The sequence below is a fragment of the Desulfomonilia bacterium genome (genome assembly GCA_036567785.1).
Classification (GTDB): domain Bacteria; phylum Desulfobacterota; class Desulfomonilia; order UBA1062; family UBA1062; genus DATCTV01.
Genome location: DATCTV010000052.1, coordinates 1 through 47,373, shown reverse-complemented (window position 1 = coordinate 47,373; position 47,373 = coordinate 1). Strand labels below are relative to the sequence as shown.

The 47,373-nt window shown below is 49.5% G+C and carries 34 protein-coding genes; 14 read left to right on the top strand and 20 right to left on the bottom strand.

What is annotated here, in order from left to right; translation table 11 throughout:
* The 6 genes from VIS94_13960 to VIS94_13935 all read right to left on the bottom strand — a co-directional run.
* On the bottom strand, positions 1–354 hold a 354-nt coding region (locus VIS94_13960), incomplete at its 3' end, for a hypothetical protein (GenBank protein ID HEY9162177.1).
* A 12-nt stretch (positions 355–366) separates the two neighbouring features.
* A complete protein-coding gene (locus tag VIS94_13955) occupies positions 367–936 on the bottom strand; it encodes a hypothetical protein (protein ID HEY9162176.1) in 570 nt (189 codons plus the stop codon).
* A gap of 11 nt (positions 937–947) precedes the next feature.
* Positions 948–2,048 (bottom strand): PKD domain-containing protein, encoded by a 1,101-nt coding sequence (locus VIS94_13950; GenBank protein ID HEY9162175.1) that lies wholly within the window; start codon positions 2,046–2,048, stop codon positions 948–950.
* 363 nt (positions 2,049–2,411) lie between these two features.
* Positions 2,412–2,582: a hypothetical protein gene (locus tag VIS94_13945; protein HEY9162174.1), complete on the bottom strand. Its 171-nt coding sequence runs from the start codon at positions 2,580–2,582 to the stop codon at positions 2,412–2,414.
* A gap of 11 nt (positions 2,583–2,593) precedes the next feature.
* Positions 2,594–2,869: a hypothetical protein gene (locus tag VIS94_13940; GenBank protein HEY9162173.1), complete on the bottom strand. Its 276-nt coding sequence runs from the start codon at positions 2,867–2,869 to the stop codon at positions 2,594–2,596.
* Positions 2,870–3,122: 253 nt separating this feature from the next.
* Entirely contained in the window at positions 3,123–6,356 is a 3,234-nt protein-coding gene (locus VIS94_13935; GenBank protein HEY9162172.1) for an AsmA-like C-terminal domain-containing protein, read from the bottom strand.
* Positions 6,357–6,445: 89 nt separating this feature from the next.
* Between VIS94_13935 and VIS94_13930 the strand changes: the two genes are divergently transcribed.
* From VIS94_13930 to VIS94_13920, 3 genes are read left to right on the top strand one after another with little or no spacing between them, the layout of a single operon-like run.
* Positions 6,446–7,918, top strand: a complete 1,473-nt coding sequence (locus tag VIS94_13930) for a pitrilysin family protein (GenBank protein HEY9162171.1) — start codon at positions 6,446–6,448, stop codon at positions 7,916–7,918.
* Position 7,919: 1 nt separating this feature from the next.
* Positions 7,920–9,227, top strand: coding sequence for a pitrilysin family protein (locus VIS94_13925; protein HEY9162170.1), 1,308 nt, complete (start codon positions 7,920–7,922; stop codon positions 9,225–9,227).
* Positions 9,224–9,940, top strand: a complete 717-nt coding sequence (locus VIS94_13920) for a hypothetical protein (protein HEY9162169.1) — start codon at positions 9,224–9,226, stop codon at positions 9,938–9,940. The genes VIS94_13925 and VIS94_13920 overlap by 4 nt, the downstream gene beginning before the upstream one ends.
* Positions 9,941–10,118: 178 nt before the next feature.
* On the opposite strand, the gene VIS94_13915 is transcribed toward VIS94_13920, so the two are convergent.
* Positions 10,119–10,772 (bottom strand): GntR family transcriptional regulator, encoded by a 654-nt coding sequence (locus VIS94_13915; GenBank protein HEY9162168.1) that lies wholly within the window; start codon positions 10,770–10,772, stop codon positions 10,119–10,121.
* Between the two features lie 249 nt (positions 10,773–11,021).
* Between VIS94_13915 and VIS94_13910 the strand changes: the two genes are divergently transcribed.
* The 5 genes from VIS94_13910 to VIS94_13890 are packed head-to-tail and all read left to right on the top strand — an operon-like array spanning position 11,022 to position 18,171.
* Positions 11,022–12,707, top strand: coding sequence for an AMP-binding protein (locus VIS94_13910; protein ID HEY9162167.1), 1,686 nt, complete (start codon positions 11,022–11,024; stop codon positions 12,705–12,707).
* A 60-nt stretch (positions 12,708–12,767) separates the two neighbouring features.
* A complete protein-coding gene (locus tag VIS94_13905) occupies positions 12,768–13,967 on the top strand; it encodes a CaiB/BaiF CoA-transferase family protein (protein ID HEY9162166.1) in 1,200 nt (399 codons plus the stop codon).
* Between the two features lie 35 nt (positions 13,968–14,002).
* Entirely contained in the window at positions 14,003–15,115 is a 1,113-nt protein-coding gene (locus VIS94_13900; protein HEY9162165.1) for a 2-hydroxyacyl-CoA dehydratase family protein, read from the top strand.
* A 3-nt stretch (positions 15,116–15,118) separates the two neighbouring features.
* Positions 15,119–16,369 carry a 2-hydroxyacyl-CoA dehydratase family protein gene (locus VIS94_13895; GenBank protein ID HEY9162164.1) on the top strand — a complete coding sequence of 417 codons (1,251 nt, stop codon included), beginning with the start codon at positions 15,119–15,121 and terminating at the stop codon, positions 16,367–16,369.
* Positions 16,366–18,171 (top strand): long-chain fatty acid--CoA ligase, encoded by a 1,806-nt coding sequence (locus VIS94_13890; GenBank protein ID HEY9162163.1) that lies wholly within the window; start codon positions 16,366–16,368, stop codon positions 18,169–18,171. Before VIS94_13895 ends, VIS94_13890 begins: the two co-directional genes overlap by 4 nt.
* A gap of 115 nt (positions 18,172–18,286) precedes the next feature.
* Here VIS94_13890 and VIS94_13885 read toward each other — a convergent pair whose 3' ends face one another.
* The 11 genes from VIS94_13885 to VIS94_13835 form a co-directional block, all read right to left on the bottom strand.
* Positions 18,287–19,954 (bottom strand): PTS sugar transporter subunit IIA, encoded by a 1,668-nt coding sequence (locus tag VIS94_13885; protein HEY9162162.1) that lies wholly within the window; start codon positions 19,952–19,954, stop codon positions 18,287–18,289.
* On the bottom strand, positions 19,935–20,540 hold the full coding sequence (gene kdpC, locus VIS94_13880; protein ID HEY9162161.1) for a potassium-transporting ATPase subunit KdpC: 606 nt from the start codon (positions 20,538–20,540) through the stop codon (positions 19,935–19,937). Before kdpC ends, VIS94_13885 begins: the two co-directional genes overlap by 20 nt.
* 12 nt (positions 20,541–20,552) lie before the next feature.
* The gene (gene kdpB, locus VIS94_13875; protein ID HEY9162160.1) at positions 20,553–22,574 is read right to left on the bottom strand and encodes a potassium-transporting ATPase subunit KdpB; all 2,022 of its coding nucleotides are present in this window, start codon (positions 22,572–22,574) and stop codon (positions 20,553–20,555) included.
* Between the two features lie 9 nt (positions 22,575–22,583).
* The gene (gene kdpA / locus VIS94_13870; GenBank protein HEY9162159.1) at positions 22,584–24,314 is read right to left on the bottom strand and encodes a potassium-transporting ATPase subunit KdpA; all 1,731 of its coding nucleotides are present in this window, start codon (positions 24,312–24,314) and stop codon (positions 22,584–22,586) included.
* A gap of 102 nt (positions 24,315–24,416) precedes the next feature.
* Positions 24,417–26,258, bottom strand: coding sequence for an ATP-binding protein (locus tag VIS94_13865; protein HEY9162158.1), 1,842 nt, complete (start codon positions 26,256–26,258; stop codon positions 24,417–24,419).
* A gap of 149 nt (positions 26,259–26,407) precedes the next feature.
* Complete coding sequence (locus VIS94_13860; protein HEY9162157.1) at positions 26,408–27,751, bottom strand: sigma-54 dependent transcriptional regulator; 1,344 nt, start codon at positions 27,749–27,751, stop codon at positions 26,408–26,410.
* Positions 27,752–27,829: 78 nt separating this feature from the next.
* Positions 27,830–29,233, bottom strand: coding sequence for a glucuronate isomerase (gene uxaC, locus VIS94_13855; GenBank protein ID HEY9162156.1), 1,404 nt, complete (start codon positions 29,231–29,233; stop codon positions 27,830–27,832).
* 20 nt (positions 29,234–29,253) lie between these two features.
* Complete coding sequence (locus VIS94_13850; protein ID HEY9162155.1) at positions 29,254–30,255, bottom strand: hypothetical protein; 1,002 nt, start codon at positions 30,253–30,255, stop codon at positions 29,254–29,256.
* Positions 30,242–32,278 carry a glycoside hydrolase family 2 TIM barrel-domain containing protein gene (locus VIS94_13845; GenBank protein ID HEY9162154.1) on the bottom strand — a complete coding sequence of 679 codons (2,037 nt, stop codon included), beginning with the start codon at positions 32,276–32,278 and terminating at the stop codon, positions 30,242–30,244. Before VIS94_13845 ends, VIS94_13850 begins: the two co-directional genes overlap by 14 nt.
* Positions 32,279–32,296: 18 nt before the next feature.
* Entirely contained in the window at positions 32,297–33,760 is a 1,464-nt protein-coding gene (locus tag VIS94_13840; protein HEY9162153.1) for a glycoside-pentoside-hexuronide (GPH):cation symporter, read from the bottom strand.
* Between the two features lie 226 nt (positions 33,761–33,986).
* Positions 33,987–38,093 (bottom strand): hypothetical protein, encoded by a 4,107-nt coding sequence (locus VIS94_13835; GenBank protein HEY9162152.1) that lies wholly within the window; start codon positions 38,091–38,093, stop codon positions 33,987–33,989.
* A gap of 532 nt (positions 38,094–38,625) precedes the next feature.
* Here VIS94_13835 and VIS94_13830 point away from each other — a divergent pair.
* Positions 38,626–40,689 (top strand): carboxylesterase family protein, encoded by a 2,064-nt coding sequence (locus VIS94_13830; protein ID HEY9162151.1) that lies wholly within the window; start codon positions 38,626–38,628, stop codon positions 40,687–40,689.
* 123 nt (positions 40,690–40,812) lie between these two features.
* Here VIS94_13830 and VIS94_13825 read toward each other — a convergent pair whose 3' ends face one another.
* Entirely contained in the window at positions 40,813–42,258 is a 1,446-nt protein-coding gene (locus tag VIS94_13825) for a hypothetical protein (GenBank protein HEY9162150.1), read from the bottom strand.
* Positions 42,259–42,411: 153 nt separating this feature from the next.
* On the opposite strand from VIS94_13825, the gene bcp reads away from it, so the two are divergent.
* The 5 genes from bcp (at position 42,412) to VIS94_13800 (ending at position 46,081) form a co-directional block, all read left to right on the top strand.
* Positions 42,412–42,870, top strand: coding sequence for a thioredoxin-dependent thiol peroxidase (bcp, locus tag VIS94_13820; protein HEY9162149.1), 459 nt, complete (start codon positions 42,412–42,414; stop codon positions 42,868–42,870).
* A gap of 50 nt (positions 42,871–42,920) precedes the next feature.
* A complete protein-coding gene (locus VIS94_13815; GenBank protein ID HEY9162148.1) occupies positions 42,921–43,853 on the top strand; it encodes a serine acetyltransferase in 933 nt (310 codons plus the stop codon).
* An 82-nt stretch (positions 43,854–43,935) separates the two neighbouring features.
* Complete coding sequence (locus tag VIS94_13810; protein HEY9162147.1) at positions 43,936–44,163, top strand: NifU family protein; 228 nt, start codon at positions 43,936–43,938, stop codon at positions 44,161–44,163.
* 200 nt (positions 44,164–44,363) lie between these two features.
* Positions 44,364–44,963: a methionine biosynthesis protein MetW gene (locus VIS94_13805; GenBank protein ID HEY9162146.1), complete on the top strand. Its 600-nt coding sequence runs from the start codon at positions 44,364–44,366 to the stop codon at positions 44,961–44,963.
* Complete coding sequence (locus VIS94_13800; GenBank protein ID HEY9162145.1) at positions 44,960–46,081, top strand: homoserine O-acetyltransferase; 1,122 nt, start codon at positions 44,960–44,962, stop codon at positions 46,079–46,081. The genes VIS94_13805 and VIS94_13800 overlap by 4 nt, the downstream gene beginning before the upstream one ends.
* 5 nt (positions 46,082–46,086) lie before the next feature.
* On the opposite strand, the gene panC is transcribed toward VIS94_13800, so the two are convergent.
* Positions 46,087–46,932 (bottom strand): pantoate--beta-alanine ligase, encoded by an 846-nt coding sequence (panC, locus tag VIS94_13795; GenBank protein HEY9162144.1) that lies wholly within the window; start codon positions 46,930–46,932, stop codon positions 46,087–46,089.
* Positions 46,933–47,373: the final 441 nt, after the last annotated feature.

Genomic DNA, 47,373 nt, shown 5'->3' with positions numbered 1-47,373 from the left:
GTTGGGTATCCCCTTCACCGGTATTCCTAAGAACGTATCGTCCAAGCCTCCATTATTTTCTAAAGGAGAACCTTTCAACGGATCATAAAAATGGTTGTAGGCTCTGAATAGCAAATCTTCGTTGGTACTGCCGGTTTTTATCAAATCCATAATTGTTTTACCATTAATACCAGTAATGCTGTCTAGGCCATTATTCATACCTAAATAGCTTTTAAAATATGTATCTGTTTTAGATTTATATAAAGCATTTTCTGTTATTGCAGGATGAGTTTTTTTATCCCCATATGAATAAGATTGAACTGGACAAATAAATGTTGATATCAAAATAGCCAATATAATTAAACTGTATTTCATTTTCATTCCTCCTTATTTGATTCCATCATCCAACTTTTTATTGTCTCTGACATCTAATTCTCTGCTTTTAAATGGGAGTTCTTGCCTTACAGCCTTAAAAAATATTTTATCTTTTGCTTCGGAGTAATTTCCTCCGGTTGCTGCATTAATATAAATCGAATGTTCAACAAAAGAAAATTTCTTCGGCCATTTTTGAAGTTTGACGATTCTGTTGTCTTTGTTGAAGTCAGACCTTTCCCCATCCATGAATATCGAATTGCTGTCCCAAAGAACATATCCGAATTTATATACATTGAGATTGGGTTGGCTGATTATATTGATACCCCAGTACCCTGGAATATTGAAGTTGCCGTCCTTGTCCGAGGTCGTTTCGACGATTTTGGAGACGACTTCAAATCCCCCTTCAAAGAACCCATTTAATGAAAATTCACCCCTCCTCCATATGCATATCGCGACCGCTCCCTCAACCGGTTTGCCAGTCTCTTCATCTATAACCGTCCCGGTAGGTTTTTTTGCAAAGGAAACCGAAGGAACCATAATTAATATAAGCAATAAGATGACGGCCGGATATTTCGCATTCATTCTATGCTCTCCTAAAAACTGTCAATCCACCAGTTGCCGTACGGGTCCATCACGAAATAAATATAATAGGTTACTGTTTGAATCTGACCGTCAATAACCTGATCCCGTCTGATCCTGTATTTTGCTGTAGATCCTTTGATATACACAGGTTCAATGTCCGCCATCCGGGATGCTATTGCCGGGAGCTGGTCTTTAAGGTCCGTAAATATCGGCTCATACTCTTTTGTTGAAGAAGGGGTGAAATCTTTAAGAGCTTTTTCCATGTCGCCGCTGGCAAGGCCGTTTTTCATATTGCCCCATTCCGACCTGAGCGTTGAATCGATTGCCTGACTGTTCTGGACTGCAATACTTATTGAATCGGAATATTCATTGTTCAGACTGTCAGTGACTTTTGCGGAAAATGTATAGACACCTTCGCCGGTGAGCCTTACCTTGTAATCAGTAGGGATGCTCAGCCATTCGTAATCGCCGTTTTCCGGTTTTTTATCACAGGTTACAGTCGGCGTGTAATTACCTGATACCGAAACGCTGAATGTAGCCTCCATCGGTGATATCCCTGTAATGTCATCACAGGAAATGGATACCATCTTTTGTGCTTTACCCTGTACGGTAACGCTCGCCGTGCCTGTACTTCCGTCATCATCAGTGACATTGACTGAAATAGTATTTTCCCCTTCTGCAATAGGGACTTTGTTTGCAATAAAATGCCCGTCATGAAGCAAAGCAGGTGAGTTGTTGACTGTAATTTTTGTTTTATTCCCATCTGGATTGCTTACCGTGCCGGTTACCAGCACATCAGATTTGCCGATGTTCTCATTCTGCACAGGGGATGTTATCATTACGGTTATCGTCCTGGATGTTACATTGATCGTTGCTGTCTTTGAGGCAGTTTTACCTTTTTCATCGGTTAGAATAAGTTTTGCTTTGTAGTCACCGACTTTTTCGTATGTATTGGCAGCTGTAATGCCTTCGGCATCTATAACGCCGTCGGAATTAAAATCCCACTGATACTGTGCAATTTTTGAGAGGCCCTGTTTTGACTTCTCGGCGCTGAATTCAACCTTTAAAGGGACCGTCCCCTTAGACGGGGTTGCCGTTATCTTCGGAGACATAGAACAGCCTGATATAAAGATGATGATACCCAAACACACCAATGAATTAATTTTGATTGACTTCATTTGACCTCCACAGAAATTTGAAAGTTTAACAATTACGGCGGGAATACAAAATTTTGAGCAGTCTGACATCACATCCTCCATAAAAAAATTAAATAATTAAATGATAGATTGTTATGCTTGCAAAATAACATGCCTGTATTTGTTTCTCAACATATAAATCTTATGTTGAAAACTCCAACAGGAACGGATGATATGAATTTTTTAAGAGGAATTTCTTCTGTTCATTTCAAGAAAAAAATAGCCGGAAAACCGGGCTGGGAAGGGATACCCGATTTTCCGACTCAGGGTTGATTCACATTAATTTCCTGATAATTCCTTAAACGCTATTTTCACGCCGTCTTCAGCTGCCACCCTCATCCAAGTGAGGCTAATGGTATATTTTTCCCATGCAGCTTTTAGACTTAACCACGCATGAGGCCTGCGGAAATTTATCGTGTTTCTGTTTACAGCCGCCTGATATACACCCATGACGTCCTCCATTATGCCGCAAGCGGCAGTTCTTTTTTATCCGTCATATTGATTATCTCAAGGACCTCGCCAAGTCCGAATTCTTCCGGTACCGCACCCCAGGGATTAATTTCCGGGTTGTCCTTGCATGACGGGCAGAGGTGCTTGAATGTAAGGTCTTCGGCGCCCGTACCCCAGACTTCAAGCTTCAGGCACTTTTTGCAGATCGCTTTGCCGCAGGTATCGCAGGTATCTACAGCCTCAGCCTTGCCGCATATCGCACAACGTTTCAAATTGACGGCCTTCATGGCTACCTCCTTTATGTTTTTACTAACGTTACATTTATTATTGCGATTACCGTGCCAGCATTCATGAAATGAAGGTATCATCATATCTTGTTGTTATCATTGGTTTATTTATGGTTAAATCCGAAAGAAGGTCATGAGTATATGGCAGCACACCCATAAATATCAAAATTTTCATGGGGGGGGCTGACCATACCGGTAACATGTCCTTATAAGTCAGGCGCATAAGGAACATATTCTAAATTATCTGCCGGGCCTACTTGCCGCCCTTGTTTATACTCGGCAGTATTACATCCTCCGGTCTTGTCAGCAGGTCTATCGGCAGATTAAGGACGCGAAGCAACGACTGTGCGACAGGGTGCGATATCGATACGGCAGGCAGATACTTTACCGAAGGATCTTCAACCGGGCCTCTCACTTTGAGGCTTATGACGATCAGGGTGCCTTTATCCCCTGTAAGCACCCAGCCTACGATGGGTATCATGGCAACCGTCCTGTCAAAGGTTTCAAGAGGCTGAATACCCATAATGACATCCATGTAATTCGTCCTGAGCATGTACTTGCCTACTGCAGAAACCTGAAGCGAATTGCTGTCCAGATAGAAATTTTCGAATGTCACATAAGAATCCCTTACTGTAAAATCCGCAGAGATGTGATTATAGGGAAACCCCACATGTGTAAGGTCGAACTCACCCGACTTGATAATCTTATAGGGATTCAATACGCTGAATATCCTTGAAACAAGATTATACTTGTCTATTATGCCGTTTACAGCCTTGAACTTGATGTCACCGTTTACCGCATCGCCCGTATTCCAGAGCCTTCCATGCATGCTCATCGCACCTGTTATCCAGGGTTTTCCCTTGGATTGCATCTTCAGGGCTTCCGCAATTGGCGTGTTGTCAATGTTGATATTGAGGTCATATGTCATGCTGCCTGAACGTGGGACCATCGCCGAGCCGGTAATTGTTCCGTAAGGCAACTTTAATTCCATCCCGAGTAGCTTCAAAACACCGTTTTCAAGCAGAACTCCAGTGGAACCTTGAGGGATGCTGATTCCTGAATAATTCAGGTTGGTAAATTTGACTTTTGCATCAGCCTTTATTTTATCAAATGAATCGCTTGTTGAGGGCGGCTTCCCCTCCTCGCCCAACTTGAGATCAGCAATTGCAACATCCCCTTTGAATTCGGGAATCTCGTTCAGAATCAATGACCCGTTAAGGGTGGCGTTTATCCCGGTTTGAACTACTTTGATGTTGTTCAGCTCCAGATTTTTCTTCTCCATCATCAGGTTGCCGTCGATCTTTGTAGGTGTCCCCTTATATTCAAGCTGGATGTTGTTCAGGTTCAGCTTGCCGAGAAGGTTCGTCTCATCGCCAAGTTGTATGGAAAAGTTACCCGATGCAACCCCGGTCCTGGGTATGAAATCCCCTTTCCTGATAATGTCAAACGTTGAAAAATCGATACTGCCTGCAAGACTGAAAGACGAGTATTTGTCACAGGTATAAATACTTGTCTTAATGTTTGTTTCCCCCAGGACGGTGTTAAGCTCCGGTATATTGATGAAATCATCCCGGCCTATCCTGGCGGAGAATTTTCCCGACCCTGTAATCATACCGGTTCCGGGCTTTATCTGCGTTCCATATATTGTGAAATCTTTTGACTGTATAGAGACATTCCCGGCAAGGTCAGGCCATGTCCCTTTGCCTGAAGCAGTTATACTGGTTTCCTTATCAAGACTGAAGGCCTCCGAGCCGGGTATGCCCCTTGCCCGCAGGTCAAATGTAAAATTGATCCTGCCGAACGGGTCCATGACATTAAGATTCAGGCTGTCAATCGGCTTATCATTATAGGTGCCTTTAACCATTGCGATAAGAGGTTTGAAATATTCCGGGCCTTTCACTGTCCCTGAAAGGTCCCTGATAACCGCATCATCCCAGTTCAGGTCAACACCGTCAAGGACGGCGTCACCCCTGACCCTTGCACCGCCTGTTTTTTCCTCATAGAAAACCTGCGCCTTTGCAGTAATTCGACCGTCTTTGATATTTTTTACCGGGTCGAGGAATGTATTGACATTCATTGCAACCACCGCTGCTCGCCAGGCCTGAATAAAATCGGCCGCCTTCATGTCGAGGTCGGCTTCAACTCCTATTCTGAAGTCGTCCCTGTGAGTGGCCGGGAATCTCAATACCACGGATTTAAGCGGTGAGCCGCCTGCCGTGCCCGTGATGTTAAGTACGTTGATATCCCCGTTTCGCGTCTCGAGATCGGCCTTTATGTTCCTTATGATATTCCCCGGTCTTGAACTGAAGGTGAGGCCTCTCACCGCCAGAGCTATATCAAGGTCCTGTATGCATGATTCGAACGAAGTGAAATCTTTGACCTTGCCTTTGAACCCTGCATGTCCGATTGTGGCGCTGCCTCTCCTTGCCTGTTTCTTCAGAAGCGCGAACAGCCAGTCCGGAAACTCCTTGAGTGGAAGAAAATCCACAAATGGCTCATAATCGAATTCATCCGAAACTATATTCAGATCCAGGATCATCTCTCCTTTCTTATCAATACCCTTTATCGCTGCCGCTCCGGTAAAATTTATAAGATTTGAATTAACCTTCAGGTCTTTTACGTCAATATCCTTCATATCGGTAGATACACTGGATATCACACCAAGACGTTCGACTTTCGCCCCCCAGGGCAGGTCTAGCCTTGTTAGATCGATCCTTGAATTGCATAAATAACTGTCGCCTTTTTTGCCGAACCCGGCCTGAAAAGCCAGATTGTCAGCCTTTATGCCCCAGGGAAGATTGAGCCCGTTAAAATCGAGAGAAGCATCGCCCGTCAGATCGCCGTTCTTTGTTATGAATGAAACCATACCGCCCAGATATCCTGTAAACCCTTTATCCAACCCTGAGAGGTCAAGGTTTCTCAATTGAGCCTCGCCTTTCCATGAACCGGCCGATTTGATCGCAGCAAGTCTGATATCGCCGCCGAGCACATCAGCGTTCAGGTCGGCCAGATAGGAGCTCACGGAACCTCTGATGTTATCAATCTTAACTGACCTGTCCTTATAATAGATAATGCATATAGCCCTCATTGTCCTTAAGAGCGGCAGTTCTGGTGTTTTTTCTTCTTTCTTTATCCTGTCCGCATGGACGATAATGTACGGATTATCAAGGTCAACCGATTTGATGCCGTTTCTGCCGAAAAGCAGACCCCATTTTGAAAACCGGGCGGTTATCGAATCGGCTTTCAGATAAATTTCATCCGGACTGCCGAATTCTATCCCTGAAACGGTAACATAAGGGTTGCCGAAAAGTTCCAGGTGAATGTCTCTGATGACGATTTTTCTGCCAAGCTTTTCGCTTATGGCGTCTTCGGCAATAGTCCTCATCCTTTCAGGGGTTATGTAATACCAGGCAGCCAGAAAACCCGCCGTTATGATTATTATCACCGCAAGGAGCATAACAATAATAGTTTTGATGAATTTTTTCATGCGCTCTTTTCCAAATAGTACATTTATCCTATAATTAGCAAGACCCTGCTCTATCAACAGGTTATACGCCTTCATGAGAGGAGAAACAGATGACAGCTTATATGGATCCAAAAAAGAACGGGTTCATGGCAACCCTCATTATCCTGATCCTCTTTTCCGTTAACGGATATTTGCAGGCAGCCGACATGCCCAATGTCGAAAGGTTTGTCCTTGATAACGGCATGACCTTTCTTCTCGTACCCAGAGATTCCAGCTCGGTTTCCTTCGACGTGAAGGTCAGGGTCGGCAGCATAGACGAGCAGACCGGCAAGACCGGGCTTTCCCACATGCTGGAGCATATGATGTTCAAGGGGACCCGGACCATCGGCACGAAAGACTACCACAGGGAAAAAAGCCTTCTGGATAAGATGGATATCGTTGCGGAAAAGATGAAAACGGCTGCGCCCGAAAAGAACGCACTATTAAAGAAGGAGATGGCTTCTCTGATAAATGAGGCCTCTGCCCTGCAGGTGCCTGGTGAGCTCGACAGGCTGTACTCTCTTGCAGGCGGAGTCGGACTGAATGCGTACACCTCTGCAGACCTGACCTCGTATCACGTGAGCCTGCCGAAAGGCAGAATCGAGTTCTGGGCCGCAATCGAGAGCGACAGAATGCGCAACCCCGTATTCAGGGAATTCTATACGGAAAAGGAGGTTGTTCTGAAAGAGCGCGCACAGAGAACGGACCTGTCCGACAGTAACGCCCTTTTCGAAAAGTTTCTCCTGCATGCTTTCGAGGCTTCGCCGTACAGGAACCCCATCATCGGTTTCAGAAACGACATCGAAGGCCTGACTACAAAAGACCTAGAGGATTACTATTTCTCGCATTATATCCCAGGGAATATGGTGGTGTCCATTGTAGGGGGCTTCGACCCTGCTGAAACAAAAAAGCTTCTGAAAAAGTACTTCAGCGGGATTCAAAATCGAAAAACAGACGAAACAATCGTGCAGGATGAACCCGAACGCAGGGCTCAAATAAAGGTTAAGCTCTCTTCAAAGGAGCAGCCGAACATGATCATCGGCGTACAGAAACCCAAACTTCCTGCAATTGAAGATACATGCTTCGACGTAATCAATCAGGTCCTTACCGGCGGCGAAACGTCAAGGCTTATCAAAGCGCTAGTCAAGAAGGGTCTTGCATCCGGTGTCAGCTCATACAACGGCCTGCCCGGCAGCAGGCTTGACAACCTGTTCATCATATCCGTGGACCCGGTGAGCCCGCACACGAACAAGGAGATCGAGGAAGTGATATGGAAGGAGATCGAGCTTCTAAACAAGGACGGCATCACAAAAGAAGAGCTGGACCAGACCGTAAGGAGCCTGAGAAAATCCGTCCTTTCGTCGCTAGAAACCGATGCGGGCGCGGCGTCCGTACTGACCACATATGAGATGCTTGCCGGAGACTGGAAATATATATTCAAAAACCTCGACGCCCTTCAAACGCTTACCCCCGAGCAGGTCAGGCAATGCTGCGCAAAATACCTTGTGAGGGAAAAAGCGACCACGGCATATCTGGAGGAATGAAATGAAAAAGGCCGTATTCATTATTTCAGCCGTTCTTATTATATCAGGATGCGCAACAACGGCGGACCCGGGATTTCTTGCGACAAAACCGGCCGATGCCACACCTGCTTCCCCAAGGTTTACAGACGGCGTATACAGGCTTGACGGCACAGGCGTTACTCACGTCATGCTGCTTTTCCCCGGCGGTACACTTCTGGATGCAAAAGGCCGAGAAGGAACCGCATCACTTCTTTGCTCGTCGCTTGTAACAGGCGGTGCCAAAGGCATAAGCCCCGACGAGATGGACAAACTGCTCGACTCACTCGCCATCGACATATCCGTCTCGCCGCAGAGGGACTGTACCGTTGCCAGCATCTCCTTCCTGCCTGACGTTTCGGACAGGGCGATAGGACTGTTCATCAATGCATTGAAATCGCCCCGGCTGGATACATCCAGGGTGGAGCTCGTACGCGGCATAATGAAAGACGGCATCATCCGCAAGGATGACGAAGCCATCGAACAGGCTTTTTCCCTGTACAAAAAGCACTATTACAGGGACGACCCAAGGGCCGGAGAGCCCACGGTTAAAAGTGTGGACGCCATAACGAAGGACGACATGCTGAGAGTTCACAGGGAAATATTCGGATCAAAGCCTCTCATAGGCATAATCGGCGACCTCGACGAAAAGAACACGGCGCTCCTCAAAAGCACATTCACCGGGGATTTCTCGGTTTCAACGCTTACGTACCCGCCCAACCCCGATTACGGTATATTCACTGGCAAAGCCAACCAGAAACAGTGCGTGCTCCTCATGATACACAAGGCGCCCGCCATGAAGGATCCTTCCTATGCCTCTTCAGTCGTTGCCGATTTGATAATCGGCTCCGGCGGCTTCAACTCGATGCTGGTGAAGGAGGTCCGGACAAAGGCCGGGCTTGCCTACTCAGCAAACAGCTTTTATCAGGCATCGTTACTCTGGGGTGCGTTCGGCGTCATCGTCATCACCGAGTCCAAGGATTTGCAAAAGGTGAAGGATGCCGTCGCACTTACGTTCGAACAGGCGGAAACGGGCATAACGGACGAACTCCTGAACTGGGCGAAGACCACAATCATCAACAGGGCCGCAACGGAATACAACACGCCGGGCGGCATCATCTCTCATTCCATGGGCTATGTTTTCCAGGGGATTCCTTCTGATTTCGACAAAAAATTTCTGGCTGACATCGCCGGTCTCACCCTGCCCGATGTCCGGAAAGCGGCCTCGTCATTGGTGAAAGGACCTTGGGTCGAGGTGGTCATAAACCCTCCGGAGACACCGAAAAACAAATGAAGCAGGCAGATATATCCAAGCTGCAACCTCAGGATGAAACAGCACGTAAACGTGTAGAGCTTTTCTGTGAGCTTGTCTTCAGGCTTAAAAGGATACACTATACCGGAAACCAGCTGCTAGATGATGACATACAACCTCTGCTGAAAAAAACCTCCAAAGAATTCTTCGAGGATATCAAGAATATCCTGATAGAATATTTCATACTTGAGGTGGCAAAGCTAACCGATCCTGCAACATCCTACGTAGGAAAAGATGAAATAAGAGAAAACTTAACAGTCAGTAATTTAATCGAGTCAATTGAATGGCAACCAGAACCCCTTCAGAAGATTAAAGATCTAAACAAAACTATTGAAACATTTCGCGAGCATATAATTGACGCCAGGCGGAGACTTCTTGCTCACTATGATATGAAGACCGTCCTCTCCGGTGTCACTCTAGGAGCCTTTCCAGAGAGAAAAGACCTTGAACTGCTTAACTCATTGGAAGAAATGTGCAATGTATTTCATAAGGAGGCTTTCAGTGAGATATTTGGTGAAATGATCCCAAATCATCGAGGAGATGTTCTGGATTTAATCATGGCCCTTAAAAAAGCCATTACCTTTGATAAACTCATATCTGATAACAAAGGAGACGATTCCGAACGACTAAACAGATTTCTCCTTGAATTTGATCAGTCTTCAAATTTGAACCATAAGGGGAAAGTCGATTTCTAATTAAATCATAACTGGCTTAACAGAATTTCTGCATATGCATATGTTTATGAACATGAAAACTTTAATCAGAAGGTCCCCAGCCTCTTGTTTTTCACTGTTTTGCCAGTTTATGTTATATATTCATGGACTTTCTAATCTACTACAAGATGGAATTAAGTCCACTGACAGTTCGTCTGCTCTAATCCTGTATGATGTTAAGGGCAAATTCCATGTCGCTTGCCAGCAGTTCGCTGACAGCCTTAACTCCCTGCTTAACATTTCTTTTCTTTATGGAGTCGTTGATTTTACGCAGATGCGTGAGCGTTCCTTCAATATTGATAACCCTCTGCCTCAATGCCATATGCTGCACCCTCATAATGCTGGGCACCAGATCCATGATGATTTCCTTAATGAGCTGGTTGTCGTTAACCTCGAGGCAGATCATTGCATACTCAAATCGCATATCGTAATAGGCGTCTTCGTCCCTGTCAGGTGACAGGCTTTCTATCTTTTCTAGTGCGGCGTCAAGCCTTCTGATCCGATCCTCGTCGGAATTGAGTATAACCTGTCGCAGGATAAGGGAGTACAGCACCTGCAGAATTTCATAGAGCCATCGTATGTACTGTTTGGAGAGCGGGGTGACCCGTGCTCCCTGGCGGGGAATAAGCTCGACCAGTCTGTTTTTCTGAAGGGATTGCAAGGCTTCCCTGATCGGGATACGGCTTACACCCAGGGCCTTTGCAATATGCGCTTCCCGTATCCATTCACCAGGTTTGATATGCCCCCTGACGATCTGCTCGGTCAGATACCTTGTTATTTGATTAGGAAGACTGTCCGATATTCGAAAATTCATAGATATTGTGTTTTCCCTTCCTTGTTAGAGATACTTGCATCTTCTGATTACACCTTACAACGGCGCCATTAAATACGCACAATAAGTTGCTTGTCAATGAGCAAGTGGACCTGTGGGCCATGGGTATTGACAGTGATGGAACCGCCGTAAAGTAGCAAGCACTGATAAAGTATAGATATTGACAAAGGTGTCATAAATGGAATATTGTATACAATAAACAATGTCTATTTGCTTTATCAGGAGGTAATCATGAATGACGCTTACTCGAAAAAACCATGGATTTCTTCCTACGACAAAGAGGTTCCGGAATCTCTGGAGTATCCGGACGTGTCCTATCAGGATTTCATAAGGGATGCATTTGATAAGATGCCAGACAGGGCCGCTCTTCACTATATGGGGAGAATGTTCAGTTATCGGGAGTTGGACAACCTGTCAAACAGGTTCGCTCATTTTCTTGAGGAAGAAGGCTCGGCCCCAGGTAACTTCATTGCCGTCCACACGCCCAACATCCCTGCCTGCTATATCTCACTCGTGGGTATCGAGAAAGCCGGGTGTATATATCAGGGTGTAAGTCCTCTCCTGACTCCGGAGGAACTTGAATACCAGCTGAACGATTCCGGCGCCAAGATCATTGTCACCCTCGACCTCCTTTTTTCCAGGGTTGCAGCCGTTGCCGTTAAAACTTCAATCAAAACAATCGTGGTTACCTCCATTGCCGATTATCTCCCGCTTTTCAAGAAGATACCCGGTTTGCTGATGAAAAAAATCCCGACAGCACCGGTTTCTGATATGCCGGGGATTCGTGTGGAACGCTTCACGAAATCCATTCAGGGGAAACCGGAGAATTTTGTAAACAGGAAGGCCGATCCGTCAAGCCCATGCGTAATGGTATACACCGGTGGCACTACCGGCAATCCGAAGGGGGCCCTGCTGTCCCACAAAAACCTTGTCAGGCACATTATCCAGAACCAGGTCTGGTACGGTTTCAGGAAAGGCGGAGAGACACTCATCTGCCCGTACCCCATGTTCCATATGGCAGGGTGCTTTATTACCATGACGAGCATTGCTCTGGGATGCACGTATGTCATGGTGCCGAACCCGCGCGACATGGAGTTCATGGTAAGCGCTATCCGGCGTTACAATCCCTCCGCCATTCTCGCAGTGCCGACCATATACCTTGAAATGATGAAACTCCCGGAGTTCAGGAATGCCAATTTTAAGGGGATAAAATATTTTATCAGCGGCTCGGCGCCTTTCCCGGCCGAGAATATAAAGGAGTTCGAAACGCTCACCGGCGGCAAGCTGATCGAGACATACGGCCTGACCGAAACCACGACGTGTATCGCCGCTCCCCCCTTCAACGGGGTGAAAAAGGTTGGCTCTGTCGGAATCCCTTTCATGGACACCGGAGTGAAGATTGTCGACCCCGATACGGGCGAACCGGTTCCCATGGGCGAACCAGGCGAGATCACGGTCTCCGGTCCTCAGGTATTTTCAGGCTATCACAACCAGCCAGAGGAGACGGCGAATGTGCTCAAAGACGGCTGGTTCCGCACCGGAGATGTAGGAATCATGGATGATCAAGGGTATCTCTCCATAGTGGACCGGATCAAGGACATGGTAAATGTTTCCGGCTTCAAGGTATTCACCCGAGTTGTGGACGAAGTGCTTGTTGAACATCCGGATATCGCAATGGCGGCCACCGTCGGGCTGCCCGATGAAAAGAGACCGGGCTCGGAGATCGTGGCCTCCGCCGTTGTCCTCAAACCCGGTGTGAAAGGAAGCGATCAACTCAAGACAGATATATTATCATATTTGCAGAAGAGGCTTGCGCCATACAAGATACCTAAAAAGATAGAGTTCTTTGACCAGCTTCCGCTCAGCAATGTGGGCAAGGTCCTGAAGAAAGACCTCAGAAAGGTGTTGGGCGGATGAAAATCGCAAACCTGTACATTAACCTGATTCGCACCGTCTAATCACCAAAAGGATAAGAACATGTTTGAACAAAAGGTTAAAACTTCGGTAAAACAAGGACCCTTGTCCCATATCAAGATCCTCGACTTCTCATACCTGATCCCCGGGCCGTACGGAACAATGATCCTTTCCGATCTCGGCGCGGACATCATAAAGGTGGAGAACAGCGAGAACCCCGATATAGTGCGGCTTTACCCCCCGTATGTGGACGGAATAAGCGCCGTATACGCTCACCTCAACCGCGGAAAAAAATCCCTCTCGCTGAACCTCAAGAAAAAAGAAGCTCGTGAGATAATATTTAAGCTTATATCCGAATACGATGTCGTCATCGAGCAGTTCCGGCCCGGTACCATGGACAGGCTGGGGCTCGGCTACGAAGCTCTTTCAAAGATCAACCCGTCTCTCATCTACTGCTCCCTAAGCGGATACGGCCAGACCGGATCGTTTTCAGGCCGGGCCGGCCATGACATAAACTATATGGCACTCTCAGGCGTCGAGTCCATATCCGGACGCAGGGATACAGGGCCGGTGCTGACGGGTATACAGATCGCTGACATCGCCAGCGGATCGAAGAACGTTATCATAGGGGTGCTGGCTGCCTGCATCAACCGCATGAATACGGGAAAGGGCGACTATATCGACGTGTCCATCACGGACGGCGTTTTCTCCATGTCGCTCTTCACCATAGCCGGACATCTGGCCGGTGCCGTCGAGCCGCAGCGGGAAGACTTCCTTAGCGGAGGCGCCCTGTATGACTTCTATCCCACATCGGACGGAAAATATCTTTCCGTAGGACCCATTGAGGAAAAGTTCTTCAAGGTGTTCTGTGAGACCATAGGCCGTCCCGACTTAATCGAGAGCGGGATTCTCAACTGGAACGCAAAGGAGTGCGTTCGGAATATCATCGCGGAGAAGCCCCTGGCATACTGGCGCGAAAAATTCATGGCATGCGATGCATGCGTCGAGCCGGTCTACTCAGTTGGTGAGGCGATAGCAAACCCGCCTCTGTCCGAAAGGGACATGGTAGTTGAAGTGTCAACCGGCAAAGGCGGCAAAGTCAGGCAGATAGGAAATCCAATAAAATTTAAATCAGGCCATTATTATGCCCCGGCCTGCGGAGTGACCCTCGGGTATCATAACCACGAAATTCTAACGCACCTTGGATTAACCGAAAAAGAGATAAAGGACCTCGAGATGATAAATGCAGTGGGCAAAGTATAATATTCCATCCAATAAAGAAGGAGGAACCGACACACATGATATCCGATCTGGCAAGACCCTTTGATGAGATTGTCCGGAACATGGATCAGGAGTTGCAAACCCTTGCATCCGAAGGAAAGAGGCTCATCGGCTATTTCTGTACCTACACCCCGGTGGAATTAATTCACGCCTCCGGATTCATTCCTGTAAGGATCCTTGGTGATGCGGGAACCGTTGAAAAGGCATATACGCTTACACCGGATTTTATTTGCCCTTATCTGAGAAAGGCTGTGGAAAAGGGATTGAACGGCTCCTACAAATGTCTGGATGGCCTCGTCCAGGGATATACCTGCGACGCAGCCTGCGGGGTGGCCAATATCTGGGAGGCAAATATGGGAGCCGATCCTTTCCATATACTTCCGCTTCCCTATGTGGACCAGGATGAGTCGAGATCATTTCTCAGGTCAGGACTCGAGGATCTTGCAGAGATTCTCAAACGTGCGGGCGGTGATTTTTCTCAAGAGCGTCTCGCTGATTCTCTTGATATATACGGGAGAATCCGGACACTCATGTCCGAACTCTATGAGATCCGCTATGAGCACAGGCTTCCTCTCAGCGCGGAAGATTTCCTGACCATAGTACAGGCGGGGTTCATAACGGCTCCTGAGCGGTATCTCTCCATGCTTCATGATCTGATCGACGCGCTGCCTGAAACATGCGATCCAGGTGAAGGCGTACCAATTCTCGTTTCCGGCAGCCTTATCGAAGAAACCAAAGTTCTCAGGATTATCGAAGAATCCGGAGGCAGGGTTGTGGCGGATGATCTCTGCACGGGGATGCGGAATTTTGTCCCGGCGTACGGGCATGGAAGCGACCCCATGGATCAGCTTATCGACCGGTTCATGAACCGTTTTCCTTGTCCGTCCCGTTCAAGCGCGGAATACAGGCTCCCCAGGCTGCTCGATCTGATGAAACACTCAAAAGCGTGCGCGATGGTTTTTGTCTTCCAGAAATACTGTACTCCGCATCTGAGTGATTATCCGTTCCTGAACGACGCACTTAAGGACAAGGGGATTCCCTCCATCATGGTGGAACTGGATGAAACAGGGATCATGGAAGGTCAATTAAAGACAAGGCTCGAAAGTTTCTTCGAAATGATCGGATGGTGAAAGATGGAGAAGAGTTCAAAATCAAAGAAAAGACTGAACACGGCTAAGGAGCTTCCACTTATTATTGCTGAATACTACCAGGAGTGTCATGAGGCGAAGAAGGAAGGCAGGCCTGTAGGGTGGATGCCCCCGATGAACGGCGGTATCGAGCTGTTCTATGCCATGGGATTGCAGCCCGTCTTTCCGGAAAACTGGTCCCCCGTCTGCGCCGCATTCGGACTTACCCACAAAAACTTCGAGGTCTGCGAGGGCATGGGCTACTCGCGTGACCTGTGCGGATATCTCAGGAACATAATCGGCTATGTTCACGGCATGATGGGAGGGCCGGACAACCCCCTTGGCGGCCTGCCAGAGCCGGACATAATACTGCCGCCGCAGGGCGGATGCTCACCGGTCATGAAAATCTTTCAGGCCCTCATGAGGAGATTCCCTCAGGCACGGACCTTCTATGCCGACATGCCTCAGGTCGCCATCGAGAACATCAGGGACCACCATATGAATTATGCCGTTTTCGAAATGAAGCGGCTTGTGAATTTCCTCGAAGAAGTAACCGGCCGGAAACTCGACTATGACAGGCTAAAGGAAGTCGTGAGGCTTTCGGACAAGGCCTGTGAGCTCTGGGACGAGATCATGAGCTACCGGCGTTTCATCCCCACTCCGATCTCGGCCTCGGAGATAGGCATCATGTTCGTTATGGTGACACGGCAGGGTACGCAGACGGCAGTCGACTACCTGACCCGTGTAAGAGACGAATTGAAAGAGAGAGCAGAACAAAAAGTTGGTATACTTGAAAACGAAAAGGTCAGGCTATTCTGGGACAATATCCCGCTGTGGTACAATATGGGACTCTTCAACTACTTCGAGAAGATGGGAGGGGTGGTTGTGGCAGAGACATATTCCGCTGCATGGTCGCTGCGTCTCGATGCGGACAATCCGATGGAAACCCTGGCCCGTAAGACCCTGACCTCCTACCCGCTCGTATCCTGCGTGTCAATCAAGAAACGCAAGGAAATGGTCCTGAAGGCCTGCCGAGAGTATGCAATCGACGGGGCAATACTCCACAGGAACAAGTCATGCGTGCCGATAACTCTGGGCCAGATGGACATCAAACGGGAGCTTGAAGAGATGGACATTCCTGCGCTCATCATCGATGCCGACCATATGGACGACAGGAACTTCTCCACCGCACAGTTCCAGACACGTGCAGACGCATTTATGGAAATGCTGCTTTCTCGAAAGGGGTATTCGCTATGACAATGACAAAACCATTTGAAGAGTTCATCCTTACGGATCTTATGGATCGCTATGCAGCTTCAGACCCTCACAGGGCAATCATCAAGTATAAACGGGAAAAAGGCGGGGCTTATGAAGACCTCAGCTGGCAAGACCTGAAGGAACTGGTGACATGCTGTGCCGCAGGCTTCGTGAAACTAGGTCTTGAGCCCGGTGATAAGGTATGTATCCTGTCCTATAACAGGCTGGAATGGATAATAGCAGACCTCGGCATCATGGCGGCGTGCGGGGTCAACGTGCCCATCTACCATACCAACACGCCGGAACAGTGCGCTTATATCATAAACGACTCCGATGCCGGTATAGTGATCGTGGAGAACAGGGAGCAACTAGATAAGATCAAAAACGCGTTTCCCGACCAGAGACAAAGACCGAAGATAATCATTATCGACGGTGAAGCAGAGGGAGATGTCATATCATTCGCGGCCCTGCTGGAAACCGGACGCTCTTCTCTGGCAGAGGTCTCGGATGTCATTGCCGAGAGGCGCAAACGTGTGAAGCCGGGCGACCTGGCCACAATCGTATACACCTCGGGGACTACCGGCCCGCCCAAGGGCTGCATGATGAGCCACCTGAACATCAGTCATGTACTTAACTCCATAGACCGGCTCATAAGGATCGATAACCGGAAGAGTCTGTGCCTGCTGGTCCTTCCCCTTTCACACTTCTACCCCCGCGTGTCCGGCTACTATTATAATATCTTCCGGAATGTACCGCTGGCCCTGGCCGAGACCATTGATACCCTGGCCCAGAATATGGCGGAGGTAAGGCCGACATATTTCTGCGCCGTGCCCAGGATTTTCGAAAAGATGCATGCCAGGATCGTCGGGACAGCCTCGAACGGACCGTTAATAAAACGCCTTATCTTCAATATGGCAATCATGACTGGAAAGAGCCGGAGCAGGCGTCTCAATGCACACAAGCCGCTTCCCCTGTGGCTCGGCCTCGCATGGAAGGCCGCTGACTCCCTCGTATTCGGAAAAATCCGCAACGGCCTTGGCGGCCGTCTCCAGTTCGCAGTCTCTGCCGGTGCGCCGTTATCCGCCGAGATAGGTGAGTTCGTGCATAGTATCGGAATTCAGGTAATAGAGTTCTATGGTCTCAGCGAGACAATCGGCGGCACAATGACCACCTTTGAAGAATGCCGTTACGGGACTGTGGGCAAGGCCATGCCAGGATTCGAAGTGGAACTTGCGCCCGATGGAGAAATCCTTATCCGGGGGAACAACTTCCTTGGCTACCACAACAAGCCTGACCTGACGGAGGATTCCATGCGGGACGGGTGGTTCCTCACCGGGGACGTCGGCAAATGGGATGAGGACGGTTTTCTTGTCATTACGGACAGGAAAAAGGACCTCATCATCACATCCGGAGGCAAAAACATCTCACCGCAGAATATAGAAAACAGCTTGAAGACGTCTTCTTTTATCGAACAGGCTGCAGTCATCGGTGACAACCGCAACTATCTGACCGCACTCATTGTACCGGCATTCCCGGAATTGAAAAAATGGGCCGCCGGGCATGGAATCGAAACGGATTCGAGGAGGAATCTCCTTGCCATGCCCGAAGTGAAGGCGCTCTTTGAGGATGAGGTCAGAAAGAGCACGGAACATCTGGGCAGGGTCGAGAAAATCAAGAAGTTCACGCTCCTCGATAAAGAATGGTCCCAGGAAACGGATGAGCTGACGCCTACGCTCAAACTCAAACGCAATGTCATCAACAAGAGGTATGAGAAAGAGATAGAAAACATGTATTCGGACTGACGGATTGATAATAACTATCCCTTCAGGAGCGGACCGGCAGTTGCAATCACTGCCGGTTAACGCCTTGATGTGATATTATACGCTTATGTTTGCCGGAGCATGTAGTTTGCTCACTCTATTGTCTTTTATATTCCCAGTTAGCGAGCGTATCGTAGGCTTCTTTTGAAGTCCCGGAAGCGAGCAGTTTTTCTGTCAGCTCCTTATCCATTAATGTCCTGCTGATGAGTCCCAGCAGACGCACCTGCATGTCGGGATGCTCAAGCGGTGAAAGCAGCAGGAACACGCATTGAACAGGTTTGTCTGTACCGGACCCTGACACGCCGCCTTTAGTTAACCCCAGCACCACAACACTTTTTCTGAGCCCGCTGATCCTTGCATGCGGCAGGGCAGCGCCCTCGTTATAAAACGTCGATCCCTGGCTTTCCCTTTCAAGTACAGCTGAAAGAATCATTCCGGGATCCTCCATGCCTGAAAATCCTGCTGCAAGACTGCACAGATCTTTTAATACCTCATCTTTGCCTATGCTGTCCTTGTAGATGATAATCCCCTCTTCGGGCATGAACCTGCTCAAGAGGTTCGCGTTGGCGGATGAGGACGGTGAAAGGGATTTTAAAATTTCGGCAGGCTTTTCTTCATCTATACTCTCCGCTATTGCCGGTTTCTTCGTATCAAGAACAACGATTGTCGTATCACTGCTTTCGTGCATCAGCCTTTCTGCGATGTCCTTTTTTCCCAGAAGCCGTTTCCACCATGGCATTAATGCGGGGCTGCCAAGAATGATATGTCCCACCCTGTATTCCCTTGCAAACTGAAGTATCGTCGCCGCTATATCTTGCCCCTTATATGTGAAGACAAGGGCGCCAAGCTGTTTGGCAAGCGTGAGTGTGTCGTTGAGAATGCGCTGGGTTTTTGAATCGACATTCGCAGGGTCTTCCGAAGGGGTCTGTATATATACCGCATACCAGTTCCTGTTGAGCCTGCCTGCAAACCTTGAGGCATACCTTAGAAGTTTTTCGCTGTTGGGCCCCATGGAGCTCAGGCACACCATTATCTGATCAGGGGTCGAGGCAGCTTCTTCCCCGTTTGTCTCTCTTGTCTTAAGATCGATCTGGGAAGCCAGCTCCCTCAGTGCCAGCTCTCTCAGCTGCTCGAGGTTGGCCTTCCTGAAGAAGTTTGAAAGGGCCTTTTCCACCCTTTCGTGAGGGTATATCTTGCCCTGTTTCAGCCTGTCGGTAAGATCCTCTATGGTAAGGTCCACGTTTACGATCTCATCCGCATCTGCAAGAACAGAATCCGGTATCCTTTCGAGAACCTTTACGCCTGATGCTTTTTCCACGATGTTATAAAGGCTTTCAATGTGCTGTATGTTGAGCGTCGTTATGACGTGTATCCCTGCCGAGAGTATCTTCTGGACATCCTCGTATCGTTTGGCATACCTGCCGCCCGGGACATTCGTATGAGCCAGTTCGTCGACAAGAACCACCTGAGGCCTTCTGGAAATTATCGCATCGGTGTCCATCTCCTCAAGCGTGATTCCCCTGTACTCATGGCGGATGCGGGGGATGATTTCAAGGCCATTAAGCAGCGCCCCTGTTTCTTTTCGTCCGTGAGTTTCGACAAGTCCCACCACCACGTCCACGCCTGAAGCCTGAAGCCTGTGCGCTTCCTGGAGCATTTCATAGGTCTTGCCCACTCCCGCGGCATAGCCGAGGTAGACCTTCAGACGGCCCCGTTTTGAGCCCTGGATCATTTTGAGAAACGAATCAGCCCTGTTTGCTTCCATCCGCTTTTTCCTGCCTGTCAAGATCGATGTTCAGCATAAGGACATTCACGCGTGGCTCGCCGAACACGCCCAGCCGCCTGCCCTTCGTATTATGCTCCACCAGCTTTATTACGGTTTCTTGGCTCATGCCTCTTGCCTTTGCAACCCTTTTCGCCTGAATCAATGCATTCCCTGGGCTGATATGAGGATCAAGCCCGCTGGCTGAAGCAGTCACGGCGTCTACCGGGACAGTCTCATCCGGGGCCAGACCGTTAATCCTCCTGTAAGCCTCCGCCCTTTCTTTAACTGAATCGTAGAGCCTTTTTGAAAGCGGCCCCAGATTGCTCCCGCCAGATCCTGCCGCATCATAGCCCGTACCGGCTGCGGAAGGTCTGGGATGGAAATAGGAATCACCTGTAAATCCTCTTGCCAGGAGCCTTGAACCTGCGATTTTCGAATCCTTGACAATCAATGAACCGTTCGCATTATCATTGAACAGCCACTGCGCCAGACCCCAAACAAGAGCGGGGTATATTCCGCAGCAGATTATCCCGATCAAAAGTGTCATGACAACGGCCGTTCTGATCTCGGTAATGATTTTTTTCATGATTATTTCCATTTATGCGGCACCAAGAGCATGAATGATCATGTCTATGATCTTGATGCCCGGAAAGGGTGCAATAACGCCACCGAGGCCGTATATGAAAAGGTTCCTCCTGAGCATCGATGAAGCACTTACCGGCCTGAACCTGACACCTCTGAGGGCAAGAGGAATCAGCCCTATAATGATAAGGGCATTGAAGATTACCGCACTCAGTATCGCACTCTGAGGGGAATTGAGCCTCATGATATTGAACGGCGCCATGACGGGAAACACGCTTACCAGCATTGCAGGAATTATCGCAAAATATTTGGCGACGTCGTTAGCAATGCTGAACGTGGTGAGCGCCCCTCTCGTAATAAGCATCTGCTTGCCTGTCTCGACCACTTCGATCAGCTTTGTGGGATTTGAATCGAGGTCAATCATGTTGCCGGCCTCTTTTGCAGCCTGTGTACCGGTATTCATGGCAACTCCGACATCGGCCTGGGCAAGCGCGGGTGCATCATTTGTGCCGTCTCCGGTCATTGCAACCATATGACCCATGGCCTGCTCCCTTCTGATGATGGCAAGCTTATCTTCCGGTCTCGCTTCGGCCACAAAGTCGTCCACACCTGCCTCTTTCGCAATGGCCGATGCCGTGAGGTAATTGTCCCCCGTTATCATGACGGTCTTTATGCCCATTGCCCTGAAACGCTCGAACCTGTCCTTAAGGCCGCCCTTTACAATGTCCTTTAAATGGATTGCGCCCAGGATCCTGTCGTTCTCAGCCACGATAAGCGGGGTGCCTCCTGTCTGCGCAATTGACTCTACCGATTTTACGATGTCTTCAGGAAGAGGCTTCCCTGCGAACTTCGTAATAACATCCGTGGAGCCTTTCCTGATGCTTTTGCCGTCTATATCGACACCGCTCATCCTTGTCTGTGCCGAGAAATTTACAAACACGGCATGCGGCATTTCGGCAATCGAGCGGCCGCGAAGCCCGTATTCCTTGGCCAGAACCACGATGCTCCTTCCTTCAGGTGTTTCATCCGCGAGAGAGGAAAGCTGTGCGGCGCTCGCAAGCTCCTCGATGCTTACACCTGCCGAAGGAATGAATGCAACGGCCTGCCTGTCGCCGAGAGTAATCGTTCCTGTCTTATCGAGCAGCAGCACATCGACGTCACCCGCCGCTTCAACCGCGCGGCCGCTCATGGCAAGCACGTTTTTCTGCACCATACGGTCGATCCCGGCAATGCCGATTGCACTCAGAAGGCCGCCTATCGTCGTCGGAATAAGGCATACCAGAAGTGCGGCCAGCACGGTTATGGATAATGCGAGGCCTGAATATATGCTGAAAAACTTGAGCGATATGATGACAGCCAGGAATATTATTGTAAGCGCTGACAGCAATATGGTTAGCGCAATCTCATTGGGGGTCTTTTTCCTTTTTGCCCCTTCGATCAGGGATATCATGTGATCGAGAAAGCTCTCGCCGGGATTTGTGGATACTCTCATAATGATGAAATCTGTCAGCACCTTAGTACCGCCCACAACCGAACTCCTGTCGCCGCCGGCTTCCCTTACGACAGGTGCGGATTCGCCCGTAATGGCCGACTCGTCAACCATAGCAACACCCTCTATTATCTCTCCGTCCGCCGGGATCACTTCACCCGCCGAGACCATGAGGATGTCCGACTTCTTAAGATCATCAGAAACTACACTCTCAACCGAACCGTCCGGTTTCAGACGATTTGCAAAAGTCTCTTTGCGGGTTTTCCTGAGCGTATCGGCCTGAGCCTTTCCCCTACCTTCGGCCATTGCCTCTGCAAAGTTTGCGAACAGCACGGTAAACCACAGCCACACGGTGATCTGGAGATTGAAAAATGCATAAGGAGTGCCTCTGTTCATGAAAAGCTCTATTGTCGAGATTGCGGCGCCTGCCTCGGTAACGAATATGACAGGGTTTTTAATAAGGTTCCCCGGATTTAGCTTTTCAAACGAATCCCGTATGGCGGGTATCAATATTTTTTTATCAAAGAGCGAATGTGTTTTTGCAGACATCTTCAATCCCTAAAACAGGACGCCTGATTCCAGCATGAGCATATGCTCTACAATCGGCCCCAGTGAAAGCACCGGCAGGAAAGTGAGCGCACCTACAATAAGTATTACAAACGCCAGCAGAAATGCAAAAAGGAGTCCTGTCACCGGAAACGACCCTGAACCATCCGTAGTATGTTTTTTTGCCGCAAGACTGCCCGCAAGGGCCAGTTCCGGCGCGATCATAAGGAACCGTCCTGCAATCATCGAAATACCGAGCATGACATTATACCATGGAGTGTCGGCATTAAGTCCGGCAAAGGCGCTGCCGTTGTTTCCGGCAGCGGAAGAAAATGCGTAAAGCATCTCTGTAAGCCCGTGCGGCCCAGCATTGTTAAGCCCGGCAAGGCCCCATCCGCTGACCGCGGCAGCGGAGGTGAATCCGAGTATGACAAGCACGGGAACCATTATGAACAGGACCCCGGCCTTTACTTCATAGGCCTCGATCTTCTTCCCGAGATATTCCGGCGTCCGGCCTGTCATGAGTCCCGAGAGAAAAACCGTAAGGACAATAAAGACGATCATGCCGTAAAGACCCGAGCCAACGCCTCCGAATATGATCTCACCCAGCTGGATGTTGAGCAATGAGACAAGGCCGCCCAGCGGGGTATAGGAATCGAACATCGAATTGACCGCCCCGCAGGATGCGCTTGTTGTAACGGCTGCGAACAGTGATGACCCGAATATGCCGAACCGCACTTCTTTTCCCTCCATATTCCCCGCGGCCAGGTCGATACCGAGTGATGCAAACGCCGGATTTCCCGAATCCTCCTCATGCCAGCAGACGAGCATGAACGCAAGGAAGAGTGCAAGCATGACATAAAATATCGTCCATCCGTGGCGCTGGTTTCCCGTCATTCTGCCGTAATACCAGGTCAGCCCGGCAGGGATCAGGAAAATAGAAAGCATCTGGACAAAGTTGGTAAGAGGTGTCGGGTTCTCGAATGGATGCGCTGAATTGGCACCCATAAACCCGCCACCGTTCGTGCCGAGCATTTTTACTGCCTCCTGCGAGGCCACAGGCCCCTGTGCTATTATCTGGGCTGGAACTGAGGCATTATTAAAGGCAGAAACAGAATCATATGCCCTGAAGTTGTCAACTACTCCCTCCGAGACAAGAAAAACGGCGAAAATTATAGAGGCTGGTATCAGCAGATAAAGATTAAGCCTTACGATATCAGACCAGAAATTTCCGATGGTTTTCGAAGCGTTTGATGCAACCCCCCTGACAAGGGCTGCCGCTGCTGCGATTCCGGAAGCGGCTGAGGCAAAGTTATGGAAGGTGAGCGCCACCATCTGTGAAAAATATGACATCGTCTTCTCACCCGCATAGCTCTGCCAGTTGGTATTCGTGGTGAAACTCGCCGCCGTATTGAATGCCAGATGCCAGCTGAGCCCTGGAAGCTTTTGCGGGTTGAGTGGAAGGAAGCGCTGAAAAATCAGAATTACAAATGTCATCGTGAACCCGATTAAACTGAACAGCAGCAGAGAAAAAAGATATGCCTTCCATGTTTGAGTTTTTTCAGGATTTATTCCTGTTGTCTTATATATGAATTTCTCTACTGGCTTTAAAATGGGGTCAAGTAATGTCCTGCCTGAAGGATCGAGAACCTTCATCAGATAAATGCCAAAGGGTTTGGTCAGACAGATCAGCAGAATGATGAATATTCCAAGTTGAATCCATCCGTAAAAGTCTTTGAACACGCCTCTTCTCCTCCGGTCAGAACCGCTCAGGCATTATGACTGAAATGAAAAGGTAGGCCATAAGCGCTATCGCTATTATCAGAACAATTATCTCGTACATTCTCACACCTCTTCTGCCGAAGGCGCCTTCCTGATGATCGGCAGCGAAAACGAGAAGACGCAGCCCTTGCCTTCTATGCTTTCAAGGCGGACCTCTCCGCCATGGGCCTCGACTATCTCCTTGACAATAGCCAGCCCGAGGCCTGTTCCCGGCTGCGGCTGTCCCTCAGGCACCCGGAAAAATCTTTCGAATACTTTGCCGGCATATTTTTCCGGTATACCTATGCCGCTATCGGATACGGTAAACCAGACATGTTCAAAAAGCTCTTCGGCATGAAGCGTTATGTTTCCTCCAGATGGCGTGTATTTGAGCGCATTAGAAATCAGGTTTGCATAGACATGGTCTATCTGGGCCGCATCGGCCAGCACATCGGGAAGATCGGCCGGTATGTCGGTGACCAGATCGATGCCCTTGTCCCTGGCCGCACTTCTGAATCTCTTGGCTGCATCCAGGATAAGGTTACCCGAACTCACGCGCTCGATTTTAAGAGCGGTCTTTCCAGATTCAAGGCTGCTGATGTTCAGAAGGTTTTCGATGATGTCATTCAGCCTGTCGCTTTCATCCCTTGCAGTAAGCAGGAGATCGGCCTGTTTTGGTGAAACCGCGCCCGTCTTCTCATCAAGGAGGATGTAAAGGGCCATCCTGAGTGAAGTCAACGGCGTCTTCAATTGATGCGAGACAGCGGAAATAAGGCCGGTCTTCATTTCATCATGCTCTATGCGTCCCGTCACGTCGTTTACAATGAGTATTGTCCCTGCGGGCTGTTTGAAATTGTCCAGTACGGGAACGGCCATGGGCTGGAAATAATATTCCCGAGCCTTGTCAAAATGCTGAATGACATTAATGCCTTTCGAAAAAACCTTTTTTCCGTTTCCATCGGGCGCGGACTTGATGATTTCCTTCATCCATTCGAGATCAAGTTTATTAATATTGACACCTTTTGTAAGGCCGAAGATTTCCCTTGCAGGTTTTGTGGACATTTCTACGGTCCCGCCGCCATCGAGCAGGGCAACTATGAACGGCAGGCTTTCAAATGTCTGCTGAACTGATTGCTTAAGTCTGATCATTTTCGCCTCGTCGCTCCGCCTGAAATCTCTGAGGCTCTCCGTCATCTCGTTGAATGCTTCGGACAGCTGCCCAATTTCATCTTTTGCAGTGGATTTTATTACAAGGTCGAGATTGCCTTTTCTGATTTCATTGACTGATTCACTCAGCACTGTAACGGGTTTGAGTATCCAGCGCCTGATGAGAAGAATATATACGCATGTCAGACCTGCACCGGCGAAAAGAAAACCTATCATCATGCTCCGCGAATGTGCGGCCTTACGCCTGGCGTTTTTCCCGGAATCATACATGTTACGCTGATTCATCGTTAGAACACTGTCGGCCGTACCCCTGATGGCCGAGGCCAGCGGCAGCAGATCATCCAAATAGGCTTTTATCATTTCATCCTTTCCGGCTCCCCCGTCTGTAAGTCGGCCAAGCATCTTTGCATACCTTTCGAACAGGTGCTGAATGCCAAGTGCCGACTCATGTTCTCCTTGAAGCGTTATGTTGCCGAGCTCTATATCGAGTGCCTTTGTGAATGCCTCGCGATTTTCAGCTATAAGCTTTCTGCCGCTCGCTTTATCGCCCAGGATAATAAGGACAATACCGTCGTCCATCCTTTCTATGGACTCCTTCATTTCCTGACATGCCCGGACGCTCCTGTAGTTCTCCTTCATTATCGAGCCTATCGCACCCCCGAGATCGGTAATCTGAATTATGCTGATGGCGCCTATTATTGCGGAGATCAGGAATAATCCCATAAACCCGATAAGCATTTTCTGTCTTAGTCCGAGCATAACGATCGTCTCCTTCAAAGGGTTAAAGAGCAAGCATCATGCCTGCCATAAAATATTCGTCAAAACGAATAGTTGGATTTTATATGAGGTTTAAAACATTGCAATCGGCAAGGTCAGCCCGGATCAGGCATTGCATAATGCAAGGTTTTTCAGATGTTGTACTTTTTGCGTTTTCGCCAGAGTGTGGCCTTATCGACGCCCAGGATGTCCGATGCCTCCTGAAGGGATTTCGCCGATTGAAGGACGCCCCTTATGTGCATTTCCTCCATCTTTTCCAGTGAAATTTTCTGACCCGGCTGAACGGCCTGTTTCACTCCGGTTATCTTTTCCGGCAGGCAATCGATTCCTACGACATCCTTCCTGCACAGGATTGACGCCCTTTCAACGGCGTTTCTCAATTCCCTGATATTGCCGGGCCAGGAATAGTCTTTAAGAGCGGTCAGGGCGTCAGCGGAGAAATGCTGTCCTGGATGATGATTGCCTGCTGCAAAGAATGAAAGCAGCTTTTCGGCCAGAGGAATGATGTCTTCAGCGCGTTTTCTCAAAGGCGGCATCTCTATCGAAATCACGTTTATCCTGTAGAACAGGTCTTCTCTGAACCTTTTCTCCTTAACCGCAAGCTCAAGGTCGGTGTTTGTGGCCGCGATAAGCCTGATATCGGCCTTTCTGGTTATACTTTCCCCGAGCCTTTCATAGGATTTTTCCTGGATGAACCTGAGAAGCTTGGGCTGAATAAGAATGGGAAGGTCGCCTACCTCATCAAGGAAAAGGGTACCTCCCTCACAGGATGCAATTCTTCCCGGATTATCCTTGACTGCGCCTGTAAATGCGCCTTTCACATGACCGAAAAGTTCGCTTTCCAGAAGCTCCTGAGAGAGTGCCGGACAGGAAATCTCGGCAAAAGGCCTGGCAGCTCTTGAACTCAGGGAATGTATCGCCCTGGCAATAAGGCTCTTTCCTGTTCCGTTTTCCCCGGTAATGAGTACTGTCGAATCGCTCGGCGCAACCTGTTTCACTATCTCTATTACTTTTTGCATCTGCGGATTTCTTGAAGACAGCTCGAACTCAGGGGCCATCCTGCCTATATCCCTCTTGAGGCTTTCGATATTCTGCTCGAGGGTCCTCAGGTTAGCGATTTTATCTACCGTAAGTTTGACCTGCGCAGGGGTAAAGGGTTTCGGAATATAGTCGGTGGCCCCGCGCTTTATGGCTTCAACCGCGGTATCTATGGATGCATATGCCGTAATCACCACTATTTTTAGCCAGGGGGATGCGGCAAGCAGTTCTGGTATGAGGTCAAGCCCCGAATCCGCACCCAGCCTCAAATCGACAAACGCCAGATCAAAGACATTTTTCCTGCATTCTTCAAGCGCTTCCCTGAAACCGCCTGCCGGACGGACTTTGTACCCTTCGCTTTCAAGGAACAATCCCAAGGTCTTCCGGATGTTCTGTTCATCATCGATAATGAGAATGTTGTGCAGGGTTTTCTGCATGCGTTTAATGCTTATCCCTTTTCCGGACAGCATTCAAGATTATTGCGGTCAACCGGATCAGGACCTTGTTCCTCTTTCTCACTCAAACCCGAAATACTTTTTTGCATTGCCGTAGCAGATATCCCTGATTATGCCGCCCGCAAGTTCATAGTCGGATGGGGTTAGGCCTCTGGCCATGTCATTTCCCATAAGGTTGCACAGGATGCGGCGGAAATATTCATGCCTCGGAAACGAAAGAAAACTTCGCGAATCCGTGGTCATGCCTATGAACGTTGAGAGCACTCCCATCATTGAGAGGGTGTTCATCTGCTCTTCCATCCCGTTTTTCTGGTCAAGGAACCACCATGCACTCCCCAGCTGGAGCTTGCCCCTGGCCGGTCCTTCCTGGAAGCTGCCGATTATCGTTGCAGTAATTGCATTGTCTGCCGGATTTATCGGGAAAAAAACTGTCCTGGCCAGACCATCTTCGGAATCGAGCCTGTCAAGCAGGGCGGCTAGATTCTCAGCATGCGGAAAATCACCCATGCCGTCATAACCCGTATCGGGCCCGAGTCCTTCGAACATGCGGGTGTTCAAGTTTCTGAGCACCCCGAAATGATACTGCTGCACCCAGCCCCTTTCATGGTTCATCAGGCTAAGACGGTAAAGCATGTAGCCTTTGAATTTCATGACTTCCTCAGGGCTCATCAGTATGCCGCTCCTGACATCGTCGAATATCCTGGCTATTTCGTTTTCATGTATCTGGGACGGATAAAAGGTTTCCACCCCGTGGTCGGCAAGCCTGCATCCCTGCTCATGGAAAAAGGCATGCCTTTTATCGATTGCATCGATAAAATCGCTGAAGTCGGAAATGCCTGTGCCGGAAGCAGCCTCAAGCCTGTCAACCCAGTCATTGAACGCCTCGGCATTTTCTATCTTCATTGCCCTGTCAGGCCGCCATGCAGGATGGAGCGCAGGCGCCAGGCCGCTTTTTTTATATGCAATATGGTGTTCGAGTGAATCCACAGGGTCATCCGTGGTGCAGAGCGATTCCACATTCATGCGTTTGAGGAGACTGACCGCGCTCATTTCCGGGGTCTTCAGCATCTCGTTGCAGCGGCTGTAAATAGCAGGGGCGGTATCAGGATCAAGATTGTCATATATATCAAAATAGCGGGCAAGCTCCAGGTGAGTCCAGTGATAGAGGGGGTTCCTCAGGCAATACGGCACGGCCCCGGCCCACGCGGCAAATTTATTCCAATCAGGTGAATCTCCTGTAATTAACCTCTCGTCAATACCCAGGGTACGCATCGCCCGCCACTTGTAATGATCGCCGCCCAGCCAGACCTTCGTTATATTTTCGAACACGGCGTCATCGGCAATCTCACGAGGCGGCAGATGGTTGTGAAAATCTATTATGGGCATGTCCTCGGCATAGTCATGGTAAAGTATCGATGCCTCTTTCGTCTCAAGCAGAAACTCTTCATGTATGAATTTTTTCATGGCAATATCCTTTTTCCTTTTCAGATAAAGCATGCCTTATCCAGTGTCTCGAACCATGGGCGGGATGTTCTGACAAGCTCGGTATAGAATTTTGCGCATTCCGCAACCGCGCACAGAGCGCCCGGGAGCATATGTGTGTTCGTATAGCGGGAAATTATAAACTCCCTGTCGTTCAATATCTTCTCCGCCCTCTCAAGATAGCGAACACAGGCCGCTTTCACGTCGTCCGCCCGGTAGCCGCCAGCATTTCTGCTGGAACGGAGAATAGAATATACGCCGTCAAGGTCTATGCAGTAGGTAATGTCTTTATCCCAAAGGCCGTTTTCATGCTGAAGACTGAGCGTTATATCGACAATCTTTTCGGGGTAGGGCCATTTCCTGTTCCTGAATTCATAGACGTAATACATGTGAAACGCCCCTCCCATTTCGTGTTTGGATACCTTCTTTATGAGGCCCAGCCTGTGCCCAAGCCCCCTCGACCAGTAGCCGGTTACCGGATTCGCTTCTTTATCGAGCCATGCGAAGTACCAGTTAAAGAACTCATCCGTCCCGGTACCAAGCATAGCCATGATAGCCGGAACCCCTGAAACAATGTGCGAGGCTGGCCAGCTTAATGACCAGGGAATTTTATTTATCCAGCGCTCCATCTCTTTTTCAGATGAAAGAAGGCGCTCCTGCCAGATAAAATTGCATGCGGGTTTTCTGTCGATCAGGTGAAGTCCGGAAACCGCGTATGCCGTTGTGTGCTCTTTGAAGTGATTGATAGTGTAGGTCTTTTTGTACCAGCCGGACTCTTTCCGCTGAAATGTATTTATATATGAGGCCCATTCGTCCTTTTCCTTTTCCGTGAGCATGAGCCTGTTCATTATCGCACGGCAGAAGATTATATCCAGCGTACCGTAAGGACAGGGTTTGCCTTTCGGAACATAGCTGAATTCCCCGGTTCCGCCGCCAATCCTGAACCGGGCTTCCCATTCGGGATAGATCTCTTCTTCGAACCGCGTGAAGTCAAACGTCTTCATGATAAAGTCTCTTCAGCATATGATAGGATTTTTTCGGTGCCCGGTCTTTGGACACCACACCTTTCGAGTTGTAGTACGGCACGGGATTGCCGGGAAACTCCGGGCAGAAGAAGTCGGCGAACACCCAGGGCGATATGCCTGAAACAAATCCCGTTTTCATCGCATAAGTTACGTAGTGTTCAAGCAGCCTCTCCTGATAGTCCTCGGAATATGTCTTTCCGGGCGGTACCCTTTCGGCAACCCAAAGGCCGTCCTCATCCCTGCGGCCCGGCGCAGCCTCCGCCCCGCACTCCGAAATGATAACGGGCTTGCCGGGAAAGCGCCCGTGCACCTTTTCAATCTTCTGCGAAACATCCTCCATGTTTCCGAAATACCATCCTGAATATATGTTGATGGAAATAACGTCCATATACCTGCCGGTCTGTCTCCTGTCGTCAAGGACCGGCATGCCGTAAGTAAACTCGGCCATTGTGACGGGACGTGTGGGATCGAGCATCCTGGCCGTATCCGCCAGCCAGCCGTGGACAGCCGCTGATGCCTTATCCAGCGTATAGGTTTCGTTTGCAACACCCCACATGATGATTGCCGGGTTGAGTCGGTCGCGTTCTATCATCTCGGTGAGCTGACGCTGGGCGTTCAGCAAAAGATCACTGTTCTGAAGCTGCCTGTTGCCGAATGTCCGCAATGGAAATTCAAAAAGCGGCCTCTTTTCCCCGTACCATGCAGTAAAACCTGTGCCTGCCTGATATAGCGGTATCTCTTCGGCAAGCATCAGCCCCATGTCGCGGGCCTTGATAAGCTCACCTCTATGATGCGGATAGTGTGCGAGCCTTATATAATTTGCGCCCATATTTTTTATCAGGTTGAGGTCGTTTTCGATCAGCTCCGGCGTCTGGCTTGCCCCGAGCGACGGATGGTCTTCATGCTTGCTTATGCCCTTTAAGAATGTTTTCCTTCCGTTGAGCAATATTTCTTCTCCCTTAACCTCTATCGTCCTAAGGCCCGCCTTGAATGAAACCCTGTCATTGCCGTAGGTTAGAGTCACATCATAAAGTTCGGGTGAATCGGGAGAATAGAGTCTGGGATTTTCGATTTCGATATCAAAGGAATACTTCACAACAGGGCCTTGAGAGGCTTTTGGTGAAGCCTTAACCTTTATCTTCCGGCTTCCGCAGGATACTGTGCACGAGAGGCCTTTTTCCCTCGAAGTTTTTCTGGCATACGGTTTTTCAGGTCTTTGAGTGAGCACATTCATCTTCAGCAGGGCCCGGTTCTGATAGAAAAGACATGCGTAATCCGCCTTGAAGATATAGTCTTTGGGAAGCTTCTCGATATACACATCCCTGTATACACCGCCGTATGGATGCCAGCCCGGCATATGATTTTTAAGAAGTTTCGGCGGCAGCGACACACCGGTAAGCCTGTTATCAGCCCTTATGACAAGCGTGTTTTGGACGCCAGGCCTCACACAGGCGGAGATGTCCGCATATTGCGGAGTCCACCCGCCTTCATGTCTGGAAATCAATTCGCCGTTCAGCCAGACCCTGCTCCTTATCAGAACGCCTTCCAGGCATATTCTCTGCCAGTGTTTGTCATCGGCCTCGAAAGAAGGGACAAACTTGAGAAAGAACCACGCAGGCCCCTGATAGTCCGGGATTTTGCTCAGGGCCGCGTTGAATGTCGACGGGGTGTTTATGCGCTTCCAACCTTTTCCGGCCTTTTCAAGCCGTTCCCAGTGAAGTCCTTCGCCAGCATCCTCAGGGTCGAGCCGCATGTGCCAGGACCCGTTCAGCATCTGCACGGGCCTGTTTGATGAATCGAATCCTGAAGGAAAAGGAAGGCCGTTCTTGATAAGAAAAGGGACATCACCGCATGTGCTTATCTTCCAGTCCTCTCCTTGTGCACCTGCGCCAGTCGGGAAGGCCTTCGTATCAAATCTCGGAAAGACCCTGAAAAGGAAATAAAAACCGCCGGCCAGCGCCGCCGCAATCAGTCCGGCAACAAAGAAAAGCAGCCGCTTCATGCGTTAGGGACCTTCAGGCTAAAGCAGCTTGGCCTTGAGCCACTGGGCTTCGACATCCATTTCCGGGCCGGTTTCGCCTGCACGCTTTTTATCGAGATAGGTGCGCAGTCTTGCATGCGCCTCTCTTGTCACCGGATAAAGGATGCAGATAAGAAGCGCTATACAGGCCAGAGCTATCGGAACAAGGCCGAAGAGATATCTTATTGTCGTTATCACGGTTTCGGACTGGGCCTGCTCTATCAGCTTTGTCTGGCCGTTCACCACAGTCTGTACGGGTTTGACATAACCGGCAAGGCCTATGCACAAAGGAACAATCGACAATGCGACTCCAGAGCCCACCTTTCTCAGAAATGAAAACAGGCCCGAGAAGACGCCTTCCCTTCTCTGGCCTGATATAAGTTCATCAACATCCGGTATGTCGGGGAAGATTGCAAACACCATCACATGAATGCCGGCGGTCGCTATACTGAACATTACACCGAATATAACGAGCATTGGTGTAGATGAACCCGGATGTATCGTGAATGTATAAAGGAAGGAAAGTATCCACAGACATGCGGCTACGATGAACGTTCCACGTTTGCCGATTTTAAGCGCAAGCATCTCTACAAGGGGGATGACGAACGGCATCAGGCCGAAGACAACTGCTGTAAGCAGTTCCATAAGGCCTTTATTCCTCATGTAATAGGTCATGAAATAGGCAAGGAGCACCATGATGATGTCGGTTGCTACAAAGGCGGTGAGGTACATGAGCGCAACAAGCCTGAACGGTTTGAGACTGAAAGGTGCCAGAAAGTTTGCTTTGACGAATTCACCGAATTTTATATGAGATATGTCCTTATGGAAATCCTCTCTTTCAAAAGTCGTCTTTATAGTCATTATATATGGCAGTGCGAAAAACAATGCGAATGTAACTGACATGACCATGTAGCCTATCCTTATATCACCGAACTGCTTGACGATGACCATGGGCAGAGTTGCGCAGACAATGCTCGCCAGGCCTGAAAAGACCATGCGGTATGTAGCAAGCTTGGTGCGCTCGTCGTAGTCCTCTGTCATTTCGCTGGCAAGCGCCGTATAAGGTACCCAGACAAGGGAAAATGTCGTCGAATACACAAGGAAAGTGAAAAGGTAGTAGAAGAACTTCAGCGTTTCGTCCTCCAACCTGACAGGGAACCACATGATGAAGAACGATATAAGGATCATGAAAATACCGGCAAGAAAATAGGGTCTGCGTCTGCCCATGCGTGTGCGCGTACGGTCGGATATGATGCCTATGAGGGGGTCCGCTATGGCGCTCCATATCTTGTTCACGGGGAAAATTATCGCGATCAGATACGGGCTGATGCCTGCCACATCGGTGAGAAATATCATGTAGTACATGGTTACAACGGTTATGGACCCTCCGCCGAATATGTCGCCCATACCATAGCCGAGTTTGGTGCTGAGCTTCAGTTTACCGTTCACATCTTTGTTTGCCATAAACTCTCCCCTCAACTGTTTTTAATAATATCTTCTTAATGACATAATAAAGGGGGCTTCGACAGAAAAAAAGAGGGCTTTAAGACAGACAGATTAAAAGAAAAACAATTTGAGTTGTATATTATGAAGAGAATCGAGAGGGGATGCGTGCAATCCCCTTGGTTCAGGGGCAGGTGCCAGTTGTGTTAACGGCAACCCAGCCCCTGATGTTCAAATGCTTAAAAAATCACCTGCTCAAAGCCGATGAAATGAAACACATTCCGGAGCCTCCGCCACTATCAGATTCGCCGGAAGAGTCTTCTCCTGAGACAGGCTTGCCATTGTGGCCTATTCCGCCGGTCAAAGGCAGTTGTGATGAATTCCCGGCCTCATCGGTAGCAACAACTGCATAACATTCATATTCATCAGGCAATTTTATGTATAATGTCTTGCCGCCGGTAATTGGTGTTATATTCTTTATCAGACTTGCTTTTGCAAAATTTCCTTGATTGATCGGCTCAGAATATCCATAAATGCTTATTTTTACGGCCTTTCCATTGAAACCGTCATCTCCGGGGCAGTCGAACACAAAGTCCCCGTCCTCCCATGTATAAGACAAAACTGTTCCGGGAGCGGTTGCGTCATATCCCAGATTCGACGTATTGCAGTTGTCATGCCCGAAAGTCTGCCATGTTTGCTGTTTGCCCCTGCTGTCTGCAGTGTACTTGCCATCCGTGTCCCATATGAACACACCGCCTTCCCTTGTTATTACCGCAACCTCGTTTTTGCCGTCTCCGTCAATGTCGGCCACCGCAGGCGTTGTCATTATCCATCCTGCTGAAAGCTTCGGAAATATCCCCCTGTCAAGACCGTCAGTTCCTATTGCATGGACAAGATAGAGCCCGTTGCCGCCTATGACTTCATTGATCCCATCACCGTCGACATCTGCAATGGCCGGCTCTGAATAAAGGATAAAGTCATCGACCGGCCTCGGGAATGCGTCTTCAAAACCGCCTGTTCTGGAATCCCATACCTGCATGACATGATCGAACGGGAAGTTCTGTCCTGATATGAAAAGGTTCAGCGCACCGAAGAGAGTCAGTCCGCCCTGAGCGATCTCTATGCTGTCGTCACTATCAAGATTTCCCAGGGCGACGCTGTCATAAAGGTTCAAAGACATGGATGTATCGCTTAAATAAGACTTTGCCTTGCCACCCATGGGAGATTGCTTCATCTTCTTAAGCAATGTCCCGTCTCCGTCAATGACAGCGGTTTGCGCAGAAGTTGCGCTGGCGACTATTTCGTCGGCTCCGTCATTGTCAAAATCGAAGGCGGCGGGTTTCGTGGAAGGCCCCAGATGTGGCAGGATATCGGGTAGCAGCGCCTTCAAAGCAACGGGCCAACCATTTACAAAAGAACGCTGGCTGAAAGCATAGTCCCTGCCCCCGTCGCTTACATAACCGTTTCCTTCTCCCTTTATCGCATAGATCAGGCAGTCTTTTCCGGCCAGGCCGGTCACGGTATCAAGAACGGAAGCGATAAGACCGCCCGGCAGGATTGACTGGGAGCCCGTCTCTTCTTTTGCGGCAAGAAACTTTTTGCCGAGTTTCAATTTCAGCTGTTTGTTCTCTTCGCTAATCTCAACTGGAGTTTTCCCATCGGCTGAAACACACTCATTCGTGGCCACCACGACCTCATATTTCCTGTCGCCGTCAAGGTCCGCTATGCATGGAGAATAGATGATCTTCTGGCCCATCTTTTCATATCGCCTTGCATATACAGGCCAGCCGCGGCACGTCTTTCCGTCCTTGTCCCAGGCATATATCCTCTGATCCTGACCTGCGACGATGATTTCCTTGAATCCGTCATTGTTGATATCGAACAGCACCGGCGGGGCTAAAATTCCCCTTCCGATCGAGTTCTGTATGCTGTTACTGTTGGCGAAGTTGTTTCTGTCATGATCCGCGTTATGGATTTTCCCCTGCGCAAGGTCGTTCCTGATATTGGCGCTGATGTCCATCCTCAGCGGTTCTTTGTTCGTATCCAGATAAAAGCAGTAAACTTTATCGCCTGCAGCTCCGACAATCTCCTTAATACCGTCGCCATCTATATCGGCAACAGCAGGTGTGACAAATGAGGGCCTCAGGCTGACGGAACGGCCAAGCGCAGTCCTCATTCTGTCCTTTGCCGGTTTCAGATTCAAGCCATCAAATTCGAGCTCATCCGCTTCAAATTCAACGGTTTTCCCAAGATATTTGAAAGGTTTTCCGTCATGGGTGTAAACAAGAATCCTTCCGTCTGACGTTGCAATGATAACCTCTTTTTTGTTGTCGCCGTCCAGGTCTTCAAACCTCGGGGAGGCCTCGCCGCCAACACCAAAAAATTTCGGCCACCCTTCATGAAGGTTTTTATCCTCGCATAAGAAAAATGTCCTGCGGTCTTCGGCAATTCTTCTACCCTTTGAATCAAGTACTCTAAGTCTGACGGTAAACATATGCCTGTTGGCCTGAATTTTTGCGTCGCCACGGTATGCAGTGTCAGGCTCTTTGGAATACCAGCCGGGGTCAAGACCTTTAGGTCTCATCGATTTGATCTTTTCAATATCGACCGGTCCACCAAAATCAATATTTTCACCCTGCTGCGAGCCGCTTTTTAAAACATTTTTCTTAAGTTCATTCTCTTCGGGCTCAATGCCCCATGCGCCTTCAACAACCCACGATCTGGCGTCGGTGCCTGCAAAGAGAACGTCTCCCCTGAGTTCAAGCCCTTTTTCACTCATTGTTACATAGTGATTCCAAAGCGGTGAGGTTATTCGTGCAACGGCCGGAATCCTGCCGTCATCGAGCATCTTGAGAGCCCAGTACACGTTCATCCTGCCATAGCCGAAATGCTGGTCCCATCCGACCTTGCAGGGGTCAGGCGTTCCCAGACCATAAGTGTCTTCGGGAACTACGTCTTCTGCGGATAATGTCAGTATCTGCTTTATCTGGTCAGGATGGATGGGCATGCCGTTAGGATAGGCGAAATTCCGGTTCATTTTTTCATTTTCTATCAGGTGCAGGGCGCGTGAAATAAGCAGTCCTGCGTAGCCGGAAGTCAGCCCGGTTGAATGCGAGCCCGTCGAGACTTCATTGCAAACCTGAGCCTTTGAGCCGAACTGGCAGAGGCCCGAATTCCTGAACCATGTGCCTACGTTTTTCGGATCTGAGCCCTCGATATAATTATCAGGCACTACGCCGGAACAATACATGGGTTCGTTCAGATAGGTCGGCCAGTTGTGGTTTGCGCTGTTGATGTCCGATGAGGCCATCATAATCACCAGCCCCTTCTTGTAGGCAAACTCGAGTGCGTCTTTGCATATGCCGGAATTATTCAGCCCGCCCAGCGCCCCTTCAATGACATGCGCCCCGCTTATCGCTGCATACATTGCCGCAAGGCCATAGTAATTCGTATCATGCACAAAGGAATCCGACGCCTTAAGGGGCATTATCATACAGTTCGGGCAGCTTCCGAGCTCTTCTATCAGGCCGGCGTCATCAAAAAATTCGCCGCCCGCGCTGAAATTCTGACCGGTGCCGTGATACATGGCGGTATCAGTATAACTCGAAGTGTCGTCAGCATCATTGTCATTTTCAAAGAAATCCCATCCGCAGATATCATCGACAAAACCGTTCAGATCATCGTCAATCCCGTCAGAAAAGGCCATGATCAGATGCTGGGGGGTAAGCGGAGCCGGAGGAACATCTCCCTTGAATGAGCCCTTTCCGTTTTTAAGCTCATAATCACGTATATAGTTGTTCCTCCAATGATTGAAGTTCTCTTTGACCCAATTATTATAACTGGATTCAAGCCTTCCCAGCACGATATCATTATCCCCGCCCGGATATTTTTCCTTCAGGGCGTCTTTATAATCCTTAATATTGAAGACGCCGTCGTTGTTATAATCAAATACCGGTGCATCGTTTACATAGTACGGGGCATATTTCATCAGTTCTGCCCTGTTCAGATAATATTTGTTCATAAGTCCGGGTTTCAGCCACTGAGTACCCGTATCAATAATTGCTATCACAACCCGGGGATCGCCCGTTTCAAGTGTCCAGGCCAGATCGACAGACGCTCCCGCAGGGACAGGTTTGCCATACATGTCATTGCCTTCAGGATCTTTTACATAATGGCTTCTGTATTTCTGCGAACTTCCATAAGAATCGCTTCTGAGCCAGTACTGGCTTCCGATGAGTACGTCCAGTTTGTTTGCATCGATCAAATCCTGGATGATATCCGTTGTTGGAAAATATGCGAATGCTATTCCGGAAGCGGCAGCTATAAAGGTAATTGCTATTAGAAATCTCCTCATTTCAGTAAACCCCCTTGGAAAAAAATCACAAAATTATATATAAATTAAAGACAAACCTCAGTAAAGTCAATCCTTAACAGACCTTTCCCGCATTTCATCGCTATCCCCCGACCAGCATACAGCGCGGCTTTCCTGTCCCCTCAAAAAAGGAATGATGGCGTAAATCCTATTATCATGGGCGTCCACAGAAGTTGGTGGCAGGCTCGCTCACGAAAATCGGGCTGATCAGCCTGAGACTTGCAAGGTGCGGATATCTTCCTTAAGCGGTGATATCCATAAAGTCACTGCCCTTCTGCCCCCATTTCCCCCAAGGCTATGTTGACTACGGGCATTTCATCATTATACTCTATCACAAGAGCGGGGGGATTATGTTTCATTTTCCCCGTAATGATTTGTTTTGCTGTGGCTTCACTGTTTTCCGGCGGGCAATTCTTATTGGATCATGATCGATTCGTTATGAATGTCCCATGAGCCCTGTTCGGGGGAAATACCGGCTGCTCTGAACGATTTCTTTCATTCAAGGGAGGTTGATATGACGCTAAAAAATACCTTTTTTCTCATAATTGCAGCAGCCCTCATCCTTTGCGGCTGCAGAGTCTCAGGGAAGGTTGCCATGGACGGCGCAGGGTTGAAGGGCATCCCCATCGTCCTTCAGGGTGATGCATATATGGAGGCCCTCACCGGTGAGGACGGCCGGTTTGTGTTCTCGAATGTCAAGGCAGGTGCGTACACCGTCACCCTGAAGCCGGTTGCCGGCTGGACCAGGGAAGTGACAAAGGCAGTGACCAAGAAATACGATTTTGCTGATGTTACAGGTGTTGATTTTTCCATCTCATCAGCAAGCCTTAGACAGACATCAAGCGGAGAGGTGATAGGCTTTACCGAGGATAACGGATGCCATGCATGGCTGGGTATACCATATGCGAAAGCCCCTGTCGGAGAACTGCGCTGGCGAGCGCCACAGCCTGCCGAGGGGTGGACCGGGAAATGGCTGGCCCTGCAGCTTGGGTCCGTATGCACACAGTTTGCCGGCCTTATATCAGATGTACCCCGGGAGATGTACGACAAACCGATTGGATGCGAGGACTGCCTTTTCATGAATATATGGGCCCCGGCCTTTGACCCTTCCCACCTGCCTGAAGGCTCTGACCGCCTGCCGGTCATGATGTGGATACACGGCGGCGGCAATACCATCGGGCACGGCGGACAGTACAACGGGAAGATGCTCGCAGAAAAATACGGGGTGATAGTAGTCAGCATTAACTACCGTCTGGGCCCGTTCGGCTGGTTCGCCCATCCGGCGCTTCGCGGTGATGGCACTACCCCTCTCGACCGGTCGGGCAACTATGGAACCCTTGACATCATCCGTGCCCTTTCATGGATTGGCGAGAACATATCGAACTTCGGCGGCGACCCGGGCAACGTCACCATATTCGGTGAATCCGCCGGCGGCCAGGATGTCCTTACCATGATGCTCTCGCCCCAGGCGAAAGGCCTGTTCCACAAGGCAGTTGTGGAAAGCGGCGGGCTCGGCTCGAGCACTATGGCCCAGGCCGAGAACTACAGTGACGATGTCGTACCGGGCGATGATTTCAGCTCAAGAGAAGTCATAAACAGGCTGCTCATAGCCGACGGCACAGCCCCTGACCGTACCGCTGCAAAGGCATACCAGGATGCCATGAGCGACGACGCCATCGAGAAATATCTGCGCGGCAGGAACAACTATGCCATCCTTAACCAGTACAAGGCCGGTTACGGCGGCATGATAACCATGCCCAAGGTCTTTGAGGACGGTGTCGTCATGCCGCAGGGCAATTATCTGGACCTCCTGAAGGACACAGCCACCTACAATCCCGTCCCGGTCATCATAGGCAGCAACCGTGACGAGTATAAGCTGTTCATGATCATGAACCCAGATTATGTCGACATCATCTTCGGCCTTCCCCTGCATGTCAAGAACCAGAGGCTGTACGATCTTACTGCGAGCTACATGAGCGACAGGTGGAAAGCGGTCGGCGTGGACGAAATCGCCTCGGCCCTGAGCATTGCCCAGCCGGGACAGGTCTGGGCCTACAGGTTCGACTGGGACGAAGAGCCCTCAATCCTCGGTATCGACGTTGCTTCCCTGGCTGGCGCCTGCCACAGCATGGAGATCGCGTTTGTGTTCAGCGACTTCAGTGAGTTCATTTCGCCCCTTTTCACGTCCCTTCTCTACAACAAATCCAATGAAGCCGGCAGGACAGCTCTCTCAGGCAGCATGTCATCATATTGGGTTGAATTCGCCCGGAACGGATCACCCGGAAAAGGCACAAGCGGCACCGGATTAGAGTGGAAGCCGTGGAACCAGGATTCCCCAATGGCAGATAAGTTCATCGTGTTCGACACTCCGGACGGAGGAGGCATCGGCATGTCGAGCAACATCGTAACCATGCAGGCCCTTAAGTACCGCCTGCTGGCAGAGACGGGATTCCCGACGCAGAAGGACCACTGCCGCATGTATGTAAGCCTTTTCGCAGGCACCGGTCTATGGGACGACTGGGAATATGAGCACCTCGGGAAAATCGGGTGCGGCAGTTATCCGCCGGAGGGTTTTTAATAACAACATTTGTGGTGAAATATGACGACCTTCGCCCGGGCTGTCAAACTGAGGCCCGGGTGAATCATAAGGTAGGACAGAAGCCTTATGACCAATAAAATTCCTGGTTTGTTTTTCTCTCACTCAATTAACGCTTTCGTTTCCAGTAAAACTCCAGTCAATCCCGGAACCTTTGATTTCAAGTGAATCGAGTGTTGCCGTAATGCGTATCTCGGTGAAACGGCTGCCATCAGTTTCGAGATATTTCCCAGCAAAGGCCTTTACCTCTTCCGGCGCATTTTTAAGCGAATCTATGAACGCCTGCGGCGCCTCTATCGCGCCCAGAAAAAGCCTCGGCTCGTAGTCGATGCCGGCTGCGCGCCGGCTGAGCCTTATGGTTTCCCGGTAGTGAAGCGGCAGGCTTATACTGCCTCCTTCTGAAAGTTTTATATTAAGCGTCGCAGGCGGATTGTAGCAGTTGAAATCAGGAATAATGGCAGTAAAGCCTTCAGCCTTCATCGAGTAAGCCAGATCATCGCCTGACCCGAGCGTTTCCGCTGAACTGTCATAGGGTTTGTTTTCCAGGATGTTGCCCTTCAGTTTTCCACCGGTCTTATGAAACCTCCAGGATGCACTTCCTGCCTCCCTTATGTCCTTTTCATAAAAGCCGGTATTTCCGTTTTCATCCGTGCCCTCGACACGAAGTGTCCTGTGTATGCAGTTCTTTCCGATTTTCTGTATGCTGATGCGGTCCGTAATCGACGCCCTGCCTGTTGTTATGATTTTCGGCTGCTTGAGCCAATCTTCGGCCGGAAGCTGCACGACCTGGAATATGGAATCGGGATTGCCCGGAATGCCGCGGCGGTCTTCGTAGGAATAGACAAAAAACTGATCGAGCCCTGAGATGTCGAAGTCGAACATCCGCGTGAACATATCGCCGTATCTGTTGATGATGAAATGGGTCGAGCCGCTGGAACTAAGGTTCACGGATACGAACCTGCCCTTGAATGGTGTCCCTACCCCATAGCTGTAGTCGCGAGGCAGCCACGGGTCGTTGAACGTTATGCCCTGCCCGCCCTCATTAAGCATGATGATGTGCGAGCACTTGGCCGCGCCCACCTTTTTGAGGTTTCCTGCCGGGTCAGTCCAGTAGCCGTCTTCGGGAATTGATACCACCGAGAAATCCCACTTAACAAGATCACGCCTGAGCTTCATGCCCGGCCCGTTCCAGAAGGGCATGCCCCAGGCCTTCTGCCACCTGAATTTCGAAACCTCATCGAGAGCGTTCCACATCGTATAGATCTGGCGCTCTTTGTTGAGTGCGACTATATGTTCGTCGTCCATGGCGATTTCGGTTACCTGACCGGCAAGTCCCGCAGGCAGATTATCAAGCATCTGCCATTTTCCTTTTACGCCGGTCCTCTCGACATTGGGCCTGACCCAGATATTGCCGTTTCTTACAGCCGCATAGTACCTGCTGTTCATGCTTTCGGCATTGCCCTTGAAATAAACCTTATCAGGCAGGTCCGCGGGAACGCATGCAGCTGAGATAAAAACCAGAGGTACCATCAATAAAAAGAAACGCTTCATAAAATAACCCCCCTCAATATATTTCAAAAGAGCGTGATTAAACGCTGCTGTTAAGCAGTATGCCTCATGGTGAACGGTGAATCAAGAAAATCAGCTAATATTATTTCATCAAAATAACGAAATAGACATTATAAACTCTTCAGGAGGTTGATTATGCTGAAAAAAGGCGATGCGGCCCCTATGTTCAAGTTGACAGATCAGAACGGCAAAACAGTCAGTCTCAAGGATTTCTCCGGTAAAAAAGTCCTCGTCTATTTCTACGGCAAGGCGCTCACATCGGGCTGAACAAGGCAGGCCGTCTCGGTCAGGGACGCTCTTGAGGAGCTGAAACAGAGAGGAATAGAAGCTGTGGGGATAAGCCCGGACAAACCCGAAACCCTTAAAAAGTTCGACGAAAAATATAGCCTCAATTTCACCCTGCTCTCGGACCCGGACAAGTCCGTAGCAAGCGCATACGGTGCATTCGGCAAAAAGATGATGTACGGCAAAGAGGTCTCAGGAATTATACGCTCGGTTGTAATGATCGACGAAAAAGGCGTCATCTTGGGTGCATCATACAAAATCACGCCTGAAGATACGGTACCGCTCGCTTTAAAGGCACTGGATAAATAACTAGCAATCCGGTAGTGATTAAGCCGTAAATTGTGGTATAAAAGAACGCCATGAGAAAAATCAAAGCAGACATCCAGGAAATTATTACCCAGGTCGTAGGCGAACTGAGCGCGCCCGAATCATACGAAGTAGTCTCGCACAGGAGTTCGCATCACATACCCATGCCGTCGGTGGAAATCCTGCACAGCATAGTCGAAGACATGCGCTCGATACTTTTCCCTGGCTATTTCGGCAAGTCGGAATTTTCCATAAAGACCATGTCGTATTATGTGGGTTCGACGCTCGACACTGTGGCAAGGAACCTTCTCGAACAGATCAAGAGGGGATTCTGCTTCTCCTGCGAGTTCGACAGGGATGTATGCGATACCAAATGTCTTGAGAGGGCGAGCCGCCTGACAACGGACTTTCTTAAAAAGCTGCCTCATATAAGGGCTTTGCTGTCCACCGACGTATGCGCGGCCTACGACGGCGACCCCGCCGCCAAGAGCCATGGTGAAACTATCTACTGTTATCCCAGCATCAAGGCCATCACCAATTACAGGATCGCACATGAGCTCCATCTTCTTGAAGTGCCTTTGATCCCGCGGATTATCACTGAAATGGCCCATTCTGAGACAGGCATAGACATCCACCCCGGGGCAACGATCGGCGAATATTTCTTTATCGACCACGGCACCGGCGTTGTCATGGGAGAGACAACGGTGATAGGCAAGAATGTCCGTATCTATCAGGGCGTGACGCTCGGCGCAAAAAGCTTCCCTCTCGATGCCGACGGGAATCCGATGAAGGGAATACCGCGCCATCCTGTCGTAGAGGATGATGTGGTGATATACGCGGGCGCTACAATCCTTGGCAGAGTCACAATAGGAAAAGGTTCTGAAATTGGCGGTAATGTCTGGCTCACGCACAGTATAGCGCCGGGCAGCAGGATAATGCAGAACGGATTGAGAGAATTCAGCTTCGCGGACGGGGACGGAATTTAAGCACTTGACCGTCAAACCCCGGTGCTGATAAGCGGACAAAAAGCATCTGAATACAGCAAGGAAAAATACGGGAGGAAAAATTATGGTGACAAAAGAAGAAGTTGAAAAGGCGCTTGATAAGACAAGGACATATCTGAGAGGCGACGGCGGTGACGTACAGCTTATCGACGTGACCGACGACGGGACCGTAAAGGTTAAGCTTCAGGGCGCATGCGGCGGATGCCCGATGGCAACTCTCACGCTCAAAAACATGATTGAGAAGATAGTTAAGCAGGATGTGCCCGGAGTTAAGGCGGTGGAATCGGTTTAGTTCATACAGGGCGTCATAACTTTGCATACCTTTGTCATTCCTCATCTCGTCACTCCTCGGTCTGCTTTGTTTTTACGCCCTGTTTAAAAAATACCCTGCACTGATATGTATAAAAAAAGAGCAGAGTATAAAATCAAAAAGGCAAGAGGCAATGACAAAGAAAGGACGGTTATTTACCGTCTTTTTTTGTTTTACAGCAAATGACGACTGAGCTTAATCATAAGATCATCGAGCAATGGATCAAACCCGGGGCAAGGGTGCTTGATCTGGGCTGCGGGGACGGAAGCCTTCTCAAAAAACTGGCTGCAGCCAAAAACGCCTATACCGTGGGTGTTGAAATCTCCGAGGACAAGATAATCGAATGCCTCAAGAAGGGCATCTGTGTTTATCAGGCCGACATAGACGAGGGTATTTCGAACCTCGATGACATGAGTTTTGAATACGTGATACTGAATGAAACCCTGCAGGAAATCCACAAACCTCACAGGGTTATTGATGAGATGCTCAGGGTCGGGCTTCACGCAATCATTTCCGTACATAATTTCGGCTATATTTTAAACAGGCTTCATGTACTTTCAAGGGGCTGGATCAGTGCCGACATACGTTCTGAAGGGTCATGGCATGACAGTCCGGTTATCAGGTTCTTTACGGTTACAGAATTCGAGAATCTGCTTAATGAAATGGGAATCATGATTGAAGAAGCAAGATACTTTATGCCTCTGGGCCGTGTAGCCTCCAAAAAACCGCCTGTACCCGACCTCATCGTAAAAGGCGGGCTTTATAAGCTGAGGCGAACATGATTGTGGAGACAAAAATCATAAAGGTGAACAGGCCTTTTGCGCTTGAATCAGGGGCGATCCTGCCTGAAATCGACATTGCATATGAAACCTACGGAAAATTGAACCCTTCAGGTGATAATGCAATTCTAATCGAGCATGCACTCTCAGGAGACGCCCATGCCGCATTTTTCCATGAAGGCGATAAAAAACCCGGCTGGTGGGACCTGATGATCGGCCCGGGCAAGGCATTCGACACTGACAAATACTTCGTCGTTTGCTCCAATGTTATAGGCGGCTGCAAGGGAACGACCGGACCCTCTTCGATAAACCCGGAAACAGGAAGGGCCTGGGGGCTGAGCTTTCCCGTGATCTCGATACGCGATATGGCGGAGGTGCAGAGGGAACTGCTTTCCCGCCTGGGCATCAAGCATCTTGTGAGTGTTGTGGGAGGCTCCATGGGCGGCATGCAGGCCCTTCAGCTTTTCGGTGATTATACCGGCATGACCGATTCCTTCATGGCAATCGCAACCGCGCTCAAGCACTCTGCGCAGCAGATAGCGTTCAACGAGGTCGGCAGACGTGCGATCATGTCCGACCCCCGCTGGAACGAAGGCAACTATTACGGTGAGGTGTCACCTGAGGCCGGGCTTTCTGTAGCGAGAATGATCGGCCATATCACATATCTCTCAGAGCGGATGATGCAGGAAAAGTTCGGCCGCTCGAAAAAAACCGCTAACATAAAAAACGTATTTAAACCGTCATTCGAGATAGAGCACTATCTTGATTATCAGGGCATATCATTCGTCAAGCGCTTCGATGCGAACAGCTACCTCTACATTACGAACGCGGTAGACAACTTCGACCTTATAACATCGCTTTCAGGCCCGAACCGTACACGCGGAGAAAACAGGGAAAGAGGAAGGGTGGCCGATCTCGGCTCGAAAAAAGGTCTTGTCGTTACCTTCTCCTCGGACTGGCTTTATCCGCCGTCGCAGGGACGCGACATCGTGAAGTTCTTTACAGCGCTCAATGTCCGCGTATCATATACCGAGATCGAAACCGACCACGGGCATGATGCCTTCCTGACGGACACCGGACATCTGACCGAGATTATAAAGGGGTTCCTGAGCGGACTGTAAACCCGTCAGGATGAAAACCTGATATTATCGATCAGTCTGGTCTTCCCCAGCTTAACGGCAAGGGCCATGACCGCGTCATCGGTAACCCTCTCAACCGGGGCAAGCGAAATACCGTCTACTATCTCCACATAATCTATGATGCAGCCGGGCGCATCCTCTAACATTTCCGAGACCTCTTTTTTTACCTTCTTTGCACTGGTTTCACCATTCCTGAAAAGGCTGAGCGCATGCTTGAGAGAACGGTTCAGGACAGGTGCAACGTCCCTTTCTTCAGGGCTCAGGTATGCATTCCGCGAACTCATCGCTAGCCCGTCCTTTTCCCTGACCGTTGGATAGCCTATAATCTCGACCTTCATGTTGAGGTCTCTCACCATGCGCTTTATAACGGCCAGCTGCTGATAGTCCTTTTCGCCGAAAACCGAGAAGTCGGGCTCCACGATGTTGAAAAGCTTGGCGACGACGGTTGCGACCCCCCTGAAATGCGTGGGCCTGGAAACACCGCACAGGCCGCTGCTCAGACCTTCGACTGTAATGTAGGTCGAATACCCATCGGGGTACATCACGGCAGGGGTTGGATAGAAAATGCACTCCACGCCCGTCTCCCTGCACAGCTCTTCGTCGCGCTCGAAATCACGCGGATATTTGTCTAGGTCTTCGTTAGGCGCGAACTGAGTCGGGTTGACGAATATGCTGACGACAACATGCGGTGTATATTCCCTGGCCTTGACCATCAGATCGAGATGGCCTTTGTGAAGATAACCCATGGTCGGCACGAAGCCTATCTTACCTCCTGAGGCCTTTATTCCTGAAACATAATCCTTCATTTCAGCAATGGTCTTCAGAATCTGCATAATCATTTCCCCCCTTTTTTCCTTAATGCCTTGTCCCAGGTTGAAACATCATCTCCTGTCAGGACATATCTGAGATATTCGTAACCAATCGGGAGAAGATAAGCAACCGGGAGTTGATGATTATCTTCATCAAGTCAATTAGATTTTGAGGAAACCGGCCATTGCCAATCAATAAGACAAGATGGACAATGAAGGGCCTTGTAAAATGTTTGGGTTTGAACCCCGTATCTTTACGGAATTTCAGGCCGCCATTTGGCGGCCTTTTGTTATTTGTTGATTTATAAAGTCTATTTGACTTCAGATTTCTTTTCGTATTCCTCAAGCCAGCGGGGGCAGTGGGTGTTGGCCCAGGCCTTGGTTACCCAGCCCGTGATCATTGCCTGTACCGTTCCCGGGTTCCCTATTGTGCCGAGGTAGATGTGCACCATGATGAAGGATGCG

Coding starts and splice junctions, on each gene's coding strand:
- VIS94_13955 (HEY9162176.1), bottom strand. CDS start 936: ATGAATGCGAAATATCCGGCCGTCATCTTATTGCTTATATTAATTATG.
- VIS94_13950 (HEY9162175.1), bottom strand. CDS start 2,048: ATGTCTCCGAAGATAACGGCAACCCCGTCTAAGGGGACGGTCCCTTTA.
- VIS94_13945 (HEY9162174.1), bottom strand. CDS start 2,582: ATGGGTGTATATCAGGCGGCTGTAAACAGAAACACGATAAATTTCCGC.
- VIS94_13940 (HEY9162173.1), bottom strand. CDS start 2,869: ATGAAGGCCGTCAATTTGAAACGTTGTGCGATATGCGGCAAGGCTGAG.
- VIS94_13935 (HEY9162172.1), bottom strand. CDS start 6,356: ATGAAAAAATTCATCAAAACTATTATTGTTATGCTCCTTGCGGTGATA.
- VIS94_13930 (HEY9162171.1), top strand. CDS start 6,446: ATGACAGCTTATATGGATCCAAAAAAGAACGGGTTCATGGCAACCCTC.
- VIS94_13925 (HEY9162170.1), top strand. CDS start 7,920: ATGAAAAAGGCCGTATTCATTATTTCAGCCGTTCTTATTATATCAGGA.
- VIS94_13920 (HEY9162169.1), top strand. CDS start 9,224: ATGAAGCAGGCAGATATATCCAAGCTGCAACCTCAGGATGAAACAGCA.
- VIS94_13915 (HEY9162168.1), bottom strand. CDS start 10,772: ATGAATTTTCGAATATCGGACAGTCTTCCTAATCAAATAACAAGGTAT.
- VIS94_13910 (HEY9162167.1), top strand. CDS start 11,022: ATGAATGACGCTTACTCGAAAAAACCATGGATTTCTTCCTACGACAAA.
- VIS94_13905 (HEY9162166.1), top strand. CDS start 12,768: ATGTTTGAACAAAAGGTTAAAACTTCGGTAAAACAAGGACCCTTGTCC.
- VIS94_13900 (HEY9162165.1), top strand. CDS start 14,003: ATGATATCCGATCTGGCAAGACCCTTTGATGAGATTGTCCGGAACATG.
- VIS94_13895 (HEY9162164.1), top strand. CDS start 15,119: ATGGAGAAGAGTTCAAAATCAAAGAAAAGACTGAACACGGCTAAGGAG.
- VIS94_13890 (HEY9162163.1), top strand. CDS start 16,366: ATGACAATGACAAAACCATTTGAAGAGTTCATCCTTACGGATCTTATG.
- VIS94_13885 (HEY9162162.1), bottom strand. CDS start 19,954: ATGGAAGCAAACAGGGCTGATTCGTTTCTCAAAATGATCCAGGGCTCA.
- kdpC (HEY9162161.1), bottom strand. CDS start 20,540: ATGAAAAAAATCATTACCGAGATCAGAACGGCCGTTGTCATGACACTT.
- kdpB (HEY9162160.1), bottom strand. CDS start 22,574: ATGTCTGCAAAAACACATTCGCTCTTTGATAAAAAAATATTGATACCC.
- VIS94_13865 (HEY9162158.1), bottom strand. CDS start 26,258: ATGCTCGGACTAAGACAGAAAATGCTTATCGGGTTTATGGGATTATTC.
- VIS94_13860 (HEY9162157.1), bottom strand. CDS start 27,751: ATGCAGAAAACCCTGCACAACATTCTCATTATCGATGATGAACAGAAC.
- uxaC (HEY9162156.1), bottom strand. CDS start 29,233: ATGAAAAAATTCATACATGAAGAGTTTCTGCTTGAGACGAAAGAGGCA.
- VIS94_13850 (HEY9162155.1), bottom strand. CDS start 30,255: ATGAAGACGTTTGACTTCACGCGGTTCGAAGAAGAGATCTATCCCGAA.
- VIS94_13845 (HEY9162154.1), bottom strand. CDS start 32,278: ATGAAGCGGCTGCTTTTCTTTGTTGCCGGACTGATTGCGGCGGCGCTG.
- VIS94_13840 (HEY9162153.1), bottom strand. CDS start 33,760: ATGGCAAACAAAGATGTGAACGGTAAACTGAAGCTCAGCACCAAACTC.
- VIS94_13835 (HEY9162152.1), bottom strand. CDS start 38,093: ATGAGGAGATTTCTAATAGCAATTACCTTTATAGCTGCCGCTTCCGGA.
- VIS94_13830 (HEY9162151.1), top strand. CDS start 38,626: ATGACGCTAAAAAATACCTTTTTTCTCATAATTGCAGCAGCCCTCATC.
- VIS94_13825 (HEY9162150.1), bottom strand. CDS start 42,258: ATGAAGCGTTTCTTTTTATTGATGGTACCTCTGGTTTTTATCTCAGCT.
- VIS94_13815 (HEY9162148.1), top strand. CDS start 42,921: ATGAGAAAAATCAAAGCAGACATCCAGGAAATTATTACCCAGGTCGTA.
- VIS94_13810 (HEY9162147.1), top strand. CDS start 43,936: ATGGTGACAAAAGAAGAAGTTGAAAAGGCGCTTGATAAGACAAGGACA.
- VIS94_13805 (HEY9162146.1), top strand. CDS start 44,364: ATGACGACTGAGCTTAATCATAAGATCATCGAGCAATGGATCAAACCC.
- VIS94_13800 (HEY9162145.1), top strand. CDS start 44,960: ATGATTGTGGAGACAAAAATCATAAAGGTGAACAGGCCTTTTGCGCTT.
- panC (HEY9162144.1), bottom strand. CDS start 46,932: ATGCAGATTCTGAAGACCATTGCTGAAATGAAGGATTATGTTTCAGGA.